This is a genomic window from Cellvibrio sp. ATLC23 (genome assembly GCF_057196725.1).
In genome coordinates, this window is record NZ_JBXUOS010000009.1 from 57672 (window position 1) to 115342 (window position 57671).

A 57671-nucleotide genomic window follows, 5' to 3' on the forward strand; every position below is an offset into this window, starting at 1 on the left:
AGGCTGAGTCGGAAGTTGCCGTAGCAAATTTGATCAATGCCAATGCGCCCGCTGTTATGGCGAAAGCTGCGGCACAAATTAACGCTCTTCTTGTGCATTACTCTACCGATTACGTATTTAATGGAACAGAGGGCGCGCCTTGGCGTGAGCTTGATGCAGTTAATCCAATTAATGCGTATGGGAAATCGAAAGTATTAGGTGAGTGCGCAATTTTTGACTCGGGCTGTAGGTTCATAGTGTTTCGTACTAGTTGGGTATATGCAGCGAGAGGGAGCAATTTTATAAAGACCATGTTGCGCTTGGCCAAAGAAAAGGACGAACTAAAAATAATTAATGATCAATTTGGATCACCTACTGGAGCGGATCTTATTGCCGATATAACAGCGTTAGTACTTAAACAACCAGATAAGGTGATATCCGGTGTTTATCATTTAACTGCAGCTGGCGTAACAACTTGGTATGAATATGCACAATTTATTTTTGAATGCGCCCACAAACACGGTGCAGACTTAAAATTAAAGTCTAGTGGTGTCACTCCTGTTCATAGCGAACAGTTTGTTACGTCGGCAAAGCGACCACATAACTCGCGGCTCAACTGCGCTAAATTAACAGACCAGTTTTCACTGCATTTACCTAACTGGAAATTGGGTGTTGCAAGAACTCTGTGCGAAATACTGGAATAATTCAAATGCAAAAACGTAAAGGTATTATTCTTGCGGGCGGTTCAGGCACTCGCTTATATCCGGTAACTAAAGTAGTCTCAAAACAGCTATTACCTGTTTATGATAAGCCAATGATCTATTATCCCCTTAGTACGCTGATGCTTGCGGGTATTAGAGATATTCTTATCATCTCAACACCGCAGGATCTCCCTCGTTTTAACGACTTACTGGGTGATGGTAGTGCTTGGGGATTGAATCTACAGTATGCCGTACAGCCAAGTCCCGATGGTCTTGCCCAAGCATTTATCATTGGGGAGCAGTTTATTGCTAACGACAACTGTGCATTGGTGTTAGGCGATAATATTTTCTATGGTCATAATTTTGAAAAAGAATTGTCTGTGGCTGTAGGACGAAATGTTGGTGCAACTGTTTTTGCGTATCAAGTGCGCGACCCGGAGCGTTACGGCGTTGTGGCTTTTGATAAAACAGGGCGAGCTACATCACTGGTAGAAAAGCCGTTGAATCCCGAAAGTAATTTTGCAGTAACTGGGTTGTATTTTTACGATAATCAAGTCGTCGATATTGCAAAAAGTTTAAAGCCTTCTGCTCGAGGTGAACTCGAGATAACGGATGTCAATAAAATATATCTTGAGCGAAATCAGTTGCAGGTGGAGATCATGGGTCGCGGGTATGCATGGCTAGATACTGGAACTCATGAAAGCCTAATTGAGGCTAGTAATTTTATTGAAACTATTGAACATCGTCAGGGTTTAAAAGTTAGCTGCCCAGAAGAAATAGCTTATCGTGCGGGTTTTATTTCTGCCGAGCAATTAGCAAAATTAGCTCAGCCGTTAATAAAAAATGAATATGGTCAATACTTGATGCGATTGCTAAAGAATGAGGGTGCTTAGTGCCGCATTTCAAACATAACTTGATTGATATCATTGGGCAGTTAAGGCATTCACAATGAACTTCATTACTACAAAAATACCGGATCTCCTTATTTTAGAGCCTAAAGTTTTCGGCGATGAGCGGGGCTTTTTCTATGAAAGTTTCAATCAAAACAGGTTTGACGATATCGTTGGGCGAGAAGTTAATTTTGTACAAGACAACCATAGTCGCTCAATTAAAGGTGTTCTGCGCGGACTTCATTATCAGATACAGCAGCCACAGGGGAAATTGGTGCGAGTAGTGGAGGGAACGGTGTTTGATGTTGCTGTCGATCTCCGCAAGCACTCTGCCTACTACGGTAAGTGGGTGGGCGCTGAGCTCAGTGCAGAAAATAGACGTCAATTTTGGATCCCGGAAGGGTTTGCTCATGGTTTTGTCGTGTTAAGCGAAAGTGCAGAGTTTTTATATAAAACAACGGACTATTATCTACAATCGGCGGAGCGCTGTATCGCTTGGAATGATCCTGATTTAGCTATTGATTGGCAAACTCCTTTTGCTCCCCTGTTATCTGCAAAAGATCAATTAGGGGTAAGGTTTGCTAACGCGGATGTCTTCGAATAATACTTTAAGGGATTTTAAAATGAGCCTGCAGGTTGCCGATCAATACCAAATAAAAATTGTCTGGCAATCGGCGCGCCCCTTGGTTGCAGGGCGCACTTATCTATTACGTCGAGGTCAGCAAGAATTATTGGTGAGTGTGACAGCACTTAAATATCGACAAGATGGCAAAACCGGTGAGCATCTCTCGGCCAAAAAACTCAATGCGGGTGAAACTGGTATTGCTAATATCAGTACGGCCCAACCGATAAGTCTTGATGAAAATACGAATGCCGATTTTGATTTCGTCGATTTGCAGACATCTGAATTATTAGGAAAAGGGCACATTGAATTCCCACTGCATCGAGCAACGAATATCCGCTGGCAATCACTAAGTGTCGATAAAACACTGCGCGCCGCGATGAAACAACAGCGCCCGCGCTGTATTTGGTTTACCGGTTTGTCAGGTTCGGGAAAATCGACACTCGCCAATTTATTGGAAAAAAAACTCTGCGAGCGTGGGATGCACACCTATTTGCTCGATGGTGACAATCTTCGCCACGGCTTAAACCGCGACCTGGGTTTTACCGAGGCTGATCGCGTGGAAAATATTCGCCGTGTTGCGGAAGTGGCGAAATTGATGGTTGATGCCGGTTTGATTGTATTGGCTTCGTTTATTTCACCTTTTCAAGCGGAACGGCAAATGGCACGGCGATTATTTGATGTCGCTGAATTTGTCGAAGTCTTCGTTGATACCCCCTTAAGTGAATGTGAGCGGCGCGATGTCAAAGGGTTGTATGCCAAAGCACGGCGCGGCGAGCTTAAAAATTTTACCGGTATAGATAGCGCTTACGAGCGCCCGGAAAATCCTGAGCTAGTAGTGGATACCTGCAGTCATTCAGTAGAAGACTGTGTGGAACAGATAGTGAATTATTTACTGCCGGCGCAATCGAGCCAGTAAGCCACTTCTTAATACGAGATTGTTTGTGAATACGAGAAAAAAATTAATTGTAGTGATTGGTATGCATCGCAGTGGAACCAGTACTGTGATGAATGCATTGGCCTGTTTGGGCGTAAGCCTGGGTGATGATTTGTTGCCTCCGGGCGTTGACAATCCTAAAGGCTTTTTTGAAGACAAATCAGTCAATGATTTGAATAATGAAATGCTGGATGTTATTGGGCAGACCTGGTTTAGTCTGTCATTGGTCAGTAATGCTGATATCGATAAGTTAATTGCTTTAGGTTATCTTGAAAAAGCCGTTGATTTATTAGGTGAGAAGTTAAAAGGCACGCCGGTGTTTGGTTTTAAAGATCCCCGCGTTTCAAAATTGCTAAAGTTTTGGAAGTTGGTTTTTTCCCGTATCGATTGTGAAGTGCAATATGTACTGTGTTTGCGTCATCCTTTAAGTGTTGCCAATTCTCTATTGCAGCGCAACCAATCGCCTATTCAAAAGGGTTATTTGCTTTGGTTAAGTTACAATTTATCGATTGCCGCTGAGGCGCAAGATCTGCACCTGATCGCATTGGATTACGATCAGCTGATGGAAAAGCCGATGGAGCATATTGATTATCTGGCGAAAAAATTGAACTTTACTGTCGATAGAAATATGGCCGATAGATTTGCCAATGAATTTTTGGATAAGGAGTTAAGACACACTAGGTTCGATGAAGCAGCATTGCTCAATGATGTGCGCTGCCCTGCTGCTGTTGTGGAAGCCTATAAACTGGTTACGCAAATGCTATCGACTGGTAATAATGCAAGCAAAGAGTTGCTAAAATTTTATCAGGACAATAAAAATCATCTGGATGCAGAGTTTCTATTGTTTGACGAGATTGAAAAGTCCGCAATAGTCTACGCCTATAAAAGCGCAAATGTAAAAGAGCTGGCGCAGCAAGTAGAAGAGCGCACGGTCTGGGCCAAATCCTTGGAGCAGCAAGTCGAGGAAAGAACACAATGGGCCAAGCGTTTGGATTCCGAGTTATGTGAGGCGCGAGACAGAGAGCAGCACTTGCGTCGTGAGGCTGATCTAGCAAAAGAAAATATAGCAAAAATTACCAACACAAATTTGCAGTTAGTTGAGCAGGTAAGTGATCTTGATGGGCAGCTGCTCAATGCTGCGCAGCAACTTGAATCCCAATCGCAGCAGCTAGATTACCAAGCACAGCAGCTGATTCACCGGGAGGGCGAAAATAAAGAGCTCACCCGACAACTCAACGAAGTTACCGCTAATTACGCTGAAATTATTAATTCTCACTCCTGGCAAATCACCAAACCCTTGCGTGTCCTGGCTCGCTTGGTGCGTGGCGAGACAGATGTTATTGCTGCTGCACTGAAACCGAAACTGCAACGTGTTGCGCGCAATGCTTATAAAAAATTACCGCTCAGCCCGCGCATTAAAAATGGTTTGGCTGGGTGTATGTACCGTGTGGCGGGCCCTCTGTTTGAGGGTGTAGTGCACTATGAAATGTGGCGCCGCAGCGGAAAGCCGGATTTACCCACAATTGCCGCTACCGGCGTTATTCCTCAAGGCGAATTACAAAATGTTTTAACGACGTTGGTCGTTCCTTCATCAAAAGCACCTTTGGTATCGGTGATTATTCCCAGCTACGGCAATTTACCTGTCACGCTAACCTGTTTGGCTTCTATCGCACGTCATAAACCCAAAGTTGCTATTGAAGTGATTGTAGTAGAAGACTGTTCTAGTGATCACGATATCCATTGTTTGCAGCAAGTGCAGGGGTTGCGTTACGAAGTTAATCCGGAAAATTTGGGTTTTTTGCGCTCTTGTAATCGAGCAGTGTCTTTGGCCAAGGGAAAATATATTTATTTGCTCAATAACGATACGGAAGTTACCGAGGGCTGGTTGGATAGTATGTTGGATGTGTTTACCACACATGATGACTGCGGAATGGTGGGGTCAAAATTAGTTTATCCAGATGGCAGGCTGCAAGAGGCTGGTGGCATTTTGTGGCGTGATGGTTCCGCCTGGAATTATGGGCGTTTGCAAAACCCACAATTGCCTGAATTTAATTATCTTAAAGAAGCTGATTACTGTTCGGGTGCTTCGCTGTTAATTGATAAGGAGTTTTTTATCGGGCTCGGATTGTTTGATGAGCTTTATGTGCCTGCCTATTACGAAGACACAGACCTCGCGTTTAAAGTCAGGGCTGCAGGTAAAAAAGTCTACTACCAGCCTGCATCGGTAATTATTCACTATGAGGGCATTTCTAATGGCACAGATACAGGCTCGGGAATCAAAGCTTATCAGGTTATTAATCAACAGAAGTTTTTTGAAAAATGGAAAGATGTACTGACCGAACATTACCACAATGCTGAATGTGTATTTAAGGCGAAAGATCGCAGTTGGAAAAAACCTTGCGTAGTGGTTGTTGATCATTATGTATTGCAGCCGGATCGCGATGCCGGTTCCCGCTCTACCTTGGCAATTATCACCAGCCTGCTAAAGATGGGTTTCGCCGTAAAATTTTGGCCAGACAATTTATGGTTTGATCCCGAATACACACCTAAGCTACAGCAGTTAGGTGTCGAGGTAGTATATGGGGCTGAGCATGTCGGTAAATTCAAGCAGTGGCTGCTGAGTGCTGAGGGTGGTGTGTCCCATGTGTTACTCAATCGCCCCCATGTTGCAGCGAATTATGTTGATTTGTTGCAAGCATTTCCTGCTATTCGCACAGTCTATTATGGGCATGATTTACATTTTGAGCGTTTGCAACGCGAATATGATTTGCAACCCACGGCAGCGCTAAAAAAAGACATGGAATATTTTTATAATCTCGAAACGGCTATCTGGCAGAAAGTTGATGTAGTGCTTTATCCATCGCAAGAAGAGGCGCAGACCGTTAAGAAAATTGCGCCTGCTATTAATGCCGCCTGTGTTTGCCCCTACGTCTATGAAAATCTGGATCAGTTTGCACAGCGCGAACCTGTTCAGGGCAACAAAATTATTTTTGTCGCTGGATTTGGGCATCCACCTAATACGGATGCTGCCGTATGGTTTGTTAAGGACGTTTTTCCGCGCATTAAAGCTCATCAGCCGGATGCCATGCTTTATCTTATCGGTTCAAAGCCGACTGAAGAAGTGCTAAAACTTAAATCAGCATCCATTATTGTGACGGGTTATGTAACTGATGAAATGCTGGCTGAGCACTACGCTACAGCGCGAGTCGCAGTCGTTCCTTTACGTTTTGGTGCGGGCGTTAAAAATAAAGTGATAGAGGCCATGGCATATGGCGTGCCTTTAATTACGACAGAGATCGGTGTTCAGGGATTGGATGGTGCTGACAAATTAATTCCAGTGACTTCTGATGTCCAGCAATTTTCTGCAGCAGTGTGTTCGGTGTTGGATAATGACGAGCTGTGGTCTATTTATGCCAATGCAGGCAATGCCTATGTCGCGAGTCGTTATTCAGGCGGAGCAATGAAAGCTACCTTGGTGAATGCATTTATAAATATTAGATGACGCAGGAGCCATACGTGAAGAATATTCATTTTTACAGGAGTTCGACGCAGTGTTAAAAAAAATAGTCGGAAACCATATTATATTTATTAGTTTGACAATATGTTTGGCTCTATTTCAGGTTTATGTTGCCATAGTTTCACCACAAGTTCCCTACATGGATACCATGCGGTTTCTTGTACAAATTGATCAAATTATCAGAGGTGAAATTTCCTGGTTTGATGTGTATGGTGCAGGAGAGCATCGTGGGTTTATTTATCCTGCGGTAACTGCTATTGAATGGATGATGTGGGGAGCAGATGCGAGAGTATCGACAGTTCTTACCGGATTTATCGTTGCAGCTATATTCTTTTACTGGTTAAAAGCCTTTCTGCTTTCAAATCAGGAATGTCTTGATAAAAAAAATCGGTTTACATTGCCAGTACTTTTTATTTCGTGTATGTCGGCGTTTATCATTGCTAGTCCTGCGGGCTTTGAACTCTGGACCTTGAGTTTGGGGTTCGCCCAGTTGTTGAAAAATTTATTTATTGTAATTTTTCTGTATCAGCTTTCTATCAGAAGAGCGTGGCATAGTTCAATTTTAAATGCGTTGCTTTATGGGGTTTGTGGTGGATTCCTTATCCTTTTTGCCACATATGGTTGGTCTTATCCTTTTTTAGCTGCGTCATTTTTTATATTATTTGCGTTGTCTCTCCATCATCGCGAATGCAGAAAAAATGCAATTATTGTGTTTGGTGTAATGCTTATCTCTCAGCTTATTTATATTTATTTGGGGAATGGCATTTTCACTAAAGCATCCTCCGTTAATATAGACGGATTTTCAATCGCCAATGTGATTAATGGATTTTTCTATGGTGCTGGTACAGTATTTATAGGTAATGAATCTATTGTAAAGTTAGCACTTCCTGTTGGTATCCCTATAGCTCTTGGCGCATTAATTTTAATAATGTGCTTTTGCACCCTTTTAATTACCTTGATGCAGCAATCTCCTGCAAAATTTTTTTTGTGTAGCCTCATGGTGTTTGCCTTGATAGTTTTGGCGGGGGTTACTTTTGCCAGAGGCGGTGTCTACTTCGCAAATACTGGCGCATCAAGATATTTTGTCGATTTTGTATGGCTGCTTCTGGCTCCTGTAGGCATTATTTTTACAACGCATTCGATTTCTCCGGTCATTAATCAACGGTTTCAATTTATACCGGTAATGAATCTTTTGCGCTCACTGAAACTAGTTATGGCTTTCCTTTTGATAGGCGCCATTCTTGGCCATATTGCCACATGGGTTGTTGAATATAATGCAGCACCTTACCGAGCAGCAGTTTTGGAATCGATGGCGTCTGTGTATCGTAATGGTGTGCGAAATGAAGAGGACGAGATATTGTTGCAATCACGCCATGGTTTTGCCAAGAAAGGTGTAGAAGTTGCTCAGCGGTATGAGCTCGCCGTGTTGAGGAGTGATGAACCGCGCTGCACGTTAAAAAATGCTGCATATCGCGGTGATTGGTATGCTTCTGATAGTGAAGGTAATGATGCACGCTGGATGGGTAAGCAGGGGGCTATTGGACTAAGTAAATGCGCTGCAATTGTTACCATTAAGGGGTACTTGCCGGATAATTTTAGCCAGCGAACTCTGAAGATTGCTTACGGCAATAAACAAGACGTAATCAGCATAGATCCAGGAAAAGAGTTTTTATTGCGCTTGGATCAAATGAACCTCAAAAGAACGACGGTGACCTTGCAGGTTGATCAAATTACATCACCGCTTCAGGCAGGTATAAGTGCTGATCAGCGTGAGTTGGGAATATTGCTGACCTATATCGGTGAATAGTATCTCATGTGGGATCAGAAAAGATTGGCGTGGTAAGCGCTAATATTTTTAATCGTACCTTTATTTTTCGAGACAAAAATGCTTCTCATAAATGATTTGAAATTGCACTCTGAAAAATTGCGCGATCTAACAGATGCAGCAATCGCCCGGGTTCTGGATCGCGGCTGGTTTGTACTGGGGCCTGAAGTAACCGCATTTGAAGCGCAATTTGCGCAGTATATTGGCGTTGCCAAATCTGTTTCACTGGCCAATGGTACCGATGCACTTGAACTTGCATTACGTGCGATAGGTATAGGCAAAGGTGATCAGGTTGCAACCGTGGCGAATGCGGGTATGTATACCACGACTGCATTGATCGCTATAGGTGCGCAGCCATTTTTTATCGATGTTGATCAGGCTTCTCGCACAACTACATTGCAAGAGTGTGAGCGTGCGCTGGCTGCTGGTGTAAAAGCGATTGTGGTAACGCATTTATACGGCCGTGCCGCCCCCGACATTAACGCCATTGCTGCACTCTGTGCCCGCCATAAAATCCCTTTGGTTGAAGACTGTGCCCAAGCTCACGGCGCAAAAGTAGATGGGAAAATGGTGGGCTCTTTTGGCGATATAGCCTGTTTCAGTTTTTACCCCACCAAAAATTTAGGTGCGTTGGGTGATGGCGGAGCGGTTGTAACCAACAACATGCAATTGGCTGAGACCGTCGCTCGTTTGCGTCAGTATGGTTGGTCATCCAAATACCAGGTGACTTTGGGTAATTCACGCAACAGTCGTCTTGATGAAATGCAGGCTGCAATATTGTGTGAATTTCTGCCGCTGCTTGATGAATGGAACAATCGTCGTCGCGAAATTGCCATGCTTTATGCTGAGCTAATACAAAATCCTGCGGTGCAGTTACCGGTATTTAACGGTGAGGATTACGTTGGGCATCTCTATGTTATTGAAACAAAAAATCCTGAAAGTCTGCGTGCGCATCTAAAAGCGAATCAGATAGCGAGCGAGGTACATTACCCAATCCCTGATCACAAACAGCCAGTATTTGGGGAACTATTTTCCAATACTAAATTACCCATTACTGAAACATTAGCAGCTACTATTCTGACTTTACCCTGTTACCCTGAATTAACTGATGCACAAGTCAGGAACGTAGCAGAGGCGGTGAATTCATGGGCGCCGTAATTTACTCCGTTATTATTCCTGTCTATAAAAATGAGGAGTCTATCCCCAGGCTAATTGCTGCCTTGACAGAAATGAATGAGGCATTAGATAAGCAGCTGGAAGTTGTTTTTGTAGTAGACGGTAGTCCTGATCAATCTTTTGGAATGCTAAAGGCACGGCTACCTGATATTCAAATGTCAACCCAACTAATTGCTCATTCGCGTAACTTTGGTTCATTTCCCGCAATTCGTACTGGCTTGACTGCAGCAACTGGCCAATATTTTGGGGTGATGGCAGCGGATTTACAAGAGCCGCCGGAATTGTTGGTTGAGTTTTTTAAAGCATTAAGAGCTGATGAATGCGATGTAACAATTGGCACCCGCAGTGGCAGAAACGATCCATTGTTATCCAGAGTGGCATCCGGACTATTTTGGCATCTTTATAAAAAGCTGGTCGTTAAGGATATGCCTGCTGGTGGGGTGGATGTGTTTGGCTGCAATGATTTATTTCGTCAAGAACTGCTTAAGCTTGAAGAATCCCGTTCATCGCTTATTGCGCTGATTTTTTGGTTGGGATTTAGAAGAAAATTAATTAGTTATGAGCGAGTCGTGCGGCAGGAGGGAAAATCGGCCTGGACATTAAGTAAAAAAATCGACTACATGATGGATAGCATTTTTGCATTTACCGATTATCCCATTCGGTTGTTAATGAGGATTGGTGCGATTGGCTCATTTTTCTCAATAGTGTTTGCGATCCTTATTGCTGCGGCGCGTATTCTCGGCTACATCGAAGTGCCTGGTTATGCTGCAACTATGCTAGCGGTATTGATTTTAGGTGCAATGAATTTATTTGGTTTGGGTCTGGTTGGAACCTATGCGTGGCGCAGCTATGAGAATAGCAAACAGCGGCCACTTGCTGTTATTGCAACCAGAATGACCAATCAAAAATAATGCTGATTGCATGGAATCGATAGGAGTTTTACATGGATAAAATTGCATCGCGCCCAACAAGTAAATTTTATGCGGGGTTTAATTTTCTTAGCAATAGCGATGATTCCACCAAAGAGTGGTATGAAGAGCTTTTGGTGTCGGTAGATAGGGGCGATCTGATTTTATATAAATCTACGCAAGGTGTAGAGATTTATTATCGCCATTTAAAATGGGACTCGGATTTTTTTGCTATTCCTACTTATCGAATTGACTACTCCTATATTCCCGATGACATCCGAAAGGCGAAAGATCCATTTGAGCAGTTGTTTGCTCATCTGCAATTGAAACATTCAGAGTTCTATTTGTTTGCCGAAGTTCCATCGGAAGATATTCAGGCTTTGTCGAGTATGACAGCGGCAGGCTACAGTTTGATTGAATCGCGTCTCACCTATTTTAACGACCAAATCCAACAGTTTGATATGACAAGGCGCTACGCCACTCGCCAGGCAACTGAGGATAATATTGCGGTACTCTCCAAAACAGCGATAGAAGCTGTGAATATTTTTGACCGCTTCCATGCTGATGATTTCTTTACCGCCGATGAGGCGGATAGATTTCTCGCAAAATACACCGAGAATTCAGTATTAGGGTTTGCCGATGAAGTAATGGTTCCGGCTGACGGTATCGCCAATGCCTTTTTAACGGCTAATTACATTAGTTCACCGAGATGCTTGAGCAATAAAAAAATTGCAAAGATGGTGCTTTCGGCAGTCGCAACCGAACGCAGGGGCTGGTACGTGAAATTAATTGGTGAAATGACACAAAAGTTTAAAGAGCAGGGGATTGATATCGCCTTTATGACGACACAATCAACCAACAGAGCCGTGCTTAAAGTGTGGGCTTCATTTGGATATCGTTTTGGCAAAAGCTCACACATTTTGTCAAAATATTGCAGAAATATTTAACGTTAATGCAGGGTAGCTATTCATGACTCAATCATTGTACGCAGAAGCCAAACTCCAAGGAACGCATGTCTATGTATACCCTGGCAGTCAAATAGATCCGGGTGTTGTAATCGATGGGTTTACACAGCTGTGGAATGGTTTAATTATTAAAGCTGGTGTGCGTATTGGTTCCGGCGTCATTTTTTTAAAAGATGAAAAAAATACTAACAATACCTGCATCGCTGAAAACGCTATTATCGGCGCCGGTTGTATTATTGGTTTGGATATTACCATCGCACAGGGCGCAATTTTAGAGCCTGGTGCCGTTGTGCTGCAAAATGTTCCTGCACATGCAGTTGTGGGTGGCAATCCCGCCAAGATTACCGGCTACACTCAAACCGACGATATCGCCCAGAATAGCAATGTGATTACTGCAACCAATGACGATGTAGTCAATATTGGTGTTAATAATGTAACCCTGCATCGTTTTAAGTTGATCAAGGATTATCGTGGTGATTTATCGGTGGGTGAATTCACCAAAGAAATACCATTTGAGCCAAAACGTTATTTTCTCGTGTTTAATGTCCCCTCTGAAAAAACGCGCGGTGAACATGCGCATCACGAGTGCCATCAATTTTTAATTTGCGTTAAAGGTTCCTGTTCGGTGGTGGCTGATGATGGTGGGTTGCGCCGCGAGGTTTTGCTGGATCAACCCAATTTGGGGCTCTATTTGCCGCCGCTAACTTGGGGTATCCAATACAAATACTCATCGGATGCGGTGTTGCTGGTTTTTGCCTCGCATTATTATGAAGCCAATGATTATATTCGTAACTATGAAGAGTTCTTGGCGGCGATCGAAGAAAAAAATAATGCCGCTAATTGATAAATTAAAATCAAAGACGGTAGTTAAGGATGGTGTTCGTTTTTTAATTGGTGGTGGCCTTAATACCGCTATCAGTTATCTTGCTTTTTTATTCTTCCTATTATTTGCCCCTTACCAACTTGCCTATGCTCTAAGTTGGGTATTAGGTTTACTGATTATTGTTATTTATTATCCCTCCAAAGTATTTGTTGGCAGCAAAAATTCATGGAAGAAATTAGCATTGTTAATAACACAGTATGTGCTTGTATTTCTTTTCGGCCTACAATGCCTAAAAACGCTCGTAGTACACGCTAGCGCATCAGAACAAATAGCTGCACTGATTACTATGGCGTTGACTACAGTATTAAATTTCCTGTTGATGCGACTGTTGTTTAGACGCAATTTTCTTCGATGATCTCATTGGATAGCTAATGAATGTTACTAAATCAGGTATTGATTCCCAAAAATAATAATTTTGATTTGCTGCGTCTTGTGGCTGCCTTACTGGTCATCTACGGGCACTCATATGCATTTGTGCCAGCTGCTGTCAATACGGATTGGGTGGCACGTTGGCTTGGATTTGATTATTCCGGGTCTTTGGCAGTAAAATTTTTCTTTATGCTCAGCGGTTTATTGGTGACGGCAAGTCTATTAAATCGGCCGCATTCAGTTGAATTTGTCATTAAGCGTGCTGCGCGTATTTTACCTGGTTTGTTTGTTTGCTTGTGCGTGTCGGTTTTTGTCGTTGGCCCCATGTTTACTACCTTGCCGCTGGCGGAATATTTCTCTCATGGCCAGACGTGGAAATATTTGATAGATAATACATTTTTATATGAGATTCAGTGGCACTTGCCCGGTGTGTTTAGCGAGAGTAAGTATGGATTAAATGGGTCTTTGTGGACCTTACCGCTAGAAGCTGTATGCTATTTATTTTTAGTCGTTTTTTATGTTGTTGGAGTATGGCGATCCCTGTTGTTGGCGAATCTTGCACTGTTTGGCGTCATCTTCCTATCGTTCGTGATGCCACAATTTTTGCCTTCTTTATTTTCCAATAATTCGGAAGCTCATCTATTGCCTGGATGCTTTGCACTCGGAGCACTTTTCGCAACCAATCAAAAAATAATCTCGATTAATATCAAGGGTGTATTAGCGTTAGGTTTATTAGTGGTAGTCTTTTGGCAGACAGGCATGAAGATGGGAGTGTTTTATTTATCCTTCTTCTATTTCTGTCTTTATTTTGGCTCGCTCAAAGTTATTGTGGAAAAATTAAGAATTCCCGCTGATCCTTCTTATGGGGTCTATATCTACGGTTTTGTGATTCAGCAGTGTTTGGGACACCTGTTTCCGGGGCAGGGAATCGTATTTCACCAGCTCACGGCGGCGTTGGTTGCGATCGCGGCAGGAACATTGTCTTGGTATCTGATAGAAAGGCCCAGTATGTATTTTGTAAAAAATAGATTGGCAGATCAGGATTCGCTCACCAATTTAAGGCAAGGTAGTATGATCTATATTAATCGTGGAATTGGTCTCATTACGGCAAAAAACTCATTCACCTTTTTGGCGTTATTATTGGGTGCTTGGGTGATGCATTTTGTTGCGTTGTACTTTATTTTTCCGGGCTATTACAGCCCGTTATCCTTTCATCACTCTGATTTTTATATTCCTGCGTCCTTTGCATTTTCCACAGCGGATGCACATAGTTTTGCAGGGTTATTGAGCTGGCCCAGACCACTCTTCATGTATTCTTATAAGTTAAGTGGGTATCTAGGGCATGCAGGTAGTGTGGCCTGGGTTGTGGTTATTGTGTTTCTTAATTGTGCGTTATTGGCATTGTTAATTAAACGTCTATTGAACCTGAAGATAGATATCTATTTTTGCCTATTCTATCTCCTCTACTGTTATCTACTATTTACACAACCTTATTTTTACACCTTCTACTCTCAGGATATTGGCTCGCAGTTGTCGTTCCTGTTTTTGTTGTTGGGTGTGTATGGATTTTTGGGTATCTCTGGGAAAAACGTAATTCATGCGAGTCTTATTCTATTTGTCTGTGCAAGTTGCGCATTTCTGGTGAAGGAGACATATATTCTGTCAATAGGTTTTTTTGCTTTCTGTTGGCTTATTTACTACGTTAAACAGAATCCGGTTAGAGCCATTGCCCCTGGTTTGGCAATTGTATTTTCTGGAGCTATTGCTGCATTAGTGAATTTCAAAACCAAATCAGTGTTTGTAAATCCAGATGCAGAGCAAGGGTCTCCTTACCATATGGTGCTAAACCCGTTCAGTATCATTAAGGAGTTAGCGCGTTATTCCAATGAGGCTATTGCTCCTGCGTTGGTGGTGGTTTTTTCGCTGCTGTTATTCCAGCTCTACAAAAGTTATCAAAGTCGAACACTGATCATATCTTTTTTTGCCAGCGCAATATTTGCTTTACTGGCCTGGCTACCCAATGCTTTATTGCCATTTCATCACTATAAAGGTTATTCCTTTAACGGGCTGTATGTTTTTTTTGCAGTTACCTTTCTCGCTGTAAAGCTGCTTCAGGATCAACTCTACTCAAAAAAAATTATGGTGGCGTTTGCCGTGCTTGTTGCGCTAAGTCCACTGTCCAGTTTGCATAATTATGGCGATAGCAGAAACACTTGGGTTATTACTCAGGAAAAAATTCAAACTAATATGCTGGCTGGCTTTCGTAAAGCAACGACGCAACTATTGCCGCTTGATGGTGGTGTCAATGTGTTGGTCTCAGGAATAACAGCGCCGTTTCATCCATTTGTATTCCCGGAGTCTATTCGTTCTTTTAAAGGCGGTGAAAATGCAAATTATTATTTCATTCCACCCAAAGAGTTTGCTGCTAACCTCGGCAATAAAATTGATTTGGTGCAATTTATTACCGCTGAAGAACAGGGTAATTATCACTTTGATCAGGAGTGGAAATTTGATGATCAGGGCAATTTAGTAGAAATAAGAGAGTTGAAATAATTTGGAGAATGGTGCACCCGACAGGATTCGAACCTGTGACCAACGGCTTCGGAAGCCGCTACTCTATCCAGCTGAGCTACGGGTGCTGGAAGGAAAAATCTAAAATTACATCTTAAGTTGCTGCAAGTTCTGGAAGCGCTTCGCACTGCAGCTACTCCTTTCGCTTCGCTCAAGTCCGGCCAAACAACAGGTTGTTTGGCATTCGACAAGGTGCTCCTGCATTGTCTACCTTCTGCATCCATGCAGTCGTCGGCTGCACTCAACGCTACGCGTTGAAAAACGTTTGCCTCATCCAGCTGAGCTACGGGTGCAGGAAGGAAAACTTGTTGAGGGCGGCGATTCTACTGTCCTTGGCCGCGCCCGTCTATGGCAAATTTATTTGTGATTTAAATCTATCGCCAGATCGTGAATGCTTAATTCTCTAGTGATTTGGGTTGAGCCTATGCTTTCACTCATGGTGCCAAAGTGAAAATCACCCAACATTCGTTCCAATCTGGGCAGGCAGCGTTTGAGATTGGTGTAGTGGCGGAAATTGCTAAACCAACTGGCATTGGGGACGCGCGGTTGCTCCGGGTCTATCTCCCAAGGGTGCAGATAAAAAATTTGTGGTTTGGTTTGATTGAGACTGGCGCGCTCAAATAGCCATTTCGATAGTGCGTAGGGATATTGGCGAAAGTATCCGCCGCCTGCAGCGGGAACAGATTGGCCGAGCACTTTGGCGGTGGTTAAGGGGAATTCCAGCAAACTTGCGCCGCTATTGGTAATGATGCGATAGGGCTCCTCGGGGCTGCCGGGAATGCCATAGTTGTCGTGGCGGGTGGGGAAAATACTGGAATCCCAGGTGAAGCCCAGTTCGGCCAGTATATCCAGCGCCCAGAGTGATTTACGGGTGATCGAATAGCTGGCGGCGCGATAACCGGTAACCGGTGTCTGCGCGAGATCTTCCAGAATGATTTTAGATTTGGCGGTTTCCGCGCGGAAAACGTCCGGATTTTGTTTGTAAATAAGTTGATGGCTGTAACCGTGGGAGGCAATTTCATGGCCTTGCGCGCGGATGGCTTTGACCAGTTCTGGATAGTGATCGGCGACCCAACCCAGAACAAAAAAAGTAATTTTGATGTTGGCATCATCAAATAGTTGCAGCAGGCGATGGGTGTTTTCCTCTACCCGTGATGGCCAGTTTTTCCATTCGCTCGGTTTAATCACCTTAGCGAAGGCGGCAACGTGATAATAATCCTCCACATCCACGGTCATCGCATGGGTGACTTTGTTAGGCGTTGCGCTGCTGTGCGTGAGTGACATGTACTGTGTGCTCGGAAAAGGTGGGTTCAGTGTGTGGGGTAATAATTTCTATACCATGAAACAAAGCGTTCCACCCCTTCTTCAATAGAGGTTTGCGGCTTGTAACCTACGGCATCGGCCAGTGAATCCACATTGGCATAGGTGTCGGGCACATCGCCCGGTTGCAGTGGCAGTAAATTTTTTACTGCTTTTTTGCCCAGCTCTTGCTCCATCAATTCAATAAAATGCAGTAACTCCACTGGATTGTTAGAGCCAATGTTATAGATGCGGTAGGGCGCTGGTGAGCTTGCCGGATCGGGTTGGTCACCTGTCCAGTTGCGATTGGCGCACGCGGGTTTGTCTAGCGCGCCGATAATCCCGCAGACAATATCATCGATATAAGTGAAGTCGCGGCGATGTTTGCCGTAGTTAAATACATCGATTGTTTCACCGCGCCGAATTTTGTCGGCAAAAATAATCGGCGCCATATCCGGGCGACCCCAGGGGCCGTACACCGTAAAAAAGCGCAGCCCTGTGGTGGGAATGTTAAATAGGTGGCTGTAGGTATGCGCCATCAACTCGTTGGATTTTTTAGTGGCGGCATAGAGGCTGACGGGGTGGTCTACATTATCGCTTTCGCAGAACGGCATTCGCGTATTAGCGCCATACACAGAACTGCTGGAGGCGTAGACTAAATGTTCAGTGCCAAAGTGGCGACAGGCTTCCAATATATTTAAAAATCCGGTGATATTGGAATCGATGTAGGCCTGCGGATTGCTCAGCGAATAGCGCACACCTGCTTGTGCGGCGAGGTTGACCACACGCTGCGGCTGATACGTTTTAAAAGCATGATCAACCGCTTGTTTGTCTTCCAGCGCAATGCGCAGATCGGTAAAACCTGCGTGTGGCGTTAATTGATCCAGCCGCGCCTGCTTGAGTTGCACATCATAATAATCGTTGAGGTTGTCGACGCCGATAACCTCGTCGCCGCGCGCCAGCAGTTGCTGGGCGAGAGCGGCGCCGATAAATCCGGCTGTGCCGGTGACCAGTATTTTCATCTTAGAGGCGTGCGTCTACTGCCGTTTTTGGCAGTACATGCTTCACGTCGAAGAGCACGTGATTGGGGGCGCCCAGTGCACGAATTCCCTCGGCGCCCATTTCGCGGAAGGCATCATGCGCGACACAAATAATAATGGCTTGATAACTGCCCGGAATCGGTTGGTCGATTAGATCCAGGCCGTATTCATGTTTTGCTTCGGCAGGGTCCGCCCAAGGATCGTAAATTTGCACATTGGTATTGTAGTTGCGCATCTCTTCGATGATATCTATCACGCCGGTATTGCGTAGATCGGGGCAATTTTCTTTAAAGGTTAAACCCATGATCAGTACATTGGAGTCAACCACATGGGCTTTGCGTTTGGTCATCATTTTCACCACCGAGTCGGCCACAAAGGCGCCCATGCGGTTGTTGATACGGCGACCAGAGAGAATAACCTCGGGGTAATAACCCACTTGTTGTGCTTTGTGCGTCAGGTAGTAGGGGTCAACGCTGATACAGTGACCGCCTACCAAACCGGGACGGAAGGGGAGAAAATTCCATTTAGTGCCAGCGGCTTCCAATACCTCAAGGGTATCGATACCTAGGCGATGGAAAATCAGCGCCAATTCATTCACTAGCGCGATGTTCAGATCGCGCTGGGTGTTTTCGATGACCTTGGCCGCTTCGGCAACTTTGATGCTGCTCGCTTTATGCGTACCAACTGTCACGATTTTACGGTAGAGTTCATCGACATAATCAGCGGTTTCAGCGGTGGAGCCCGAAGTGATTTTGACAATGTTGTGGATGCGCCGCTGTTTGTCGCCCGGGTTAATCCGCTCGGGACTATAACCGGCAAAAAAATCTTCATTAAAGCGCAAGCCGGAAGTCTGCTCGATAATCGGAATACAGATTTCTTCGGTGCAGCCGGGGTAAACCGTGGATTCAAAAACAACGATGGCGTTTTTGTTGATCACTCGCCCCAAGAGTGCGGATGCTTTTTCCAAAGGCGTCAGATCTGGTTGGTAGCTGTTGCTGATTGGCGTGGGCACAGTGACGATATAAACATCGGCGCCCTTAATATCGGCTTCGTCAGTGGTAAAACTCAATTGCTCGGCCGCGTTGAGTTCCTCGGTAGTCAATTCCAGCGTGTGGTCTGTTCCTGTCCGCAGTGCAGCGACGCGCACTTGATTGATATCAAAACCGAGGGTGGTAACTTTTTTACCGAATTCGACGGCGAGAGGCAGGCCAACATAACCTAGACCTATAACACAGAGCTTGGGGTTGCTTGCAAACATGATTATTCCTTAGCGGGAGGTGATCCACAAACGGGTCACTAAAATAGCATATTCGCCCCAAGTTTAAATGACGTGAGTGAAGTGAAATGCGAATTGGCTATGTTAATGTGGCAATAAGGCGCTACGGGTAATAAGTCGAAATATTGTCATAAATTTTGATATAATCCGGCGCTGTCAAAACTTCTGTCATATCAACTTGAAGGAATCGGGTTTGTCCTATATTCGTCTGAATAAGCACTATATTCATTTGCCCTATCTCTACCTCGGTGTAGTAGATGCGCTTATCGTTGCAGGTGTTGCCTGGTCTATTCAATATTTCGGGTTCCAAGCGGATATCCTTGAACCCTACGATATCGCCTCTCATCAATGGTTGCCGGTTATTACACTATCGCTAGTGCTGAGTTGTTGCACCCTGTCTATGGGGGTTTATACCGCATTGATACGCGAGGGATTTTCCAGCATGGTGTTGCGCACCATGGTCAGTTTTTTCTTGCTGGGTAGTCTATCCCTGTATCTTATAAATTTGTTGTTCGAAGGCTCCTTTATCAATCAGTCGTTAATTTTTTGGAGTGTGTTGTTATCAACATTGTTGGTGTGTGTATCCCGCTGGATTTTTGTCAAAATCGTGGATGTTGATCAGTTGAAGCGGCGCGTTGTTATTTATGGCGCAGGCAGTAAAGCTAAAAAATTACTCGCTGATTTGGCTCCTGATGTAAATGTATTGGGAGTAAAAATTGTTGGCTGTATTCCCAGTGCAGATGAGCCGGTAAAAGTAGACGCTGGATTGATTATTCAAGAGCCTTCAGATTGGCTGGTGTTCGCCAAACAATTTCAAATTTCTGAAATAGTAATCTCCCCCGATGAGCGCCGCCGCAGCAGCGGCGATGCCTTTCCCTTAAGTCAGTTTTTGGATTGTAAGCTTGCCGGTATACCATCCAGCGATTCACTGAGCTTTTGTGAACGCGAATTAGGCAAAATCGATATTTCTTTGCTGCAGCCAGGCTGGATGTTGTTTTCCGATGGGTTCAAATATTCAAAGCGTCGCATGTTGGCAAAACGTTTATTTGATCTGGCATTAGCATCAGTATTTTTAATGTTGTTATGGCCATTTATGTTGCTTACGGCGTTGGCCGTAAAGTTGGAAAGCCCCGGTGCGGTGCTGTATCACCAAATTCGTGTCGGCCTGAATGGGCGCACATTCCGTATTTATAAGTTTCGCAGCATGAGGCAAGACGCGGAGAAAAATGGCGCGGTGTGGGCGCAAAAAAATGACTCCCGTGTAACCCGTGTGGGTGCGTTTATTCGCAATACACGCTTGGATGAGTTGCCCCAGCTTTACAACGTATTTGCTGGCCATATGAGTTTTATCGGGCCGCGCCCTGAGCGCCCCGAATTTGTCACCGAGCTTGCGCAGCAAATTCCTTTTTATGAAATGCGCCACAAAGTTAAACCGGGGTTAATGGGTTGGGCGCAGCTGAAATATCCCTATGGCGCATCAGTAGAAGATGCCAAAAACAAACTTCAATATGATCTTTACTACACCAAGAACCACAGCTTTTTTATGGATATGTTAATCATGATTCAAACTGTGGAAATTATTTTATTAGGCAAAGGTGTTCATTAATTACCGAGGGACGTTCTAGATGAAAAATAATTATCTTATCTTGCTGGCATGTTTGCTGTTAACCATCTTGGTTGGATGCAGTAGTAACAAATCGGTACGCCCACCTGCTGCTGCAGATGCAGCGGTATTGGAAGAATACAAAATAGGTGTGGGTGATGCGCTGACCATTAATGTATGGCGCAACCCGGAATTATCTCTCAGTGTACCTGTTCGCCCTGACGGTAAAATATCCATGCCATTAATTGGCGATGTGGTGGCTGCCGATTTAACTACAACACAACTGTCCCAAAGCATTACAACAAGTCTTACCACTTTTATTAGAAGCCCACAGGTTACTGTCATTGTCGCAAATCCAAGCAGTTCTGATTTTCAGCGGCGAGTCAGAATTACCGGTGCAGTTGCCAATCCACAATCTATTCCCTATCGCGAGGGCATGACCGTTCTCGATTTAGTGCTATTGGCGGGCGGCACCAATCAATTTGCTTCGGCCAATAAAGCAAAGCTTTATCGGAAGGTGGGCGGTGTACTAAAAGCCTATCCAATCAAACTTGATGACCTGATCAATGATGGTGATGTATCTACAAATTATGATTTGCAGCCATCAGACATAGTTACCGTACCTGAAAGAAGTTTTTAACAAGCCAGGTTTAATAGATTTCTGAAATACCAATCGAGATAGTTCATGGATAAAGCATATCTAAGAGATTTATTGGCTGCATTGCGCGCAGAATTGATTCGTTTTCGGTTTTGGTGCGCATTGTTATTTTTGGGAGTGGCCTATCTATTTCTCTTCGTTGGTCTCATTTGGCCCAAAAGTTACACCACCAAAGTGGTGCTGTTTGCGGATGTCACCAATATTATCGAACCCTTGCTTAAAGGGCGTGCCGAAATAACCAAAATTGATAGGTCGGCGCAGGCCAGTGAAGTCATTTATACGCGCCGCATAATGTTGGAGACCGCCAAACAAGCAGGACTACTGAAGTCGGGAGCATCCGAAGAGCAGCAGGATGCGATTGTTGCCCAGCTTCGCGCAGGGGTAAAAGTGGCGCGCGAGCGCAATGAAAATTATGTTCAGCTCAGTTACACCACGACCAATCCCGATCGATCCTTTGAAATCTTAAATGCGGTAGTGAATGTATTTATTGAAGACACCGCTAAGCGCAAGCGTGACGAAAGTGTAGGGGCATATAACTTTATCGATGCGCAAGTGCAAACCTACAAAAAGCAACTCGAGTCCGCAGAAGAGAAACTAAAAGAATTTAAGTCAAAAAATACTGATGGCAGTGAGGATGCGGTGAGTGCGCGCATTGCTTCACTGCGACAGGAAATTGAAAGTTTAAAAATCACTATCGAAGAAACGCAATCGCGGATCACCACTATTGAGCAGCAGCTTAATACCGAAGGGCAGTATTTGCAGGCGAAAGGCCAGATAGATGAATTAAAACAGCGTCGCCAAACATTGAATGCCCAGCTAGAGCAGATGCTACTTAGCTATCAAGAGAACTATCCTGATGTGGTTTCAATGCGCGCCCAAATTGGTGAACTAGATAGCGCGATTGAAAAGATTCAGCAGTCGGGAGGCGAAGTGTATGGCAGTTCGGACAAGGTACAAAATCCGCTCTACGAAGAACTGCGCAAACAGCTTGCGGATGCTGATGTAAGTCTACGCTCCCAGAAAAGAAGAATGCAGTCTTTGCTTTCTTTGCAAGAAGACGAATATGCCAGGCAGCAGCGAATTGCCGCCAATCAAGCAAGCCTTTCCGATTTGACCCGCGATTACGATGTAACTAAAAAAGTGTATGAAGAAATGTTGCAGCGCAAGGAGACAGCACGCATTTCGATGACGCTGGATATCGAAGGGCAGGGCGTCTCTTATCGAATTCAAGAGCCGGCAGCCTTCCCGTTGAAACCATCGGGTCTGCATTTTATTCACTTTGCATTAGTGGGGCCGTTTATTGGGCTTTTGTGTCCGCTGGGGCTGCTAATTCTTTTTATATTAGTCGACCCGCATGTGCGCTCAGCCAGAGCATTGCAAAAACAATTACCACCCGATATCGAAGTGATAGGTGTTGTGCCGCACTACAAATCACCTATTGGTGAGCGATTGCTTAAAAAAGATGTCCTGCTGATTTTTTCGGTGGCAGCGGTTGGGATGATTTGTTATCTAGCAATTGCCATCTATTGGTTAGTCGCCAAAGGTTGAACCTATTGATTGTCAGGACAGAACAATGGATAAGCGAAAAGAGAAAAATTTGACTCAGCTGATGGAAGACGTTGATGCTCTAGTTGAGGCCAGTGACAACTTGGTCAAAAGCGCTGTGTTGGAGCATCGTAAGCGCGAAAAAATCAAGAACATGGAGATGCCACAGCTGTGGACTCAAGAAGAGCTTTACGAAAAAAAAATAGTCTTTACCGGCATGCGGCAGCGCGATGTGCTTAACGCATTTCGCGAAGTGCGCATCAAACTTCTGAGTCGCCACCGTTCTGACAATATGGTCGTGTTGGTGTCGTCGGTTGCTATGGATGCACCGTCCAGTTACTTTAGTTTTAACTTGGCGGCCACTTTCGCATTGGATCAGCATAAAACAGCATTGTTTGTCGACTGTAATCCCTATAGCTCTGATGTTGATAAATATGTAACTTCAGAAATAGATGTCGGTCTGTCGAACTATTTAACTGATTACACTGTGCCGCTCAAAAACATTATTTATGCCAGTGGTGTTGAACGTTTGCGCGTGATCCCTTCTGGTGGCGCGAGTGAATCCGCTGCAGAATTTTTTAATTCAAAACGCATGGAAGTATTGGTTGCAGAGATAAAATCGCGCTATCCCGATAGATTTATTGTGCTTGATGCACCGAGTATTCAGCAGTCAACCGAAGCGAGAATTCTGGCGAAGTATTGCGACCATGCATTGCTGGTCGTACCTTTCGGCAAAGTGGTAACAGACGAGGTCTTGTCTGCAGTAGACGCAGTAGGTAAAGAAAAATTTGCCGGTCTTGTTTTCAATCATTGATGAGAGAGGCGAGTCATGCGTAGAAAAACAATGCAGGTTAATGCGGGTTACCCTTTGGCAGTTCTTTATTTGTGTTGCGCTGCGGCTCAAGCAAATGACATAAAAACCACGCTCTCTGCCTCCAGTATGTTTTCCGATAATAGCTTAAAAACGCTAGAGGAGCCGATAGATGAGCGTCAGGATTTATATGAGGTTGGTGTCTCTGCTGACTATTCAAATTGGTTGATTGAAGCAAATGCCGATTACGACTGGGTTTCCCATACATATTCAGAGCAATCACAAGCTGATGATAAATATGCGGAAGGTAGCTCCAGTTTATTGTTTGGCAAACAAGAAGATCCATTGGCACTTGAACTCAATCACTCGCGAAGAATATTGTTGACCGCGCCCGACGCAGTGGCACTGACTCAAAATCAACAAGAGCGCGAAGTTATATCTGCCAGGCCTGAGGCGCGTGCGCGTATTTTTGCTGCAGATAGATTGTTCATTGGTGGGGAGTTTACCCGGGTCAATTTTCCTGAAAATGATTTACAAAATTCCCAGCGCGATGGCATCGCGTTGGGGTGGTTGCATCCGCTGTCAGCAGCAAGTTTTTTGCGGCTCAACTCCCGGCAGCAAAAAATAAGCTTTGAACATTTCCCTGAGTCCGATTACACCTATTCCGGTGCAATGCTGGTTTATGGTGTGGAGCTGCGCAAACTGACCTATGGTGTGGAGGTTGGCTATAACGAAAGCGAACCTGAAAACGGTGAAAGTAAAGGCGCGCCTTCCTATCGAATTTCTGCCAGTTATTTAAGTGGCTTTAACCAGTTGGATTTCAGTGCAAGTCGCGTATTGACAGATAACTCGTTCGGCAACGGCAATCTCGAAGGCACTACTGGATTGCCCGCTAGTGACGGCTTGTCGCAAGCAGTGAGCAGAATTGATCGAAATACTGCAGAGTTAAACTGGCAGACACAGGTTGTTTGCACTCGCTGTCAGTTTTCTACTGGTGTTTCTGCAATTGAAGATGATTATTTGGAAAAAGATGAGTTGTCCTTGAGCATCTATAAGCGCGCGCGATTTGTTTATTCTTTTTCTCGCGCGGCGAATTTTTCATTAAGTTATGCGAGCGCTGATGTTGATTTTGATAATCAATCGGTCACACGCGATTATGAGTTAAATACCATTTCAATTGAGTATGCCTACTTTTTTTCGAACGGTTTAAATGCCCGGTTTAGCGCCCGAAATGAAGATAGAAAAGCAGAGGGCGAGAATGGTAATGGAACTTACGAAGAAAATATTTACAGTATTGGTTTAGGGTATAGCTTTTAAGCCCTGCATTGATTCTTGTAGTTAGAGTGTAGATAGGAATAATACCGACAAACAGGTGAAGAAAATGTACAGCATCGCAAAAACAATGGTTGTCTTGCTCTGTGTGACTCTGGTGGCATGCGCGGATAAACAAGAAAAAAATAGTGAAGACGCACAGCGCCATGTTACCTCTGCAAAAGTATATCAAGAGCAAGGGCAATACCGGGCCGCAATTATTGAAGCAAAAAATGCCATTCAATTAACACCGGATTCGCCGCAAGGCTACATAACTCTCGCACGCATCTATAACGAAATTGGTGCTAACACGGCAACTCAATCAATGCTGTTGTCGGTTGTAGAAAAACTTCCTGCTGTAGCAACAGAGTTGGCGAATGCACATTTTTTAAATAGAAAATACCTCACTGCGATCAATACTATTACCACCTATCCTGCTGATGCGTCCCAGCCAGAAGATCGAATTCGCCAAGCTTGGCTTAAAGCAATGTCTAACATTTATCTTGGTAATAAAGATGGTTATGAAGCTGCCTTGAAGGAGTTTGTTGCCGTAGGCGGAAAAGAGAGCGAGGCAAAATATATCACCGCCAACTATTTGATCTCAAAAGGTGAGATAGAAGATGCCAAGGTCGTTTTAACGGAGGTGCTAGCAGCCGCGCCGGAAAATATTGATGTGCTGACTACCATGGCCAATGTGAGTCTCTATCTTAAAGACCTCGATGGTGCCGAGCGTCACCTGACCAAGGCGCTGGGCCTGCTTAAAAAAACCGACATAATGAACACCAGAAAAAGCCAGACTATTAGTTTGTTAACCGATACCCTGATTCAGCTGGGGCGCACCAGCGAAGCCTATACCTACCAAAAACTACTGGCCGAATCCAATCCTGAAGGTGCTGCAGCCCAGCAGCGTTTTAATGATGCGATGGAACTGTATCAGCAGGGTAAATTTGCTGAGGCCGAAGTAATTTTGCGCGAGCTGAGAGATCAGTACCCCAATGATAAAAATACCGGCACATTGTTGGGCTTGATTGAATATCAACAGGGTTCAAATCGTAAAGCAGAAGATTTGTTCGATGAATTTATTGACCCTGAAACGGTAACACCATCGGTATTGCAGGCCGCGGCGCTAGTGAAATTCCGCAACAATCAAATCGATGATGCGGTTGAATTATTAAGAAAGTCGGCGGAAAGCCAACCCAATAATCCTATTGTACTGGCGACCTATGGGTTGGCGTTGCTCGACAAGGATCCTAAGAGCAATGAGGCAGTAACCGTGCTGGAAAAAAGCCTGGCACTCGATCCACGGCAGCAGCGTATTCGAATTGCGCTGGCTAATAGACATATGGCCATGGATCAACAAGAGCAGGCCGTTGCCCAGCTGCAAAAGGCTTATCAAGAACAACCTAATGATTTTTATATCCAGCAATCCTATTTCAAAGCACTGATCGTCAGTGAACAAACGAATAAACTGGAAGAAGAAATTAAGCTCTATATCAGCAAGAACCCCGAAAGCTCCCGTGGCTATTTTTTCAATGGTTGGTATAAGTTCCAACAAAAAAGCTATAAAGAAGCTGAGCAGCAATTTGAAAAGGCGATTTCAGTACGCGAAAGCAGTGAAAAAAACTTGGCCTATGCCGGGCTCGCGCAATTATATGAAGTGCAGGATCTAACTCAAAAATCAATTACCGCTTGGCAGTTTGCACTCAAAGAAGACCCCAGCATGGTTGTTGGTTATTCCCGTTGGTTTGCCCAAATGCGCAAATTAAAACGTGACGCAGAAGCCTTTACGTTTTTGTTGAGTTTGGAAGAAAAAACAGCGCGCTGGGAGCCGTCAATTGTGCTCGCTCAACTTTATATGTCGAATAAGGAATTAGGCAAAGCGATCAAGCATGCCGAGCTTGCGCTGGTGCGGAGCAACCAAAGCGCCAATGTAAAACAATTAACCGCCAATCTTTATCGTGTACAGGGCGTTCAATTTAGAAGTCAAAATAAGTTGACAGAAGCCCGTGAAAATTTAATGAAAGCGGTAAAGTTGCAGCCGGAAAATGCTAGCTTCCTGGGCAATCTGATCGAAACGGAAATCGCCGCTAACAATATTCCTGAGGCGCAAAAGCTGCTGGATCAATTTATTAAGGTGCCGGAAAACGAAGGCGAGCGACTGTTTTTACAGGGGCTGATTCGTTTTGCAGAAGACAAAAAAGACGAAGGCATTCAGCTCTATCTGGATTCCTGGGCTGCCAAACCTATGGAATCTGTCGCCGAACAAATTTTTGGTTACTATCAAAAAGCGGGCGAAAAAGCCAAGGCGGAAGAATTTGTTGCCTCCTGGGTTGAGAAAATTCCAGAGAGTAAAGCGGCAGCAGTCATGATGGCGGTTGCAGCGCAAAACAACAATAATGTAGAAAAGGCAGTCACCTGGTACGAAAAATCGGTGGAGCTAAACCCCAATATGCCGGCGGCGTTAAATAATCTTGCCTGGCTCTACTATGAGCGCAAAGATCCTCGCGCGTTGGAGTATGCCAAAAAAGCCTATGAGCTGGCACCTAATAGCGCGCCCATTGTTGATACCTATGGGTGGATATTGGTAGAAAAAGGCGAGCTGCAAAAAGGCATTGAGCTGTTGTCAAAAGCCGTTCAGTTAGATCCAGGCAATCAAGAAATACAGGATCATCTAAAAGAAGCAAAAAGCCGACAATAGATATAACCCAATCGCGAGCTCACCCTGTGTAGCTCGCGATTTTCTTTCTGCCTTCACCGATACTATCCGCATGGCTGAATTTTTCCCCGCCGCACATTACCCCGGAATTTTTGCCACCCATGAATGGGTAGATGCATGGCAGGATGCATGGGCAGACTGTGCGGCGATTACCGCATTGCAGCGGCATTCGGATGTGGAAAATTGTCGCGATGGGTTCTATTTATACACACAAAAACCCCGACCGCTAATCGCCCTGAAGACTCTTTTTTCCGCAGGCATCTCAACACCCGCCAGCCCAAGCTTGCGCAGTGAATATTTTAATCCAGATAAAAAAAACCTTTCCGCGTTGGTAAAATCCGCATTGTTATTTAAATGGGATCAGTTTTTTATTCCGGATCTTTTGCAAGCATCGGCTGAATACCAGCAGCTGTGTGAAATTGCACAAACGGAGCGCCTCAAGTTAATAGAGCGCGATTATGCCGTCACCTATGCCGTGCAACTTGGCGATAATAGTTTTACCGATTATCTAAAAGGCTTGGGTAGCAATACCCGTTTGAAGTTATTTAATAAGCGCAAAAAACTTTATCAGCTGGGCGATATTTCGCTGCAAAACCTCTGGCCAAATATCGATGAATTTGTACAAATACTAAATCAGTTTCATCAACAGCGCTGGGGCAAACCCTGTTACTCAGGGCGTAATTTGCAACAAATTACCGGCTTCCTCAAAAAAATTGCAATGGCGGGTGGGCAACCAGATCTATCGGTCATCTACTGCAATGGTCAGGCTGTATCGGCAGCCTTGGATTTAGAATATCGCGGAAGAATTTATAATATTCAGAGCGGGTATCGCGAAAAATTTCAAGACGGCATTTCCCTCGGTACGCTTCACTTTGGTTTTCAAATTGAAAAAGCGTTTGCCTCGGGTGCGGATAGCTACGACTTTATGGCAGGCAATGGCAAGCATAGCGATTATAAAAAATCCCTTGCTACACACAGCGCCACACTGGTTAGTGTCATGCTGGTGCGCAGCAAATTTGCGCGTCTTTTATATGGAATGCAAGAGTTGCTCAAGCGTAGGCAATAAGCGCTGATCCTTGCTCGGGCAAACGCTTAGGGAATTCCCTTAATAATATGCGGCCCGAGCATATTGGCCACCCACACCGGCAGCCATTTCCACAGCGCCACAAATAATTTAAGTTTGGGGTTGTCGGGGTTCATTTCCGGTTTAGGTGTATTGGGTGGCAATACGCAGTACCAGTAGTGTTGGCACGGTTCTGCGCCCCACTGCTTTTTAAACTTGTAGGTGCCCGCATCCAAGGTTGAGCGGCCAAAATCAAAATACGCGCAGCCCTGTTGTATCGCAAACGATAAAATGCGGCGATACATCCACATATTGGTATTGTATTTATTGGCGGATTTAAGGGTGGATGCCCAAGGGATCTCCATTAGCCCATCTTGCTTTACTAAAAAGCCGCAGGAAACCGGCTTGCGTTTTATATACACCACAATAATGTGGGCATCTAATTCCCTATCATTAATAATATTTTCAAACCATTTTTTTGCATAAACCGGTGTGCCCAGGTCGCGCATATTGTGTGAAAAAACTTGATAGAAATCCTGCAGCAATTCGTTTTTTCCAATTTTACAGTCGGGAAAAAATTCATCGGCTTTTTTGTATTGCGCGCGTACTTTGCTGCCCAGCATTTTATCCAGTGCCTCATCGTTTGCTGGCAACTGTAGCAGCATAGAGGCTTTTTTGGTCGAGGGGTTTTCGCCAAGGTCGGGTTGTATGCTGCGCACTTCAATGTGCTGCAAATTTAATTGCGCGCGCACGCCCTCAAGTGCCTGCATTAGTGCGTGGCATACATCGCTGTATTGGCTCACTACGCCACCGTAATTTAAATAGGGCATAGACACCGCAAATTTTCCAAACAGTGGCGATGAAAAAACCGTTAGCGGAATACCGCCAAGCAATTCTCCGGTTGTTGAGCGAGCGCAGAGGATAAGCGAGTGGTGGCCAAAACTTTGCGCAATAACCCGCGCCCATGCCGGGTTGTGGCTAGGCAGTGCAGTCTTGTTTTTGCGCACAAACTCAGCCCAGTCGCCAACCGCATCAAATGCCGCCAGTGCGATCTTAACTTCACCTCCCCAGCAATTGTTTTTATCGATAAGCACAAACGCCGGTTCTACTGGTGCAGGTGAGTTATGTTGCGCGGTGATGTTTGGTGCTTGAGCCGATTTTATTTCCGCTTCGAGTTGCGTAATTTGTTGCGATATATCTTTCATCAGCGCAAGTTGCTGCGCATATTCGGCAGTATTTTTTTGCAAGTGTTTAAATTTGCCCGAAATAATTCCTTTTTGCGTTTTGAGCAATTTTAGTTGGTGGAGTTGTTGTTCCATTGTCTCTCTCATAACCAGCGAAAAACGTATTAGATGCGGCTGCGAATATATTCCAGCCAGGAAGAGTAGCGGACAAACTTATCAAAGCTTGCCGGAAAGCTGTGGCGTTTAACCAAAAAAGGCTGTTGTGCAATTTGCTGTTGGCTGATGTTGCCGGGCATGGATGTCACCGCGCCGATAAAAAATTGGGTGTCTTTTACCAGCTGGGTATGGTGTAACGAAAAATCGTTAAGCGTGCCGGAAGGATAGCAAAATACCCGCGACGGATTTACCAGTTCGCGCGTGAGTACAGCCTGTGCGCGCTGCAACTCCTGTTGGATTTGCTCGTCGGAAAGCGCTGCAAATACTCTATGGCTGCAGGCGTGTGAGCCAATACGCAAGCCCGCTTGTTCCGCCTTGCGCAGGCTGTCCCAATTGCTGGGCTTGTAATCCGCTGGCGCTGGCCCATGGGGTTCAACATCAAGCGCACTGAGCAGCGCAGTGACATATTGTTCGAGCTGTGCCGCGGACAGGCTCTTGCCAAAGCGGGTCAGCTGGCGGCGGCTGGCACGCCTGGCATGTGGCTCGCTAAAATCCAATGCAAATGCATGATTATTAAAATCGAACGCGAGTTGTTTTTGTGGTGTATTCCAAACTGCCGCACTGATTTTTGAATCCCAGGGCCAATCAATGCCATCCACCATATCCACAATAGTAAAAAGTGTGGGCTTGCATTGGTGTTTTAATAAAATCGGCACCAGTTGTTCCAGCTGATCCTCATAGCCATCGTCCAGGGTAAAACACAAAGTGGGGCGATCAGGTTTTTGTTTATTGCGCGCCTTTTCGATTACTTCATCGATTGAGGCAAATTCAAAGCCCGCTGCTTTTGCATAAACAATACATTCTTCCAGCAGCTCCGGGCTAACTCCTTCATAGGCGCCATCGCGCGGGCGCGGGCGATGAATCATATAGATGGTGGCGTAGTGGCCAACCATTTTATTCATCAGCGTTGCGATGCGTTTAGAGGCGAGGGCGCGATAAAAAAAACGGCTCATTGGATCAAACCCACCCGGATAAACGCGCGCCCAACAGGCGCGGTGAATGGCTGACATTTTCATGCAGGCCGATGCGGCAGAGTTGATGTGCAGGAGTATTGCGCCCATGCACTATGCCGCGCTGGGTAGTCACTGCTGCGCTATAGGTATTGCTCACCGCATCCAGTGCGACCGCGTTGTAATCGCCATTGGGGAAACAAAATATATCCACGGCATTGGGCAGCTGTTGCGCGAGCAAAGTTTTGCTGTCCACCACCTCATGCAGAATTTCGGCGTTGGGTAAGTGGTTGTTTAAGCGTTTGTGGTTGCAGGTGTGTGAACCCACTTTCACTAAACCCGTGTCGGTCAAAGCGCGCAGCTCGTCCCAATTCATCAGCCCGCGCGGCAGTGCAAAATTTAAATGTTGCTGCCATTCAATCGCAGCGAGTGCGGCAAATATGTCGGCATCGCTATTTTGTTTAAGGGCGAGAATAACCGCGGCCATGCATTCACGGTCGATAGTTTTGCGATCAGGGTTATCGGCGGCGGGAACCTGTTGCAAGGCGCGCGCAAAAACCGGGTGCTGCCGCATCGCGGCGATTGCATTGCTGGCGAGCAGTGCGCTAACCAGATTGGGCCAGAATTGAAAATCGGTGCCGATTTTTTCTACCACGGCAAACAAGGTCACCGGAACTTGCTGCTGCTGAATGATGGGCAGCGCAAATTCGTAGTTATCGTACCAGCCGTCATCAAAGGTGATTGCGCAGGCGCGGCGCGGCAGGGCTTTTCCACTTGCGCGCAATGCCAGCCACTCCGCTAAATCCATCACGTCAAAATGCAATTTCAGCTCGCGCAAATGCATGGCAAACGTGTCGGGCGTGACGATCATGCCCGGCTCTTCAAGGCGATAACGAATATCATCCTTGGGCAAAATCCGGTGGTACATTAACAGCCAAAGCTGCGGGTCGCGCTCAAGCCCGGCAAAGCGATGCGGGCCAAATTGATTGGCGGCACTGATAACGCATTGCTTGAGTAATTTCTTCATGAAAGACACAAATCCAGAGTTGATAAAGTGGGTTTAGCTGCGCCCGAGCAATTGCCGAATATAGGTTTTACATTCATAAATGCCTGGCCCCATATCTTCCAGGCGATTAGTTTCATGGCGTGTGCGAAAGGGCGATGGTGTTAAAAAAGCCAGTATACGTTTGAGTTTGTAACTTAGGGGATAAGCGCTCTTTAAACATAAATATAAACTGTCCAAATCCCCCAGCAGCCAGCGCAGGCGAGTGCCAATAGTGTAATGCTCGGGAATATCACCGGCGATGCCCAGCTCCCCTTGTACCAGCAGCCGGGGAAAATCCACACCGGCATCAATCGATAATTGCAGCGAGCCCCAAAAGCGTGTGTTCACCTCCATCAAATAGGGGGTGCCTTCGGGCGTCACTCTAAATTCCACCATCGCCACACCGTGCCAATGCACATGGTCCAGCAGTTGTTGCGCGTAGTGTTTCAATGTGGCATCAACCGCAACACTTTCGCTTAATACACTCACACCGCCCTGGGGCGGTTTTTCACGCAGCCGCTGGTGCGCAAAAAATGTCACCGGTTTGCCCTTGTTGTATAAACAAAACAGGCCCGCCCCTGAGCCGGGAATAAATTCCTGAATCATAAACGGGTACTGGGATAAATAAGGTGCGCTGGCCAGTGCCGCGTGTAAATCCTGCGCATTGTTGAGCAGCTTCACGCTGGTGGAAATCCAACCCAGCGCAGTATAAATGCGCGATAAACAGGGCTTGATGACACAGGGATAGCTTAAATGCTGCGGTTGCAAATCGGCGCTGGATGAAAACAGCGTAAATTCAGGTACTGGCACGCCCGCAGTTTTTGCCTGCACCAGTAAGCGATATTTATCGGCCAGCGACATCACTGTATCGTAGCTCGCAAATGGCAGGCGTATATCACCCAATTGTTCGCTGTGCATTAAGAGTAATTGGCTGGTAATTTCAGTGACGGGAATCACCAGCGAATAGTGGCTTTCGCTGCAGATGCGTTTAATCCACTGCAAATACAATTCGGGTTCATCGGCAGAGCTGGGCGATTGCAAATAAGCGCTGGAATATTTGGAGTGGGCAGCTAAAGCAGATGGCGTAGAATCGGCGGTAACTATGCGGATATTTTCCAGCTTTCCCAGTGATCGGGTAACGGCAAGAGCACTTCGCTGCGCAGCGTCAAGAACAAGGATAATGTGTGTCATGTCTCTGCAACCGGCCCTAGTCAGCAAATGAATGTCAATCAAACAACAATCAAATTTATGTGCAAATGAGTGCTGCACAACAATATAGTAGATGAAAGTTGGAATCATACGGATTGCCCAACAAATCCACAAGCTTGCAACAAGAAGGTGATAGAATGCGTTCACCAAAAATGCTCGGCACACTGATCGGAAGGAATGAATGACCGATAAAAAACGCACCATTCTTCATGCGATTGACACTACTGGCCCCGGTGGTGCAGAAACTGTTTTTCTCGATATAGCGCAACAACTGCAACTCGCTAATTATGACAATCTTGCCATCATTAAAGGTGCGGGTTGGGTGGAAGATCAATTAAAGTTGCGCGGCATTCGCTATCACATAGTCAAGCCGCACGGATTTTTATCAATTCCCTATTATTTCCAGCTGTATCAATTAATTCGCCGCGAAAATATCGCGCTGATTCACGCGCATTTACTTGGCTCTACCCTCACTTATTCTATTCTCTCGCTATTTACCCGCTTACCGCTGATTGCGACTTTGCATGGCCGTGTGGATATAAACCCCAACGAGCGTTTTGTTACCATCAAACAAACTATTATGCGCATGGGTGTGGACAAGCTAATTGCCGTAAGCCGCGATCTGGCTAACTACATTGAAAATCGCGGCCTGTTTCCGCGCAAAGCAATCGATGTTATTTACAACGGTGTAGATCAACAGCGCTACACACAACCTGCTGCAGCATCGCTCAAAGCGCAGTTGAATATTCCTACCGATGCCATTCTAATCGGCAGCCTCGGCAATATTCGCCCGGCAAAAAATTACGAAACCTTAATTGCTGCTGTCGGGCTGTTAAAAAATCCGCGCCTGCATTTTATTATTGCCGGGCACAAAAAGAAGGATTTGATGGAAAAACTGGAAGCGCAAATGCAAGCGCTGGGTGTGACTGCGCAACTTCACTTTATTGGATTTTACGACAACACGCCGGATTTTCTCGCGCAGTTGGATATGTTTGTACTCTGCTCGAGCTCCGAAGGTTTTTCCATCGCCACTATTGAAGCAATGGCTGCTGGTTTGCCCGTAATTGCCACCCGCTGTGGTGGGCCAGAAGAAATTCTGCAGCATTTAACCACCGGCTATTTAATTCCAACCGAAATGCCAGGCCAGCTCGCCGCTGCGATTCAACATTTGCAAGACGACCGCGCGCTCGCTGCGCAGTTGGCCAGCGCCGGGCAAGCGCATATGCGCAATACATTTTCATTAAGTGCCATGCTGCAGGCTTACCAGCAGCACTATCAGCGCTTGTTAAACAATTAATATCTGCCACTAAGGGTAAAACTGTGTCGGTTACAGAATTAATCAAAAATCGCTACGGCTCAAAAAAAGGCCTATTGCGTTATTTCGCATACGAAGTGCTGCGTGTGCTTGGTGTGTATCGCAAATTTACCAAGGTAGATTTCACCCAAGTCAAACGTCTGGTATTTGTTTGCCACGGCAATATTTGCCGCAGCCCATTAGGCGAAGCAGTTGCGCGCGAGCAGGGTGTGCCCACTACATCCTTCGGGTTAGACACACGCGGTGGCGACTCAGCCGACCCGCGCGCAATTGCCTGGGCACAAGCGAATGGCTACAACCTAAATGAACACATCACCCAGCGTGTTGACCAATACACACCGCAAGCGGGTGATTTATTAATTGGTATGGAGCCAAAGCATATTCGCCAATTAAAAGCGCAATTTGCACAAGCCCCCGTACAAATTACCCTGATTGGCCTATGGCTGCAGTCGCCGCTGGCCTATTTGCATGATCCTTATAACGCGCGGCCAGAATATTTTTCGCGTTGTGAAGAATTGGTGAGGGACAGCACGTTGGAAATTAGGTGGCGCTTTGAAGCCCAAAATCAGGAGGCGTCTAAGTAGCTAAATGACTAGCAATGTTGTAAGTAATAAACGGGTGGCGATACTCGATCTGCTACGGTTTGTGGCCGCGATGTTTGTCTTGTTGTATCACTACCACTATTACCTTTTAAAAGTAACTGGCGACAACACTTTTGCAATATTTAAGTTCGGATATTTGGGTGTTAATTTTTTCTTTATGTTAAGTGGTTTTGTGATAATGGCGTCCGCATATGATCGGAGTGCCATTAAGTTCGGATTGTTACGAGTGCTGCGTCTGTATCCTGCATTTATTGTTTGTCTCATTATTACATTAGTAGTGCTTTATGCATTTGGAAATGAAATTCCTTCCGTTTCGGCCATTTTTCTGAATGCTTTAATCGTTAACGATTATTTTGGGGTTTCCAATATTGATGGTGTTTATTGGACGCTTCAAGCTGAGCTGAAATTTTACGGCTGTATATTTTTATTAATTTTGTTCGGTGTTTTATCCAGCTATCGAATTTGGTTAAGCATCTGGCTATTGTTAGCAATTGCATTTCACTTCTACAAAGAACCATTTTTTTTAGGTTGGTTTATTAGCCCATCGTACTCTTTCTTTTTTATCGGGGGAGTTGCTGCATACTATTTTTTTTGCAATTCAAAAGACCGTTTTGCGTGGATTGTGTTTGGAGTGGCGATGGTCTTTTCGCTAATAAAGTCGTGGGACCAGATTGATGGGTTCTGTAAAGAGGTAACTGAAACGGACAAGGTAATTGCTGTACTAATTACTCTAAGTTTTTATATTCTTTTTGTTTGTCTTCCGAAAGTAAATGAAAAAATCCAACCTTCTCGTTGGATTGCAATTCTAGGTGGAATGAGCTACCCGCTTTATCTGATTCATAGTCGCGCAGGCTTGGAACTGGTTGATAGTCTTCGTGCTCCGATTGGAGTTTATGCAGCTTTATGTTCGGGTATCATTGTGGTGCTTTTTGTTTCGTTGTGTGTGCATCTCTTTGTAGAAAAGCCTCTATTCAAGAGAGCCAGAGCTTTGGTTAGCTAGCAGATCGGAAATTTATATGGAAGAGCAGAAAACAGTAAAAGATTTTTACGCATTCAAAATAAAGAATATGTGGACTTACTTTAAGTCTCAGCATTATTCTTTTTGGATGATTTGTGGCTATTTATTTTTTGAATTTGTAAAGCCTCAGGCGCTGTATCCTGCATTGGCGATTATACCATGGGCGCAGTTGCTTCTTATGGGAGCTCTGCTAGGCGTATTCACCGATAATACAATAAAGAAAGTTTGGTCATTCGCGCACTTGACGATTATCTTATTTTCTATAGTCATAGCAATATCGATTTTTACTGCGACTTACCCAGAAATTTCAAAGCTGTACTACATGGATTTTTATAGTTGGGTAATTATTTTTTTCCTTATTACTAAAATTGTTAACACTCCTGAGCGATTCTATATCTTCTTGTTAATATTCTTAGTTGCCGCTGGGAAAATAGCATTCGGTACCTCCAAAAGTTGGGTGTCTAGAGGGTTTTCTTTTACAAGTTGGGGGTTGATGGGACCCAAAGGATACTTTCAAAATTCAGGTGAGTTGGCGATTCTAATGCTGATGTTATTTCCCTTAGCGTTTTATGTGTACCAAGCGTTGAAAAAACAATTAGTCATGTGGGAACGTTTGTTATTAGCTGCATTCTGGATATGCCCCATTTTGACAATTCTTGGTGCTAGCAGTAGGGGGGCTCAGGTTGCTTTGGTGGTTCAATTCATACTTATGTTTAGAAAAGCTGTATTTAGAATAAAACCATTGATTGGAGTAATCGCTCTGATTGCAGTAGTGAATTACATCCTGCCTCAGGAGCAGAAAGATAGATTTAGTAATGCCGGCGATGACAAAACATCTGAGCAGCGCCTGCTATATTGGGAGCATGGATGGGATATGATGAAAGAGCATCCCTTTACGGGGGTTGGCTTTTTTAATTTCATTCCTTACTACGAAGCTCATTTTAGCTATGACATGCTTTATCCTACTGCTCAGCTACCACATAATATTTTAATTCAAGTTGGTACTGATGCTGGTTTTATTGCCGTGGCATTATTCCTTTTAATTATTTGCTACTGCTTCATAATGACCTTCAGGTTAACAAAAATAAAAAATTTGGAGCCGGAGGTTAAAGCAATTGCGGCAGGTCTGGGAGTTGGTGTGGTAGGGTACACAATAGCAGGCCAGTTCGTGACAGTGGCTTACTATCCTTTTCTTTGGGTGCATCTGGCGTTTATTGTTAGCTTGACTAACATTACAGATGTAGCTACGTCCAAGAAAGAAAGATAAAGAAAGTATTCACTTGGATCAACGTTGTATCAAATTTTGGAGATATCCATGAATATCCTTAGATCACTATCTTATGTTGTTATTTTTTCATCGCTATGCGGATCGTCTCTGGCAGAGGTCAAAATTTTACTGGAAGAAAATTTTGACAAAACTGGCAGTCTTACATCTGGTCTCGGAATTGGGTCTCAGGCTGGCGGGCTTGTCACGACGACATTCCAAACTGAAGAGCAAATACATATTGATACAAGTAAAGGAGCGTTGAAGGCTGTTTATCCCGTTAGCAAAGGAGGAGGCATCTACGGTTGGGCGAGTTTCGACATGACACCTTACAAGACCTATGAAGTTTACGTAGAGTTTCATGCTCGTATGCCTAAGGAAAAACAGGGCTTGAAGTTTCTGAAAGTTTTCGGTGGCGCTAATACTACCTTCGCACTCGACTATACCGGTATCGAAGCTGGAAAGGGAACTTTGCACCAGGTTTCATTCGGTGATGGGACAGCAGTAACTAACGACACCCAAAACGTGATCAATTTCAATGGGGCAAATCCTAGCTGGATTGGTCGTTCTTATGGAAAAGCGGTTGTAAAAACACCCGAAAAAAAAGGTTTCACTGCAGCAGATTGGGGGGATAAATGGCACCACTTTAAATTTAAGGTGAAATTTAACTCGGCGACTAAGAATGCAGATGGAACATATACAGAAATCAATGATGGTGAATACTACGTTGAAATTGATGGAAAAGTTTATGTAGATGCAACGGGTTTACTTAACCGTCATCCAACGAACGGGCCAATTACTAAAATCGCATTATTGGATTGGGCTCAGAATGTAGATAAATCATTTGAGATTTACTACGACAATCTCAAAATTACTACGGGTGGTTTCGATGCCACGGGGCCAAGCTCACCTGTAAATACCAAGGTTCAGTGAGTTTTATTAATGATATCTATAGTAATTCCTGCTTATAACGAAGCAAACTTTATTCAGAAGACTTTAGCTACCTTGGCAGACTTTGTTGGTGGCGGCGAAATAGAGGTTATTGTTGTTGATAACGGTAGTGACGATGAAACTCCCGATATATGCAGGCAATTTAGTTGGGTAAGTCTAGTGCAATTAAGCTGCCGAACTACGGTTGCTGAGGCTAGAAATGTTGGTGTCGGTAAGTCGTCCGGTGAAAGTTTAGTTTTCATTGATGCAGATATCTTGGTAACAGAAAAGTGGTTTTTAGCAGTCTCTAGTTTTGCTAAAAAGGCAGAGTCCAATAATTTTCTTGTTACTGGGAATAAAGTTTCAGTATCTAAGGAGCCTTCATGGATCGAGACAAGTTGGTTTTCATGCCTTAAAAGTAAGTCCTCATCTTATATAAACTCAGGAAATTTAATTTGCACTAAGCGATTATTTGATTTGATTGGAGGATTCGACAAAGAATTAAAAACAGGTGAGGATGTTGATTTTTGTGAAAGGGCGAAAAAGCAAGGTGCCTTAATAAAACTGGATCCTCAGTTTTTTGTCTACCATGAAGGTTATCCGAAGACAGTTAAAGCATTTTTTGCCAGAGAAAGATGGCATGGAATAGGCGACACTCAGTCAATTGAAAAGTTTATGAAATCCAAAGTTGCTTTGTTGTCTTTATGCGTCACTCTTATGACTGTATTTTTTCTTATATCGATTATTTTTGGTTTTTATGGTCATGCTTTGCTGTTATTTTCCGGTTTATTTATGATTAATTTGCTGATTTTGACCAAGCGTCTAAAGGTCATCTCCGTCTCCCAGTTTTTCTCTTCAATGGCTCTTAATTATATTTATTTCTTGGCACGCTTTTCGTCAATTTTTAGCCATAAACATAATCGTATTCGTTAGCTTTCGAGGTGGAGTTAGTTTTATTTGTCACGCCAATTTGTGTGGAAAGAAGTTCTACGCGAGAATCATCACAATTGATTAAATAATAAATATGCTCTAGCTGGCAATGGTATAAAGAATGGCCTCAGCTCTTACAGCGAAGTTAAAGATAAAACGACCAAACTCCCAAGATGAGAGGCAACGGTTTACGATTGTTGAAGGGATGCATAAGGTGCTTTGTCGTTTATAGCTCTTAGCCTCCTGGCATTCTTCGTGAGATGTGGCGTGGCGAACATACTTAATGAACGCCATCTGATATTTTTATATGTTCAGTCAAGTCAATTTTATGCGAATAGGGAGAAAGGCATGGCTAAGCCAATATATAAATTCGTATTTTTATTTCTCGTATTTTTATCGACCGCTGCTCATTCCATTACTGTAGAAAACTTCGATGCTTTCCAGAAAAGCGATAATCTTGCTATGCGAGATGTTGAAACTGGGTTGGTGTGGTTGGATTTTGGTGTCAACAATGGGGCAAGCATCAATTCGGTTGTTAGTAATCTTAATGGTATTTACGCTGGGTGGCGGCTTCCTACTGAATCAGAAGTTGTTAGTTTTTGGGAGAGGTTGGCTATTTCTGACCTTACTGGAATATTTGATTTGTGTGGAGCGAATAAAACACCGAGTGATAATCTACCTTACCTTGCATGGGGATATTTTGTTGACGAAGAAGGTTACTTGGGCGCCGCCTATATAAAGGAAGAACCGAATCCTTTACGTCAAACGTTAAATGTCAATTCTACAGCTAATAGAATAATTGCAGGTATAGAAAAGAAAATTATCGACGTGAAGTATGATGGCTCAGATTATTATCTCTTTAACTTGGATGGCGCAGCAGAAATAAGTACTTTACTTGTTAAAAAAACAGAAGTGAACGAGCCCTCGTTACTTATGCTTGTTTTTTTGATTGCGTGTGTTTTTATTCGCAGAATTTCGTTTCATTAATTTTGTATTGCCGAGAGCAATACAATTGCTCTCGGTATGTTGCTTGTCAAATAATATGATGTAAATGCTTGAAGTTTTGTTTTGCTAAAAGCCGAGGGTGTTGGTTAATCGAATTAAGCTGAGCTGCTGCGCTTTGCTTGTAAAACAACAAGGTTTTACTGAGAAAATTGCCTGACAAAAAATCATCGTTTGAAATGATTCTATTCTGTAGCCCCGCCAATTTTAACACGCCAGCAACCTTGGGCATGTAGGCAATGCTCATTACGGGCGTATTGGTGTTTATTGCCATAATCGAACCGTGTAAGCGTTCAGCCAATACACAATCTGCCTTGCTAATAATTCCCTGAATCTCTTTTGCATTGTACAAGCCGCATAACTTGTAGGTTTTATTCTGAGCTTCAGGAGAAAGATTGGAATAAATACGCTCGATTGCACTTAGGTCGTCATGACATTCGTGGCGCTGCATTGGTATTAGCCACAAATTGCCATTTAATTCGGCGACAGCATGCTCACAGAATTCTACATACTGTTCAAGCCAGCCGGGTTGTTCGGTGTTATAGCTGCAGGGCGTAAGCGCAATATTGCGGCAGCCTTTGAGTGGAAATGATTCTTTTTTTAGAATATTTAGGACACGTTTTTCGCTCGCCGATTCAAGTGTGAAGACTAAATCTGGAATCACGTTGATTTTGCTTTCATCTACACCACACCGAATTAAAGTCTCTTTGGACCTATTGTCTCTTACGGAAATGAGGTCTACCAATGCGAATGTTTCCGCAATTGCTTGCTCAGAGCCTTTATGGTGTAGGGGGCCGACACTAATACCGACAAGAGCCACTTTTTTTCCAAAGCGTTTTGCTCGGCGAATTAAGTTAATGTAACCAAAAAACCATTTGTTGGTTTCTGGTGTGTCGAAAAACAATCCGCCTCCGCCAATAACAATTACATCTGACCTAAAGAAGCTAATAATTGCATTGAGATAACCTATGCGGTTTTTGCCTAAAATCCCTTTGACTATTGCTTTGAGATCAATGCCGAAATAAGGGTACGCATTTACTCGGTGCTCTGTTTTAGTCGCATTTGGTCGCGCAGAGCAAACACTAATATTTGCGTCGGGCAATTCAGCTTGTATCCCATCAATGAGTGCTGCGAGAATCGCTTCATCGCCAGCATTGCCTTGTCCGTAGTAGCCGAAAATTGAAAACCTGGTCATTTTAGTTCCATTAGTTAATGTGCATTTAAAAGTTGCCTATGAATTTGAGTAAATATGGAAGGCCAAGAATAAGTGCGTTCAATAAAGTGTTTGGCTGCCGCACCAACTTCTGTTGCATAACAAGGATCATTGGCTAATAGAACAATAGCGTCGCCAATTTCATCATTGCTATTGGCTTCGATAATGTCATGCCGATCCTTTGCGCCAATTCCTGAATTTCCGAGTGCGGAGCTTACCACTGGTTTACCAGCACCCATCGCTTCCAATAATTTATTTTGTTGACCGCTGCCAATTTCCATTGGAAATGCGAACAAGTTAACACCATTTATATATGGCCAAATATTGTTAACAGTTCCAGTCACAATAACATCTGGATCTTTAGCTAGCGCGTTAATCTCGGGCGCTGGGTCGCGTCCAATAATAACTAATTTAGTATTGGGCAATTGCTTATGGCGCGCTTTGAAAATTGCATATAACCGCAGTGCCGCTTTGATGTTGGGCGGATAACCCATATGGCCTAAATAGCCAATTGTATTGCAACCGTAATCAACTCTGTCTGTGCTGAAATCTTGTAAAAAAAGTCCATTGGGAATTACCCCAATTTTATTCTCATCGATATTTTCACCTGCACCCAGCTTGCGATCTAATGGAGATACATAGCAGGCGTAATTAGTTGCCTTTATAGTTTTTCGCTCCCACAGTTTCATCATCTGCGCATCATAATGTTTGATGAGCGAATTGCCGCGTGTTCGCATGCTAGTAGAGTAGGGAGAGTCGATAAGATCCAGCACGTAACGTTTGGCGCGAACGATTTTTTTTATGAGATGCTGGTAGGGGAGTAGCACACATAGCGCATGGTCATAAGTCGCAGTTTGGGTTTCCTGAGCTATATAGTTTGCAATTAGCTGCTCATCGTAGCGAATTAAATCAAAGGGTATTTGATAAGGAATAAATGCTTTGATGCGAGTGGTGAGTTTCCGAAGTTTGGAAGCTGGGTGCGGTTGGCGGGTATACACCGAAACCTTGTCGCAAAATTCTTTTGCCTGTTGAATGCCATCTTGATCAACCTTGCCTTCCGCAATCACCAGCAAGTGGATGTTAAATGTTTTTGCCAGCTCTTCCAGAATTGGGTAATAACGTATTGAAATTCCGTTTTTCCGCGCAGGAAATGGAAAGTCAGGCATACAGACTAATAATTTTTTCTTATTTATCATTGGCTCATAAACCCTTTCTCTATCATTGATCGAAAATAATAATTTTCAGTGTAGAGTTGAGTGTAATTGCCATCGGCAATGAGTTTGCCATCGGCAATTACAGAAATCTTATCGGATAGTTTAATTGCGGCCGGACGATGGGAGATTACAATAATAAGAACTTCATGTTTAAGCTGATTGAGCAGGCTCATTAGGTCGTGCTCGGACTCAATATCCAAGGCGCTGGTGGGTTCATCTAAAATAAGGACTTTATTTTGGCGATAGAGTGCGCGTGCAATACCTATGCGCTGGCGCTGTCCGCCACTTAGCAATTTGCCATCTTGCCCCAGACCGGTCTCCAAACCTTTTGGCAGCTTCGCCACAAACTCCATAGCATTGGCGTGAATTAGAGCCTGCTTAACTTGTTCTATATCGATTTCTTCTTTGCTCACACCAAAGGCGACGTTGGCAATTACACTGTCATCCAATATAAAAATATGTTGTGGCACATAGCCAATAGTGCCTTGATAGGACTGTAATAATTTACCGGTGATAGGAAGGTTATTGGCGGTAAGTTGGCCAGCTGCCGGTGGCAATAAGCCGAGAATAATATCGGCTAGAGTTGATTTTCCAGAGCCAGATGGCCCTGCAATAGTATTGAGTTGACCTTGCATAAAGCTAATTGTTACGTCGTCCAGTGCAAGTTTATCTGTATTGGGATATTGATAAGAAATATTGTGCAATTGTATTGCGCTAACCTGACCCATGGGCTCGGGTCTTTGTTGCGCGCTGGCCTCTGTTATCACATCGAGATTGGCTTTTAGTTGAAGTACTACCGCACCATTGGCGCTGATACTGGAAATGGATTTATACATCTGCTGCATTGTGGGTAGCAGTTTATAGCCGGCGATGGCGTAGATACTTAAAATAGCAACTACGTTAGTGCTATTGCTGCTCGACAATACCAAAATAGCAAATAGTAAAATCGCACTGAACGAAATGGTTTCTATTGCAAATCTTGGCAGGTCGCCAGAGAGTGCTATATAGGCGCTGGAGTCGAGCCCGCGCTGATTAACTACTCGGTAGTTTTCAGTGTATTTCTTCTCAAGTCCGTTAAGTTTTATGTCTTTTATACCAATAAATGATTCAGACAATATGCCCTGTACCAAGCGATTTCGCTCGGTGATTATATCTCCGTGCTGTTTAAGCGACTTTTTAATAATCCAATAGGTGCCTAAGTAGGCGCCACCAATAAGAAGCGCCGAGCCTATCGCAATAACGGGATCAAGAAACAAAAGCCCGACAAGAATAATAATGGCTACAAATGCTTGGCTGCACATGAGCAAGTAGGGTTGCAATACCATATAAATAAAGCGGGGAGCATCGGCGGAGATAATGGAGATCAGCTTGTTGTAATTGGTGGACTTGTGAAATAAGTAATCGCGATTGATAAATTTTTCAAATAGTTGAAATTGAAAGCTGCTGCCCAGATAGATTGAAAAGCGCAGTTGTAGCCAAAGAGTAATGGCGCTTACCCCATTGGAAATCACAATCATCGCAATCGACAGCAGCGCAAAGCCCAGAATAAATTCGTTGTTAGATTCAAACTTGCCCAGTTCATACAGTGTCGCCAACACTTTGTTGCTGTGGATACTATCCGGGTTTGAAATAATACCGATGAATGGCGCAATGCTGGCCACACCTACCACTTGCACTATGGCAGAGAACGCAAAGAAGAACTGCAGGAACAGCATCTTGGTTTTTTGCTCTCGGCTCAAAACCGCGTAAATACTGCGGATGATACTTAGGATATACATAAACGGTCAGTGTCCATTGTTAAAACATGAAATCAATTTGTTGTCAGTTGTTTGTCTGAGTGATGACGAATCAAATTTGCGATGTTATTCGCGAATAGAGTATTTCAGATACTTTTTGTCTTCCTTCCAACAGAATAATACTGAATTCCTTTTTTCTGCATGCGCGTTGGGTCATACATATTGCGCCCATCAAAAATGACTGCATTTGATAACATATCCTTAATTACATCAAAATCCGGTGCACGAAACGCCTGCCATTCGGTAACTATTGCTAAGGCATCTGCACCTTTTAGTGTTGCTTCTTTGGTGCCGCAAAGTAATAAATCATCTCGGTTGCCGTATATGCGTTGAGTTTCATTCATGGCTTCGGGGTCAAATGCCTGAACTTTTGCGCCTTCTGCCCAAAGTGCTTCTATCAGTGTGCGTGAAGGTGCTTCGCGCATATCGTCGGTATTCGGTTTAAAGGACAAACCCCAAATTGCAATTACTTTTCCGGTTAAGTTGCCATCGAAATATGTGTTAATTTTTTTAAATAGCGTCGTTTTTTGTTCATTATTTCTGGCGTCAACGGCTTTTAATACTTTTGAGTCAAAATTAATTTTTTGCGCTGTTTGAATGAGTGCCTGCACATCTTTTGGAAAGCATGAGCCGCCGTAGCCCACGCCTGGATAAATGAACTGATAACCTATGCGTGGATCGCTTCCAATTCCATGCCGCACAGCTTCGATATCAGCACCCAACAATTCGGCCAAATTTGCCATTTCGTTCATGAAGCTGATTTTTGTAGCGAGCATACAGTTTGCGGCATATTTGGTAAGTTCGGCGCTACGCACATCCATGACAATAATTTTCTCGTGATTGCGGTTGAATGGTGCATAGAGCTCTCGCATCATATCTTCCGCGTTTTTGCTATCGGTGCCAATAATAATGCGATCCGGTTTCATGCAGTCTGCGACAGCAGACCCTTCTTTCAAAAACTCTGGGTTTGAAATGATATCGAATGTTAAATCGGCTCGTTTCCGTTCGAGTAAAATCTCCTGCACTTTCGTTTTTACTTTGTCTCCTGTGCCCACAGGTACGGTTGATTTATTAACAATGATCTGGCTTCTATTCATATTTTGGGCGATGGTTGAAGCTACAGTTAGTACATACTTCAAATCAGCTGAGCCATCTTCGTCAGGTGGTGTACCTACGGCAATAAATTGAATCTCTCCATGTGTTACACCGGCTTTTGAATCTGTCGTAAAACGTAACCGACCCGCGGCATGGTTTTCTTTTACAAGATTTTCAAGCCCTGGTTCATAAATCGGAATTTGTCCTTGTATCAGGCGCTCCACTTTGTTTACGTCAACATCGACACAAATAACATCATGGCCCACTTCTGCTAAAACAGCGGCTTGAACCAACCCTACATAACCAATACCAAATACTGTTACTTTCATTTTTTAATCCAGATGAAGTTCTTCTGTAAATTTGAAATATTCTGTACTATTTGCTTTTGCCTTCGAGTGCCTTAGATATTTTGGCCGACACTGAGGTTCTACATAAATGGTAGGAGCCCACTTGATGTGAATTGGCTGGCTGTGTTTTAGGTTGATATAAATAAAATGAAAACCCGTGCTTCTCAATACAGTCTTGTAGATGTTTTGAGATGTTTTTTTGCCTTGGAATATAGAAATACTCCGTTTATTTAATTCTATTTTTTTCTGTGAATGTAGCTATGGCGTTAAAATAGATGCTGCGCATCTTTTCCTGAATAAGTTCAGCCCCCCAATGTTTATATGCATGTTCCTTACCCGCATCAGCTAATGCTTTCGTGTCGATCTGTCGTTCAGCAATCATGGCGAGCAGGGTGGCAAGCTCGTCACTATTCCCGGAGGAAAATAATAAGCCCGTCTCTTGGTGAATGACTGCCTCACTCGTACCGCCAATATCTGCACTAACGGTGAGTACTCCTAGCTGCATAGCCTCTATCAGTGAGCCGCCCAAAGCTTCAAACCAAATCGGTGTTTGCAGGGCTATGTCGGCAGATTGAAGGATTTGTACAACGTCATTGCGGTGACCTATGAATAAGACTCTTTCACCAAGCCGGTGTTCTTGAATTTTATCCTTGAGTAACCGTTCATAACTGTTGTCACCGTCATCCTCAAAGCTGCCGGCGAATATCAACGCTAAATTGGGATGGGTATCTTTAATTTTTATTATTGCGTCGATGGCAATGTGCTGGCCTTTTTCGTGACAAATGCGCGCAGCATGAAAAATGACTATATAACCTTTTGATTTAAGCTCATCTATGAATTGCAGGTTTGACGGCGGCGCTTTTGCGAGTAATTTTTGCGAGTCAAAAGGAGAGTGCACAACTTGGCATCTGTCCTTGGGCACCGTCTGAAGAAGTTCAAGATGTGCCTTCATTAAATTGGCGCTGACAAAAATGTAATCGTTGGCGCGGGCGAGCATTTTTCCTTCGGCCCATCGATAGTCATCCAGATGGCGAAAATAATAGAGTAGAGCGGCATTTTTTATTTCTGCTATTCGATAAGGAAGCGGGTGAACACCGCCATTCGCCTGAACCAAGTCTATTTTTGTTGAAAAGGTTTTGGCGAGTGTTTGAGCCACAATCGAATATTCATTTATTAAGTCTAGTAATGCGATTAGTTTCAAGCCAAAAAAAGTTATCAGCTTATTTTTTGTAAGGGCTTTAAGTCTTTTGATGTGGTCACTTTTGCGTTGATAGTTGTAGAGCGAAAAAATACGTTTCGCTATCACATGTTCAGCGAGTTGCTTGGGGTAAAGATCTGCCAGAGGGTGGTAAGTAATAAAGATAAAGCGAAAATCTTGCAGTTCATTGGCTAGATCCACGGCTCTTGCAATTGATCCTCCGGATGTTTCTACCTGATCAAAAATGAGAATGTTTTTTTTATTCATGATCTTTACCTAAGAATATTTGCCATCGTTTCGATTTGCTTTGAAACAGAAAAGTTCTGTTCGGCACGCTGCCGTGAGTGTTTAGAGAAAGATTGAGCGAGCGTGGTATCTGTGCACAAAACGAATATTTTCTCTGCTAATTCGGTGTGATTGCCAGGGCTAATAAGGAAACCGTTTTTTTGGTTTTCGATAGTTTCTGACAGGCCTTGTAAGTTGGAGACTATTAACGGTAATCCAGATGCCATCATTTCAACACTGGACATAGTGAATGAGTCCCAGCCTGTGGAAGCAATAACGCCGATGCTGGAGCTGCGCATCAATGCGGCTATATCCTTGCGGTATCCGGCAAATGTTACATGGGGTTCTGCTGCCGTGCCTGCGAGCATATCGGTATAGGTCTTTGCTTCATCGCCCTTGTTGCCGCAGAGTACAAACTGAATATTTTGCAGTGAGCCGGTGGTGGCCATATGAATTGCGGCATTGATAATGGTTCTTACGCCTTTGCGTTCTTCCATGTGCCCGGAATAAAAAATAATTTTTCTTTCTTGGGGAATTCCAAGCTGCTCGTGGGCGTAAAAATCTTTACCGTAATTCGGCGAAAACTTTTCTGTGTCTACCCCTAGATAGAGCACGCTGGTTGCTTTGGCCGGAACGCCTCTGCCATGGGTGGCGGTACGGCGCATGGCTTCCGATTCAAATACAAAATGGTCTGGTGTGTTGCGACGCAGTAAAAACTCAGCTTTTTTTAGCCAGAGTTTTAGGCCGGTATTAATGCTGCTCATACTGGCGCCCCAGTAAGAGATGATTTTTTTTACGCCGTTATCTTTAAGCAAACTAATAACCTTTGCTGGATAACCAAGGTCAAATGCGATTACGGTTTGTATATTGTTGTTGCGTAAATAGGGTACCAGAGTGGCTGGATTAGGGTTGCGATAGTCGCAGTCTATTTTATTGTGTGCGGCTGCATCTTTTAGGCCATTAAATGACCAGAAAATGCGTTCATTTGTATAGCCTGCAGCAAGTGCAGCCTGGTGGAACACATACTCAAGGGATGATATCGCGTAGCCTGTATGCTCCTCGCAATGAATCATTATAAGAATGGCGGGCGCGTTATTCATGGAGTTTTAAACCACAGTTTTATCAAGGTGATATTTTTACAAATACACAAATAGTGGTAATAACGCTTTGTGGTATTGTTTTTTATGGTGGCGAGCGCGAGCAGTAGCGTGGAGCTCAATAAATTTTTTACTGAGTCGGCCAGCATTCGCGCAGGCCTGCCCATGATTTTCTTTTGCGCCGTCAGTTTGGCGATATGGTGCGAGGAGTGAGCGCCATCAACAAACAGTTTTTTAATATTTTCGCTGCTGTATTCGCGCTCTTTGAGTCTGTGCCCCACTGCGGCATCGGGAAAGTAAATAACCTTTTTCTTGGCCCAGATCATTTTCCGGTAGAGTAGGGTCTCTTCGCCCGCTGCCAATTTTGTTCCTTGTCGGCCTAAATTGGGATCAAACCCTCCTAGTTCGATAAGCAGCGATTTGCGTACACAAAAATTTTTGCCATAAAATTCGTGGTGAATATCGTTTATATCAAGTGTTTTATCACCGTAATCCAGCCCAACAAAACAAGGTGTGTATTCAGGAATAAACCACCAGGGTTTTGGCTTATCCCAAATAATATTGATTTTGCTGTACAGGCAGTCGGGGGCGAGATTGCGGATTATTTCACTGTATTTTCTGACCCAATGCGCGGGAATTTCTGCATCGTCATCGGTAAATAAAATGTAGTCGCCCTGTGCTTTTTCCAGGCCGGTATTGCGCGCATGGGATAGGCCTTGTCTACCCTCAAAATAATAGTGAAAGTGAGGGCGGTTGCTCACAATGGCTTGAGTGATTTTAGCGGTGTGATCGGGTGAATTATTATCGACGATAATAATTTCAATAGCGCCCGGTTCAGGTTGATCCATTGTCGCCAATTGATTCAGGGTTATCGCTAATGAATCGGCGTTGTTGTAAGTGCATAGCACTATGCTGATGAGAGGCTTCATTTCCCTGGTCGTCTATTAAGGCGAGTTATTGATTTTCGCGGGGAATATGCATGCGAAAATGGTTTTGGTGCGCGGGATTCTACCACAGAGACTAATAAGAGTTTGTTGCAATACGGAATTGTGCGGAATAAAAAAGGCGCCCGTAGGCCACTGCTGTCCCATAGTTTGTAGATAAAAGAAAAGCCTGTTTTCCAAGTTGATACAATGTGAGTACGACCAAACATTGAAAAACAAAGGAAAACAGGCTTTGTCACATTCTAACACCGCATTCCACCAACTACTCAAACCTTTATCGAGACATGAATTTGAATCGGAAGCTAAAAAGCATCATGTCGGCCAAAAATTACGCTCGGCCACTCGCTGGGATCAGTTTGTCGGCATGGCCATGTAGCAACTGTCTGGCCGTCAAAGCTTGCGTGATATTCAATCCAATCTCGAAGCGCAGCAGCATAAGCTCTATCATCTCGGTGCCAAGCCGATTGCTCGCTCAACGCTGGCTCGATTAAACGAAGTACAGCCCGCCGAACTCTATAAACAGATATTTGCTCGCCTGCTTCACCGCTGTAAATCCATGCAGGGTAATCACAAATTCCGCTTTAAAAATCCGCTGTATTCGCTCGATGCCAGCGCGATTGATTTGTCGCTCGCACTATTTCCATGGGCAGCGTATCGCGACGACACTGCCAAGGTAAAACTCAGTGTTGGCTTGAACCACGGCACCCACATCCCTGAATTTGTAGCGCTCAGCGATGGCCAGGAAAACGACATGATTGAAGGACGAAAGTTTGATTTTCCCAAGGGTAGTATTGTGGCATTTGATAAGGGGTACGTGGATTATCAATGGTTTAAGTCACTGACAGATAAAGGGGTTTTCTTTGTAACGCGCTTGCGCGCCAAAGCGGTCTATCGCGTGGAAGAGCGCCGTTACGCCGACAGCAGCAAAGGTATTCTCAGCGATCAGGTCATTCAATTATCCAGCGCTCATGCAATCAAACGCGGTGCACCGACGTTGCGTCGAATTGGCTATCGCGATGCAACAACCGGCAAGTTTTATGAATTTCTCACCAACAATTTTCAGTTGGCAGCGACCACAATTGCAGCGATTTACAAGGATCGATGGCAGGTTGAATTGTTCTTCAAAGCGATCAAACAAAACCTGAAGATCAAAGCGTTTGTGGGCACCTCAAGAAATGCGGTGTTAACGCAAATTTGGATCGCCATGATTACGTATCTATTGTTGGCATTTGCTCGCCACAGTGCGAAATCAGGTTGGACGGTACAGCGGATTATGCGGGTGATTCAATTGAGTTTATTTGATCGTCGGAGCCTGAAAAGCATCCTAATGCCTGATCCTCCTGATCATAAAAAAAGCGAACCTCAAATGAGGCTCGCTTTATGAATAAAACTATGGGACAGCAGTGGCCCGTAGGCGCCTTTTTTTAGCAAGCGATTAATTACGCTTTTTTAGCCAAGCGACGACGTGACAGGCCAAGACCCATCAAGCCTAGACCTAGCAGAGCAAAAATGCCTGGTTCTGGAACTTCCAGTGCTTTTACAGAGAATTCGTCTCTTACACCGCCAGCCCAAAATTTGATTTCATCTACAGTTACGCCACCAACAACAAAGGTTTGTTCGCCGTTAGCTTGAGTAGAGTTGATACCGTAAAAAGTCAGAGTTGAGCCAACTTGTACACCGCCGAACCACAGGGACAGGTAACCAACTTCGCCTCTTACTGGATCGCTACCATCGCCGCCTTCATTGTCTTTGTTGAACAAATCAGTGATTTTGACTGTCTGCAGTGCCACAGCGTTGGCAAACAAAATTTTGATGTATTCAACACCATCAATTTCGTCAATCTCGCCACCGCGAACGCCAAGACCGTCTTGTGGGTCAGCAGCAAACAAGAGTGAGCCTGCTGGGCCCGCAACAGCGGTGACATCACCAACAGTGTGGCTTGGCAGGTTGTTGGCAGCTGGAGTCCAAGCTGGCGAGCCAAAGTCGATAATAAGAGCATTTGCTTGAGCGGCTGCGAGCAATGCGCTTGCTGCGAAAAGTTTACTGATGAATTTCATTGTCTATCTCCATGATAAGTGAGTGTTTGACGACCAACCTGGGTCGCTCTAACGGTACATGCACATGGCGTGCCATGATATAAAATCCTTTTGTAACAGCAACTTGGATAATTATCATTTTGGGGTGTGTAAATCTATTCGACAGGTTTGCTGGTGAGTGTGCGATAAAGCTGCAGTGCGCGCGCGGCGTTTTCTTTGCTGGTGTAAACGCGCTTGAGCAGTGGGCGAACCGGATGGTCAAATAGTTGTAACAGACATTTGCTATAGCCTTCTGCGGTGTGGTTGCTCACCAGTAATTCAGGGTTTTCCGCGAGCACTTCTCGCAGTCCGCCAACACTGTGCGCGACCAGTGGTTTGCCGAGCGCAAGTGTTTCCAGCGCGGTCATCGGTGTTCCCTCGTGGTCGGAGCACATAACAACTATGTCGAGCGCGGCGATGGCGGCAGTCGAGTCGCTGCGGTGCCCGTGAAATACGATTGCTTGGCTGATTCCCAGTTGCTGCGCTTGCATTGTTAAATGTTGTTTGAGTTTGCCATCGCCGATTATGTGAAATTTTAATTTGTGTGCTTGCGCATGATTTACCTGCGTATGCTTGAGAAGCTGCTTGGCTATATCGATAAATAAATCGACTCGTTTCACTGGCTCTAGTCGCCCGACTATGCCTATATGAATGTGATCTTCAGCGCCGGCGCGGATATCGGTTGCGGGTATAAGTTGGTTGAGTGCGTTGGCGTCGATACCATTTTCGATGATGTGTATATGCTGTGCCGGAAATGTGCTCTGTAATTTTTGTGCTAGATCTTTGGATACGGCGATGACCGCGTCTTGCAAATATTTTCCGATCTGGTTATCGAGCCAGATAATCGCTTTTTTTAGTCCCTTGGCGCTGTGCTCAGGTGCGCCATGGGTGGTGCGTAAGGAGCGAATGCGTTTCCAGGGAAGTGTTGCGGCAAGAAGATTGGCGAGGCTCGCCAGAATATTTTCTTTTTGACGATGCGTATGAATCAGGTCGGGTTTTACGTTTTTTATAGTGGCGATGAGTTGGCGTAGGATGGCGAAGCTGGAATTTTTTTGCTCATCGATAATCTCGGTGGTGATGCCTGCTAGTTGGAGTCTTCCGGCTAATTCGCCATTGTTCATCAGCACTACGTATAAATCACAGCGATCTTTTAGGGTGGTGAGTAGTGTATAAGCTTGAACTTCGGCGCCCGCCCAGAGATCGCCAGAAATAATGTGCAAAACCTTGAGGCGAGGGAGTAAAATCGGCGGCTTGTCATTGTTGGTCGGCGCAGTTGCAGGTGTTTGCATGGTGTCGATGTCTTCAGCGGGTTTTGTTAGGGATAGTTTCCAGAGGTTGAAATGTTAACATTTTTGTTTTGGTTGTTTGGTGTTGCTGCTGTTTATAGTTATTTTATTTATCCCTTGGTGTTGCGTGTATTAGTGGCAAGAGTGGGCGTAAAACCCAAAGCGGAAATGACCTCACAAACGGCTGCTGCTAGCGTGTCGTTAATTGTGACAGCTTATAATGAAGAGTCGCGGGTGCGCGCAAAAATAGAAAACAGTTTGCAGTTGCAATTTGATACGGCTGCTTTTGAAATTATCATCGCCTCTGATTGTTCCTCTGATGCTACCGACGACATAGTGCGCGAATACGCTGAGCGTGGTGTGCGTTTGGTGCGGGCGCCAGAGCGTTTGGGTAAAGAGCATGCGCAGCAGTGTGCGATCAAAGAAGCCAGCGGCGAGATTTTGGTATTCAGCGATGTGGCGACCGAAATTCCTGCGGATGCAATTCAAAAACTAGTAACTTATTTTAATGATCCGGGTGTGGGCGCTGTATCCAGCGAAGATCGTTTTATCAGTCAGGATGGCGCGGTAGCGGGCGAGGGGGCTTACGTAAAATACGAAATGTGGTTGCGTCAGCAAGAGTCAAAATTGGCGGGCTTAGTGGGGTTGAGCGGCTCTTTTTTTGCGGTGCGCAAATCCTTGTGCAGCGAGTGGGATATTCGTTCACCCAGTGACTTTAATACTGCACTTAATACGGCAAAGGCGGGCTTGCGTGCAGTGACTGCACCGGATGTGTTGGGCTTTTATCAAGACCTGAAAGATCCCTCAAAAGAATATCAACGCAAAATCCGCACGGTTATTCGCGGTATGACCGGGTTGTCGCGTCACGCTGAAGTGTTGAATATTGGTAAGTTTGGTTTTTTCTCGTTTCAGGTCATCTCACATAAATTAATGCGCTGGTTAACGCCTTGGTTTTTATTGGCGTTATTTCTGAGTAATGCGTTGATTGCCGATAACGGTGCATTTTATTTTTTAGTTTTTCTTGCGCAGTTGGCATTTTATGGTGTTGCTGTAGTCGCTCATTTTTTACCGAATTTACAGGCTGTATCGCTGATTAAGTTGGTGTACTTTTTTGTGCAGGTGAATATTGCACTGCTGGATGCCGGCATTAAGTTTTTGGCCGGTCAGCGTATGACTGTTTGGAAGCCTTCTGCGCGATGATTTTATACGGCGATCTCGCTCCAGTCGGCAATCGCATTTCGCTCGAGCAAAATGCGGACTGTGTATTGGAGGCAATGCTTGGCGAGCATCAATATTGGCTCGACTCAGGTACTTCAGCATTGGCCTTGGCGCTGCTTGATGCAAAAACAAATTTCCCTGACGTTCAAAAGCCGCGCGCCATCATTCCCGGTTATTGTTGTCCGGATTTGGTGGCTGCTTGTGTTTATGCTGGTGTTGAAGCAGTTGCGGTAGATATTGGCGCTAATGATCCCGCTTACGATTTGGCACAATTGCGCGTGCATTTGGATGCGAATGTTATTGCGGTTATTGCGATAAATTTTTTAGGCATCCGCGAGCGTTTGGATGAATTGAGAGCGCTTATTGCCGAGCTGAATTTGCCTGCGCGATTGATTGAAGATAATGCGCAATGGTTTCCGGCTGCCGCGAGTGAGATGGGGTTTAACACAGATTATGTGACCTTTTCGTTTGGTCGCGGTAAACCGATGAGTTTGCTGGGGGGCGGGTTGCTCTGCGCAAAACGGCCACTTGTTGCGAGCGCTGTGGCCAGAATAGAAAAATCGGCACAGCCGTCCCGACTCCTACCGCTAAAAATTGCGGCTTATAATTTGTTGCTAAAACCGCAGTTATATCAATTGTTAAATCGCAATCCCTTGTTGCGTTTAGGTGAAACCCGGTACGTTCCTCTCGACTATATTGCGCAGTTTGATTCTTATAGGCGCGCATTAGTCACCGCTAATTTTATCTTGCACTCTGCGCGTAATAATGACTTGTCACAGAGTTTTGATTCAGTGGTGTTAGCCGGTGGGCTGCAGCAGCTCGATCAAAATTGTGCTGCGCGGCAAATGCCATTGCTGCGTTATCCGCTGTTGTGCCCTGACGAAAAAATGAGAGATCAATTACTAGCGCAACTGAGTGCAGCAGGGCTCGGTGCTTCACCTATGTATGCAGCAGCGATTGATCAAATTGCTGGTGTCGATAATTTAATTACTGTGCCAGAGCCATTACACAATGCGCGGCATTTTGCGCAGCGGTTTATGACCTTGCCTGTACATAGTCAAGTTTTGCTGCCATATAGGGAGCGGATTTTATCTTTGCTTCGCGCTGCTGGAACTAATCCGCTTAGCTCTGCGGCACACTGATGCTGGCGAAGGCGCGCGTCAGTTTATCCAATTCATCGTGACAGTCACTTGCACAATTTGTTTGTGCGGTGAGCAGCCCAAAATATTTATCGCCCGCTGCATTAGCTACTAGCTGCAGAAATTTTGCGGCTATGTATTGTTCAGTTTCGATCTTGCCGACAATGTATTGAGTCGCGATCACAATGCGTGTGTTGCTGCCTACTTTTTTGTAAATCGCGAGATTAAATTTGCGCTGGCGTTGCGATTGCACAAGCGACCAATTGGATCGGTCTGTTAGCCCTTGTATATAGGGCACAATCTCCTCTCTTGCGCGGGTGGGAGTGTGTGCAAATAAGTCCACGCGAATGTTTATATCTTGCAAAGAAACCAAACGTGTATCTGCCCGGGTGATCCCGGGGCTAAGCTCGGTTCCTATACGTTCGCTGGATGTGATCTTGAAGGCGTCGAGATGGCTCAGTTGCAGTGGGAAGTGGGGCGATGGTGCGCTTGCATTGATGTACAGCAGCAGCGGGCCAATACTCACTGCAATCAATGCCAAGAAGCGTGGTCGCTTGGGGATATTGATGATTTTGTTTGGATGTCGATTGATGGGGGCAAAATAAATTGCCGGTACCAGCAAGCAGGCAAAGAGTATCCAGCCAAAGGTTTCGTGGTCGTGCATTAAACTGCTTTGCATATCCGTGTTGTAGCCTATGAGCACTAACAGATAAATGCGCAGCCAATTGGCGAATAAGCCTAGGGCAGCCGCTGCCACCAGCGTAATGATTGCGGTGCGCAGTTGGTATTGATTGATCAGGATAAGAATGTAGCCCATCAATAATGAAATGATCAGGTATCTTATGCCCGAGCAGCCATCGGCAATGTGAATGGTGCCACTGGGAATAAAGAGGCTGCTGCCGTCAATCAGCACAGTTAAATTGCTGAGCTTTACCATCTTACCGACCACGAGGGTGCTGAGCTCTACTAAGACGCCGGTGAGTTCCGACCAAATCGGAATGGTAAAAAATAATAGGCCAAGTATTGGCAGAGTGCCCAACATGGTAGATGTGGATAGCGAGGCGCCGATAAAAAAGCAGAGTGTGGCGATCAGCAGAATGTAAGCGGGCAGGCTGATGCTGAGGCTTTCGAACAAGTACCACCCGAGGGAGCAACCTGCTGTTGCGACCAACAATAGGCCATAAAGAAGGTTTGTGGAGTGAGTATCCTTAAGGGTGTAGCTGGCGCGCCCAAGTAAAACCAGCATTACACCAATAGTTGGGATTGCATGAGCTAAATCCTGATCCCACAGCACCCATTTTTGCCAGAGTGTCATCAAGCTGGAGAGATACAGCAGTGATACAACAAAAATGGCAGCAAAAATGGGTGCAGCAGTGAAGGTGCGAGCTAAATTTCTAATTAAATCCATATAGGGCGCTATTCAGTCCGATGTAATGTGATGCGGTTCATAATAGCGCGAGCGAATAAAAAAATCTTTAGTTCAATCTTTGAGCTTGAAATTAGCGAGTGACCTTCACGAAGCGGCTATAGACACCATTGTTATCGAAGACGGCTATTTCAAATTCTGTGTCGTTGGCATCGGCGTGAGTGTATTCGGTCACCTTATTGCTATTGATTAGTATGTAGGTGTAGCGGTTATCCGTACTCTTACGATAGCGAATTTCATAACCGCCAATTTCATCAAGCTCCAGATATTGTCCATTCTCTCGCTGATTTGGATGTGTCCAGGTTAATTTGGCCGATTTTTGGCTGGAGACACTGCTTGATATTGATGAAGTACTTTTGGCGCTACTGGTTGATGTTGATTTGGAGCTGCTGGATTTGCTGCTGTTTGCAGTGCCCAATGTGCGTATCATGTAAGCGGGTGATTTCTCCGATTTATTACCTGTCGTATCAAACGCAGTGATGGTGTATTGGTACTCGGTATCGGGGAGTAACTGGTTATCAGAAAGTATATTGGTGGGATGAACAAGAGTGGCAATCAGTCGGCCATTGCGTTCAATTTCATAGTGGCTGATACCCACATTATCGGTAGACTCATCCCATATCAGCCTTAAGCTGGTGTCAGCGATTTGGTAAATCATGAGTCTGGTCGCGGAGGGGGGCGTGACATCTATGGCTCCGCCTGCCGGCAGTGAGCTATTACTGCTAAAACTGCTGCTACTGTCGCTAGATCTGGAGATGCGGGTGTAGCTGTCTGTTGAGCTTTTGGGCGAGCTGCTGGCATTGATTGATGTTGCGCTAGCGCTGGTGGCAAGGCTGCTGGCCTGAATGCTGGAGCTTTGAGTGTTGGATGCCTCTGCGCTGCTTACTTCGGGTTTATTGGCCAGACTGCTTGGGTTGTGGGATGTTTCACCCGCTGGTGCTCCGCCACACGCGGATAATAGCGCGGTGAGAAATAAGGGCAGTATTGTGGCGGCCATTTTTTTTACGT

General features: G+C 44.7%; 46 protein-coding genes, 1 tRNA gene and 1 pseudogene (2 of these 48 cut by a window edge). 29 read left to right on the forward strand and 19 right to left on the reverse strand.

The annotated features are described in order from the left end of the window. The 12 genes from rfbD to AC2CG4_RS14640 form a co-directional block, all read left to right on the forward strand. Positions 1–683 carry the 3' portion of a dTDP-4-dehydrorhamnose reductase gene (gene rfbD, locus AC2CG4_RS14585; RefSeq protein ID WP_484486961.1) on the forward strand. Its footprint begins 205 nt before the window's first position, so the window shows 683 of its 888 coding nt (coding positions 206–888); its start codon lies beyond the left edge, outside the window; it ends in the stop codon at positions 681–683. 5 nt (positions 684–688) lie between these two features. After that, complete coding sequence (rfbA, locus tag AC2CG4_RS14590; protein ID WP_484486962.1) at positions 689–1573, forward strand: glucose-1-phosphate thymidylyltransferase RfbA; 885 nt, start codon at positions 689–691, stop codon at positions 1571–1573. A gap of 55 nt (positions 1574–1628) precedes the next feature. Continuing rightward, complete coding sequence (rfbC, locus tag AC2CG4_RS14595) at positions 1629–2174, forward strand: dTDP-4-dehydrorhamnose 3,5-epimerase (protein ID WP_484486963.1); 546 nt, start codon at positions 1629–1631, stop codon at positions 2172–2174. Positions 2175–2193: 19 nt separating this feature from the next. Continuing rightward, positions 2194–3111: an adenylyl-sulfate kinase gene (gene cysC, locus AC2CG4_RS14600; RefSeq protein WP_484486964.1), complete on the forward strand. Its 918-nt coding sequence runs from the start codon at positions 2194–2196 to the stop codon at positions 3109–3111. A gap of 25 nt (positions 3112–3136) precedes the next feature. Beyond that, the gene (locus tag AC2CG4_RS14605; protein WP_484486965.1) at positions 3137–6631 is read left to right on the forward strand and encodes a glycosyltransferase; all 3495 of its coding nucleotides are present in this window, start codon (positions 3137–3139) and stop codon (positions 6629–6631) included. A 49-nt stretch (positions 6632–6680) separates the two neighbouring features. Continuing rightward, positions 6681–8453, forward strand: coding sequence for a hypothetical protein (locus tag AC2CG4_RS14610; RefSeq protein ID WP_484486966.1), 1773 nt, complete (start codon positions 6681–6683; stop codon positions 8451–8453). A gap of 78 nt (positions 8454–8531) precedes the next feature. Further along, positions 8532–9629, forward strand: coding sequence for a DegT/DnrJ/EryC1/StrS family aminotransferase (locus AC2CG4_RS14615; RefSeq protein ID WP_484486967.1), 1098 nt, complete (start codon positions 8532–8534; stop codon positions 9627–9629). After that, positions 9617–10558 (forward strand): glycosyltransferase family 2 protein, encoded by a 942-nt coding sequence (locus AC2CG4_RS14620; RefSeq protein WP_484486968.1) that lies wholly within the window; start codon positions 9617–9619, stop codon positions 10556–10558. Before AC2CG4_RS14615 ends, AC2CG4_RS14620 begins: the two co-directional genes overlap by 13 nt. A 32-nt stretch (positions 10559–10590) precedes the next feature. Continuing rightward, positions 10591–11502 carry a GNAT family protein gene (locus AC2CG4_RS14625; protein ID WP_484486969.1) on the forward strand — a complete coding sequence of 304 codons (912 nt, stop codon included), beginning with the start codon at positions 10591–10593 and terminating at the stop codon, positions 11500–11502. 22 nt (positions 11503–11524) lie between these two features. Continuing rightward, positions 11525–12364: a WxcM-like domain-containing protein gene (locus AC2CG4_RS14630; protein ID WP_484486970.1), complete on the forward strand. Its 840-nt coding sequence runs from the start codon at positions 11525–11527 to the stop codon at positions 12362–12364. Beyond that, positions 12351–12758 (forward strand): GtrA family protein, encoded by a 408-nt coding sequence (locus AC2CG4_RS14635; protein WP_484486971.1) that lies wholly within the window; start codon positions 12351–12353, stop codon positions 12756–12758. Before AC2CG4_RS14630 ends, AC2CG4_RS14635 begins: the two co-directional genes overlap by 14 nt. Positions 12759–12778: 20 nt before the next feature. Beyond that, positions 12779–15325 carry an acyltransferase family protein gene (locus tag AC2CG4_RS14640; RefSeq protein ID WP_484486972.1) on the forward strand — a complete coding sequence of 849 codons (2547 nt, stop codon included), beginning with the start codon at positions 12779–12781 and terminating at the stop codon, positions 15323–15325. Positions 15326–15334: 9 nt separating this feature from the next. Here the strand turns inward: AC2CG4_RS14640 and AC2CG4_RS14645 are convergent. From AC2CG4_RS14645 to tviB, 4 genes are all read right to left on the reverse strand, one after another. Next, positions 15335–15411: transfer RNA gene (locus AC2CG4_RS14645), tRNA-Arg, on the reverse strand. 289 nt (positions 15412–15700) lie between these two features. Continuing rightward, positions 15701–16627, reverse strand: coding sequence for an XrtA system polysaccharide deacetylase (locus tag AC2CG4_RS14650; RefSeq protein WP_484486973.1), 927 nt, complete (start codon positions 16625–16627; stop codon positions 15701–15703). 26 nt (positions 16628–16653) lie between these two features. After that, on the reverse strand, positions 16654–17664 hold the full coding sequence (locus AC2CG4_RS14655; RefSeq protein ID WP_484486974.1) for an NAD-dependent epimerase: 1011 nt from the start codon (positions 17662–17664) through the stop codon (positions 16654–16656). A 1-nt stretch (position 17665) separates the two neighbouring features. Beyond that, a complete protein-coding gene (tviB, locus tag AC2CG4_RS14660) occupies positions 17666–18940 on the reverse strand; it encodes a Vi polysaccharide biosynthesis UDP-N-acetylglucosamine C-6 dehydrogenase TviB (protein ID WP_484486975.1) in 1275 nt (424 codons plus the stop codon). 211 nt (positions 18941–19151) lie between these two features. Between tviB and AC2CG4_RS14665 the strand changes: the two genes are divergently transcribed. From AC2CG4_RS14665 to AC2CG4_RS14695, 7 genes are all read left to right on the forward strand, one after another. Further along, the gene (locus AC2CG4_RS14665) at positions 19152–20564 is read left to right on the forward strand and encodes a TIGR03013 family XrtA/PEP-CTERM system glycosyltransferase (protein WP_484486976.1); all 1413 of its coding nucleotides are present in this window, start codon (positions 19152–19154) and stop codon (positions 20562–20564) included. Between the two features lie 19 nt (positions 20565–20583). Continuing rightward, positions 20584–21201, forward strand: coding sequence for an XrtA/PEP-CTERM system exopolysaccharide export protein (locus AC2CG4_RS14670; protein ID WP_484486977.1), 618 nt, complete (start codon positions 20584–20586; stop codon positions 21199–21201). 45 nt (positions 21202–21246) lie between these two features. Then, complete coding sequence (locus tag AC2CG4_RS14675; RefSeq protein WP_484486978.1) at positions 21247–22767, forward strand: XrtA system polysaccharide chain length determinant; 1521 nt, start codon at positions 21247–21249, stop codon at positions 22765–22767. Between the two features lie 25 nt (positions 22768–22792). Further along, positions 22793–23578: a tyrosine-protein kinase family protein gene (locus tag AC2CG4_RS14680; RefSeq protein WP_484486979.1), complete on the forward strand. Its 786-nt coding sequence runs from the start codon at positions 22793–22795 to the stop codon at positions 23576–23578. Positions 23579–23593: 15 nt separating this feature from the next. After that, positions 23594–24892: a porin family protein gene (locus AC2CG4_RS14685; RefSeq protein WP_484486980.1), complete on the forward strand. Its 1299-nt coding sequence runs from the start codon at positions 23594–23596 to the stop codon at positions 24890–24892. Between the two features lie 64 nt (positions 24893–24956). Continuing rightward, a complete protein-coding gene (locus AC2CG4_RS14690) occupies positions 24957–27584 on the forward strand; it encodes a tetratricopeptide repeat protein (protein ID WP_484486981.1) in 2628 nt (875 codons plus the stop codon). Positions 27585–27654: 70 nt separating this feature from the next. Continuing rightward, entirely contained in the window at positions 27655–28668 is a 1014-nt protein-coding gene (locus AC2CG4_RS14695; protein ID WP_484486982.1) for a GNAT family N-acetyltransferase, read from the forward strand. Positions 28669–28694: 26 nt separating this feature from the next. Here AC2CG4_RS14695 and AC2CG4_RS14700 read toward each other — a convergent pair whose 3' ends face one another. The 4 genes from AC2CG4_RS14700 to AC2CG4_RS14715 are packed head-to-tail and all read right to left on the reverse strand — an operon-like array spanning position 28695 to position 33251. After that, positions 28695–29984: a FemAB family XrtA/PEP-CTERM system-associated protein gene (locus tag AC2CG4_RS14700; RefSeq protein WP_484486983.1), complete on the reverse strand. Its 1290-nt coding sequence runs from the start codon at positions 29982–29984 to the stop codon at positions 28695–28697. A gap of 29 nt (positions 29985–30013) precedes the next feature. Further along, on the reverse strand, positions 30014–31126 hold the full coding sequence (locus AC2CG4_RS14705; protein ID WP_484486984.1) for a polysaccharide deacetylase family protein: 1113 nt from the start codon (positions 31124–31126) through the stop codon (positions 30014–30016). Then, positions 31023–32042, reverse strand: a complete 1020-nt coding sequence (locus AC2CG4_RS14710; RefSeq protein WP_484486985.1) for a polysaccharide deacetylase family protein — start codon at positions 32040–32042, stop codon at positions 31023–31025. The genes AC2CG4_RS14705 and AC2CG4_RS14710 overlap by 104 nt, the downstream gene beginning before the upstream one ends. 33 nt (positions 32043–32075) lie before the next feature. Further along, entirely contained in the window at positions 32076–33251 is a 1176-nt protein-coding gene (locus AC2CG4_RS14715; RefSeq protein ID WP_484486986.1) for a carboxylate--amine ligase, read from the reverse strand. A 199-nt stretch (positions 33252–33450) separates the two neighbouring features. On the opposite strand from AC2CG4_RS14715, the gene AC2CG4_RS14720 reads away from it, so the two are divergent. The 7 genes from AC2CG4_RS14720 to AC2CG4_RS14750 all read left to right on the forward strand — a co-directional run bounded on the left by AC2CG4_RS14720 (position 33451) and on the right by AC2CG4_RS14750 (position 40315). After that, positions 33451–34566 carry a glycosyltransferase gene (locus tag AC2CG4_RS14720; protein WP_484486987.1) on the forward strand — a complete coding sequence of 372 codons (1116 nt, stop codon included), beginning with the start codon at positions 33451–33453 and terminating at the stop codon, positions 34564–34566. A 23-nt stretch (positions 34567–34589) separates the two neighbouring features. Next, a complete protein-coding gene (locus AC2CG4_RS14725) occupies positions 34590–35168 on the forward strand; it encodes an arsenate reductase/protein-tyrosine-phosphatase family protein (protein WP_484486988.1) in 579 nt (192 codons plus the stop codon). A gap of 4 nt (positions 35169–35172) precedes the next feature. Next, positions 35173–36186 (forward strand): acyltransferase family protein, encoded by a 1014-nt coding sequence (locus tag AC2CG4_RS14730; protein ID WP_484486989.1) that lies wholly within the window; start codon positions 35173–35175, stop codon positions 36184–36186. Between the two features lie 16 nt (positions 36187–36202). Further along, positions 36203–37471 carry an O-antigen ligase family protein gene (locus tag AC2CG4_RS14735; protein ID WP_484486990.1) on the forward strand — a complete coding sequence of 423 codons (1269 nt, stop codon included), beginning with the start codon at positions 36203–36205 and terminating at the stop codon, positions 37469–37471. 48 nt (positions 37472–37519) lie between these two features. Continuing rightward, positions 37520–38401, forward strand: coding sequence for a hypothetical protein (locus tag AC2CG4_RS14740; RefSeq protein WP_484486991.1), 882 nt, complete (start codon positions 37520–37522; stop codon positions 38399–38401). Between the two features lie 9 nt (positions 38402–38410). After that, positions 38411–39331 carry a glycosyltransferase family 2 protein gene (locus tag AC2CG4_RS14745; protein ID WP_484486992.1) on the forward strand — a complete coding sequence of 307 codons (921 nt, stop codon included), beginning with the start codon at positions 38411–38413 and terminating at the stop codon, positions 39329–39331. A gap of 345 nt (positions 39332–39676) precedes the next feature. After that, positions 39677–40315: a hypothetical protein gene (locus tag AC2CG4_RS14750; RefSeq protein ID WP_484486993.1), complete on the forward strand. Its 639-nt coding sequence runs from the start codon at positions 39677–39679 to the stop codon at positions 40313–40315. A 46-nt stretch (positions 40316–40361) separates the two neighbouring features. Here AC2CG4_RS14750 and AC2CG4_RS14755 read toward each other — a convergent pair whose 3' ends face one another. From AC2CG4_RS14755 to AC2CG4_RS14785, 7 genes are all read right to left on the reverse strand, one after another. After that, positions 40362–41525, reverse strand: a complete 1164-nt coding sequence (locus AC2CG4_RS14755) for a polysaccharide pyruvyl transferase family protein (RefSeq protein ID WP_484486994.1) — start codon at positions 41523–41525, stop codon at positions 40362–40364. A 14-nt stretch (positions 41526–41539) separates the two neighbouring features. Next, positions 41540–42739 (reverse strand): glycosyltransferase, encoded by a 1200-nt coding sequence (locus AC2CG4_RS14760; RefSeq protein ID WP_484486995.1) that lies wholly within the window; start codon positions 42737–42739, stop codon positions 41540–41542. Then, positions 42736–44535, reverse strand: coding sequence for an ABC transporter ATP-binding protein (locus tag AC2CG4_RS14765; RefSeq protein ID WP_484486996.1), 1800 nt, complete (start codon positions 44533–44535; stop codon positions 42736–42738). The genes AC2CG4_RS14760 and AC2CG4_RS14765 overlap by 4 nt, the downstream gene beginning before the upstream one ends. A gap of 104 nt (positions 44536–44639) precedes the next feature. Then, positions 44640–45977, reverse strand: coding sequence for a UDP-glucose dehydrogenase family protein (locus tag AC2CG4_RS14770; RefSeq protein ID WP_484486997.1), 1338 nt, complete (start codon positions 45975–45977; stop codon positions 44640–44642). A gap of 244 nt (positions 45978–46221) precedes the next feature. After that, positions 46222–47460 (reverse strand): glycosyltransferase family 4 protein, encoded by a 1239-nt coding sequence (locus AC2CG4_RS14775; protein WP_484486998.1) that lies wholly within the window; start codon positions 47458–47460, stop codon positions 46222–46224. 5 nt (positions 47461–47465) lie between these two features. Then, a complete protein-coding gene (locus AC2CG4_RS14780) occupies positions 47466–48578 on the reverse strand; it encodes a glycosyltransferase family 4 protein (RefSeq protein ID WP_484486999.1) in 1113 nt (370 codons plus the stop codon). Continuing rightward, positions 48575–49504 carry a glycosyltransferase family 2 protein gene (locus tag AC2CG4_RS14785; RefSeq protein WP_484487000.1) on the reverse strand — a complete coding sequence of 310 codons (930 nt, stop codon included), beginning with the start codon at positions 49502–49504 and terminating at the stop codon, positions 48575–48577. The genes AC2CG4_RS14780 and AC2CG4_RS14785 overlap by 4 nt, the downstream gene beginning before the upstream one ends. A 247-nt stretch (positions 49505–49751) precedes the next feature. Between AC2CG4_RS14785 and AC2CG4_RS14790 the strand changes: the two are divergent. After that, positions 49752–50903, forward strand: a pseudogene (locus AC2CG4_RS14790) (IS4 family transposase). Between the two features lie 55 nt (positions 50904–50958). Here the strand turns inward: AC2CG4_RS14790 and AC2CG4_RS14795 are convergent. Continuing rightward, on the reverse strand, positions 50959–51576 hold the full coding sequence (locus AC2CG4_RS14795) for a PEP-CTERM sorting domain-containing protein (protein WP_484487001.1): 618 nt from the start codon (positions 51574–51576) through the stop codon (positions 50959–50961). A 134-nt stretch (positions 51577–51710) separates the two neighbouring features. Further along, positions 51711–52883 (reverse strand): glycosyltransferase, encoded by a 1173-nt coding sequence (locus AC2CG4_RS14800; protein WP_484487002.1) that lies wholly within the window; start codon positions 52881–52883, stop codon positions 51711–51713. Positions 52884–52934: 51 nt separating this feature from the next. Here AC2CG4_RS14800 and AC2CG4_RS14805 point away from each other — a divergent pair, with 51 nt between their 5' ends. Further along, entirely contained in the window at positions 52935–54080 is a 1146-nt protein-coding gene (locus AC2CG4_RS14805) for a glycosyltransferase family 2 protein (RefSeq protein ID WP_484487003.1), read from the forward strand. Beyond that, positions 54077–55240, forward strand: a complete 1164-nt coding sequence (locus AC2CG4_RS14810; RefSeq protein ID WP_484487004.1) for a DegT/DnrJ/EryC1/StrS family aminotransferase — start codon at positions 54077–54079, stop codon at positions 55238–55240. The genes AC2CG4_RS14805 and AC2CG4_RS14810 overlap by 4 nt, the downstream gene beginning before the upstream one ends. Here the strand turns inward: AC2CG4_RS14810 and AC2CG4_RS14815 are convergent. Together AC2CG4_RS14815 and AC2CG4_RS14820 are read right to left on the reverse strand one after the other, a co-directional pair. Next, on the reverse strand, positions 55221–56645 hold the full coding sequence (locus tag AC2CG4_RS14815; protein WP_484487005.1) for an exosortase/archaeosortase family protein: 1425 nt from the start codon (positions 56643–56645) through the stop codon (positions 55221–55223). The two genes, AC2CG4_RS14810 and AC2CG4_RS14815, sit on opposite strands and share 20 nt — an antisense overlap. Before the next feature lie 91 nt (positions 56646–56736). Next, positions 56737–57671 carry the 3' portion of a fibronectin type III domain-containing protein gene (locus tag AC2CG4_RS14820; protein ID WP_484487006.1) on the reverse strand. 10 nt of this gene lie beyond the right edge of the window, so only the last 935 of its 945 coding nucleotides appear in the window; its start codon lies beyond the right edge, outside the window; its stop codon occupies positions 56737–56739.

Coding starts and splice junctions, on each gene's coding strand:
- rfbA (WP_484486962.1), top strand. CDS start 689: ATGCAAAAACGTAAAGGTATTATTCTTGCGGGCGGTTCAGGCACTCGC.
- rfbC (WP_484486963.1), top strand. CDS start 1,629: ATGAACTTCATTACTACAAAAATACCGGATCTCCTTATTTTAGAGCCT.
- cysC (WP_484486964.1), top strand. CDS start 2,194: ATGAGCCTGCAGGTTGCCGATCAATACCAAATAAAAATTGTCTGGCAA.
- AC2CG4_RS14615 (WP_484486967.1), top strand. CDS start 8,532: ATGCTTCTCATAAATGATTTGAAATTGCACTCTGAAAAATTGCGCGAT.
- AC2CG4_RS14620 (WP_484486968.1), top strand. CDS start 9,617: ATGGGCGCCGTAATTTACTCCGTTATTATTCCTGTCTATAAAAATGAG.
- AC2CG4_RS14625 (WP_484486969.1), top strand. CDS start 10,591: ATGGATAAAATTGCATCGCGCCCAACAAGTAAATTTTATGCGGGGTTT.
- AC2CG4_RS14630 (WP_484486970.1), top strand. CDS start 11,525: ATGACTCAATCATTGTACGCAGAAGCCAAACTCCAAGGAACGCATGTC.
- AC2CG4_RS14635 (WP_484486971.1), top strand. CDS start 12,351: ATGCCGCTAATTGATAAATTAAAATCAAAGACGGTAGTTAAGGATGGT.
- AC2CG4_RS14640 (WP_484486972.1), top strand. CDS start 12,779: ATGTTACTAAATCAGGTATTGATTCCCAAAAATAATAATTTTGATTTG.
- AC2CG4_RS14650 (WP_484486973.1), bottom strand. CDS start 16,627: ATGTCACTCACGCACAGCAGCGCAACGCCTAACAAAGTCACCCATGCG.
- AC2CG4_RS14655 (WP_484486974.1), bottom strand. CDS start 17,664: ATGAAAATACTGGTCACCGGCACAGCCGGATTTATCGGCGCCGCTCTC.
- tviB (WP_484486975.1), bottom strand. CDS start 18,940: ATGTTTGCAAGCAACCCCAAGCTCTGTGTTATAGGTCTAGGTTATGTT.
- AC2CG4_RS14670 (WP_484486977.1), top strand. CDS start 20,584: ATGAAAAATAATTATCTTATCTTGCTGGCATGTTTGCTGTTAACCATC.
- AC2CG4_RS14675 (WP_484486978.1), top strand. CDS start 21,247: ATGGATAAAGCATATCTAAGAGATTTATTGGCTGCATTGCGCGCAGAA.
- AC2CG4_RS14680 (WP_484486979.1), top strand. CDS start 22,793: ATGGATAAGCGAAAAGAGAAAAATTTGACTCAGCTGATGGAAGACGTT.
- AC2CG4_RS14685 (WP_484486980.1), top strand. CDS start 23,594: ATGCGTAGAAAAACAATGCAGGTTAATGCGGGTTACCCTTTGGCAGTT.
- AC2CG4_RS14690 (WP_484486981.1), top strand. CDS start 24,957: ATGTACAGCATCGCAAAAACAATGGTTGTCTTGCTCTGTGTGACTCTG.
- AC2CG4_RS14695 (WP_484486982.1), top strand. CDS start 27,655: ATGGCTGAATTTTTCCCCGCCGCACATTACCCCGGAATTTTTGCCACC.
- AC2CG4_RS14700 (WP_484486983.1), bottom strand. CDS start 29,984: ATGGAACAACAACTCCACCAACTAAAATTGCTCAAAACGCAAAAAGGA.
- AC2CG4_RS14705 (WP_484486984.1), bottom strand. CDS start 31,126: ATGGGCGCAATACTCCTGCACATCAACTCTGCCGCATCGGCCTGCATG.
- AC2CG4_RS14710 (WP_484486985.1), bottom strand. CDS start 32,042: ATGAAGAAATTACTCAAGCAATGCGTTATCAGTGCCGCCAATCAATTT.
- AC2CG4_RS14715 (WP_484486986.1), bottom strand. CDS start 33,251: ATGACACACATTATCCTTGTTCTTGACGCTGCGCAGCGAAGTGCTCTT.
- AC2CG4_RS14720 (WP_484486987.1), top strand. CDS start 33,451: ATGACCGATAAAAAACGCACCATTCTTCATGCGATTGACACTACTGGC.
- AC2CG4_RS14730 (WP_484486989.1), top strand. CDS start 35,173: ATGACTAGCAATGTTGTAAGTAATAAACGGGTGGCGATACTCGATCTG.
- AC2CG4_RS14735 (WP_484486990.1), top strand. CDS start 36,203: ATGGAAGAGCAGAAAACAGTAAAAGATTTTTACGCATTCAAAATAAAG.
- AC2CG4_RS14740 (WP_484486991.1), top strand. CDS start 37,520: ATGAATATCCTTAGATCACTATCTTATGTTGTTATTTTTTCATCGCTA.
- AC2CG4_RS14745 (WP_484486992.1), top strand. CDS start 38,411: ATGATATCTATAGTAATTCCTGCTTATAACGAAGCAAACTTTATTCAG.
- AC2CG4_RS14750 (WP_484486993.1), top strand. CDS start 39,677: ATGGCTAAGCCAATATATAAATTCGTATTTTTATTTCTCGTATTTTTA.
- AC2CG4_RS14755 (WP_484486994.1), bottom strand. CDS start 41,525: ATGACCAGGTTTTCAATTTTCGGCTACTACGGACAAGGCAATGCTGGC.
- AC2CG4_RS14760 (WP_484486995.1), bottom strand. CDS start 42,739: ATGATAAATAAGAAAAAATTATTAGTCTGTATGCCTGACTTTCCATTT.
- AC2CG4_RS14765 (WP_484486996.1), bottom strand. CDS start 44,535: ATGTATATCCTAAGTATCATCCGCAGTATTTACGCGGTTTTGAGCCGA.
- AC2CG4_RS14770 (WP_484486997.1), bottom strand. CDS start 45,977: ATGAAAGTAACAGTATTTGGTATTGGTTATGTAGGGTTGGTTCAAGCC.
- AC2CG4_RS14775 (WP_484486998.1), bottom strand. CDS start 47,460: ATGAATAAAAAAAACATTCTCATTTTTGATCAGGTAGAAACATCCGGA.
- AC2CG4_RS14780 (WP_484486999.1), bottom strand. CDS start 48,578: ATGAATAACGCGCCCGCCATTCTTATAATGATTCATTGCGAGGAGCAT.
- AC2CG4_RS14785 (WP_484487000.1), bottom strand. CDS start 49,504: ATGAAGCCTCTCATCAGCATAGTGCTATGCACTTACAACAACGCCGAT.
- AC2CG4_RS14795 (WP_484487001.1), bottom strand. CDS start 51,576: ATGAAATTCATCAGTAAACTTTTCGCAGCAAGCGCATTGCTCGCAGCC.
- AC2CG4_RS14800 (WP_484487002.1), bottom strand. CDS start 52,883: ATGCAAACACCTGCAACTGCGCCGACCAACAATGACAAGCCGCCGATT.
- AC2CG4_RS14805 (WP_484487003.1), top strand. CDS start 52,935: ATGTTAACATTTTTGTTTTGGTTGTTTGGTGTTGCTGCTGTTTATAGT.
- AC2CG4_RS14810 (WP_484487004.1), top strand. CDS start 54,077: ATGATTTTATACGGCGATCTCGCTCCAGTCGGCAATCGCATTTCGCTC.
- AC2CG4_RS14815 (WP_484487005.1), bottom strand. CDS start 56,645: ATGGATTTAATTAGAAATTTAGCTCGCACCTTCACTGCTGCACCCATT.